At 38.4% G+C, this 57,671-nt stretch carries 38 protein-coding genes and 3 pseudogenes (1 of these 41 only partly in view); 22 read left to right on the top strand and 19 right to left on the bottom strand.

Translation table 11 applies throughout. The features are described from left to right. From H5161_RS11575 to H5161_RS11560, 4 genes are all read right to left on the bottom strand, one after another. Window positions 1-302, bottom strand: the 5' portion of a protein-coding gene (locus H5161_RS11575; protein ID WP_182769354.1) for a hypothetical protein. Its footprint begins 568 nt before the window's first position; only the first 302 of its 870 coding nucleotides appear in the window; its start codon is at window positions 300-302; the stop codon falls past the left edge of the window. 181 nt (window positions 303-483) lie between these two features. Further along, complete coding sequence (locus H5161_RS11570; RefSeq protein WP_182769353.1) at window positions 484-3,303, bottom strand: alpha-L-rhamnosidase; 2,820 nt, start codon at window positions 3,301-3,303, stop codon at window positions 484-486. 144 nt (window positions 3,304-3,447) lie between these two features. Then, window positions 3,448-4,680 (bottom strand): glycoside hydrolase family 105 protein, encoded by a 1,233-nt coding sequence (locus H5161_RS11565; RefSeq protein ID WP_182769352.1) that lies wholly within the window; start codon window positions 4,678-4,680, stop codon window positions 3,448-3,450. A 327-nt stretch (window positions 4,681-5,007) separates the two neighbouring features. Continuing rightward, window positions 5,008-6,414, bottom strand: coding sequence for a sulfatase-like hydrolase/transferase (locus H5161_RS11560; protein WP_182769351.1), 1,407 nt, complete (start codon window positions 6,412-6,414; stop codon window positions 5,008-5,010). Window positions 6,415-7,036: 622 nt separating this feature from the next. Here H5161_RS11560 and H5161_RS11555 point away from each other — a divergent pair. Further along, window positions 7,037-8,827 carry a glycoside hydrolase 43 family protein gene (locus tag H5161_RS11555; protein ID WP_182769350.1) on the top strand — a complete coding sequence of 597 codons (1,791 nt, stop codon included), beginning with the start codon at window positions 7,037-7,039 and terminating at the stop codon, window positions 8,825-8,827. 347 nt (window positions 8,828-9,174) lie between these two features. On the opposite strand, the gene H5161_RS11550 is transcribed toward H5161_RS11555, so the two are convergent. From H5161_RS11550 to istA, 3 genes are all read right to left on the bottom strand, one after another. After that, the gene (locus H5161_RS11550; protein ID WP_182769349.1) at window positions 9,175-10,317 is read right to left on the bottom strand and encodes a replication protein A; all 1,143 of its coding nucleotides are present in this window, start codon (window positions 10,315-10,317) and stop codon (window positions 9,175-9,177) included. 1,823 nt (window positions 10,318-12,140) lie between these two features. Then, entirely contained in the window at window positions 12,141-12,893 is a 753-nt protein-coding gene (gene istB, locus H5161_RS11545) for an IS21-like element helper ATPase IstB (RefSeq protein WP_182769348.1), read from the bottom strand. Between the two features lie 102 nt (window positions 12,894-12,995). Beyond that, complete coding sequence (gene istA, locus H5161_RS11540; RefSeq protein WP_220493529.1) at window positions 12,996-14,231, bottom strand: IS21 family transposase; 1,236 nt, start codon at window positions 14,229-14,231, stop codon at window positions 12,996-12,998. Between the two features lie 126 nt (window positions 14,232-14,357). Between istA and H5161_RS19995 the strand changes: the two genes are divergently transcribed. The 4 genes and pseudogenes from H5161_RS19995 (at window position 14,358) to H5161_RS11530 (ending at window position 16,946) form a co-directional block, all read left to right on the top strand. Then, a complete protein-coding gene (locus H5161_RS19995; protein ID WP_220493527.1) occupies window positions 14,358-14,453 on the top strand; it encodes a transposase in 96 nt (31 codons plus the stop codon). Window positions 14,454-14,754: 301 nt separating this feature from the next. After that, window positions 14,755-15,051: an IS3 family transposase gene (locus H5161_RS19990; RefSeq protein ID WP_310737012.1), complete on the top strand. Its 297-nt coding sequence runs from the start codon at window positions 14,755-14,757 to the stop codon at window positions 15,049-15,051. A 6-nt stretch (window positions 15,052-15,057) separates the two neighbouring features. After that, the gene (locus H5161_RS20295; protein ID WP_220493525.1) at window positions 15,058-15,198 is read left to right on the top strand and encodes a DDE-type integrase/transposase/recombinase; all 141 of its coding nucleotides are present in this window, start codon (window positions 15,058-15,060) and stop codon (window positions 15,196-15,198) included. A 699-nt stretch (window positions 15,199-15,897) separates the two neighbouring features. Further along, window positions 15,898-16,946: pseudogene (locus H5161_RS11530) on the top strand (IS3 family transposase). A gap of 172 nt (window positions 16,947-17,118) precedes the next feature. Here H5161_RS11530 and H5161_RS11525 read toward each other — a convergent pair. The 3 genes from H5161_RS11525 to H5161_RS11515 all read right to left on the bottom strand — a co-directional run bounded on the left by H5161_RS11525 (window position 17,119) and on the right by H5161_RS11515 (window position 20,741). Then, window positions 17,119-18,114 (bottom strand): hypothetical protein, encoded by a 996-nt coding sequence (locus H5161_RS11525; RefSeq protein WP_182769347.1) that lies wholly within the window; start codon window positions 18,112-18,114, stop codon window positions 17,119-17,121. A gap of 6 nt (window positions 18,115-18,120) precedes the next feature. Next, the gene (locus tag H5161_RS11520) at window positions 18,121-19,317 is read right to left on the bottom strand and encodes an AAA family ATPase (protein WP_182769346.1); all 1,197 of its coding nucleotides are present in this window, start codon (window positions 19,315-19,317) and stop codon (window positions 18,121-18,123) included. A 359-nt stretch (window positions 19,318-19,676) separates the two neighbouring features. Next, window positions 19,677-20,741, bottom strand: a complete 1,065-nt coding sequence (locus tag H5161_RS11515; protein WP_182769345.1) for a replication initiation protein — start codon at window positions 20,739-20,741, stop codon at window positions 19,677-19,679. Window positions 20,742-21,532: 791 nt separating this feature from the next. Here H5161_RS11515 and H5161_RS11510 point away from each other — a divergent pair. The 4 genes from H5161_RS11510 to H5161_RS11495 all read left to right on the top strand — a co-directional run bounded on the left by H5161_RS11510 (window position 21,533) and on the right by H5161_RS11495 (window position 25,384). Beyond that, the gene (locus H5161_RS11510; RefSeq protein WP_182769344.1) at window positions 21,533-22,498 is read left to right on the top strand and encodes a GTP pyrophosphokinase family protein; all 966 of its coding nucleotides are present in this window, start codon (window positions 21,533-21,535) and stop codon (window positions 22,496-22,498) included. A gap of 439 nt (window positions 22,499-22,937) precedes the next feature. Then, entirely contained in the window at window positions 22,938-23,330 is a 393-nt protein-coding gene (locus H5161_RS11505) for a hypothetical protein (protein WP_182769343.1), read from the top strand. A gap of 130 nt (window positions 23,331-23,460) precedes the next feature. Beyond that, entirely contained in the window at window positions 23,461-23,745 is a 285-nt protein-coding gene (locus H5161_RS11500; protein WP_149602688.1) for a hypothetical protein, read from the top strand. A 691-nt stretch (window positions 23,746-24,436) separates the two neighbouring features. Then, window positions 24,437-25,384, top strand: a complete 948-nt coding sequence (locus H5161_RS11495; RefSeq protein WP_182769342.1) for a replication initiation protein — start codon at window positions 24,437-24,439, stop codon at window positions 25,382-25,384. A gap of 35 nt (window positions 25,385-25,419) precedes the next feature. On the opposite strand, the gene H5161_RS11490 is transcribed toward H5161_RS11495, so the two are convergent. Next, window positions 25,420-26,298, bottom strand: coding sequence for a hypothetical protein (locus H5161_RS11490; protein ID WP_182769341.1), 879 nt, complete (start codon window positions 26,296-26,298; stop codon window positions 25,420-25,422). Window positions 26,299-27,106: 808 nt separating this feature from the next. On the opposite strand from H5161_RS11490, the gene H5161_RS11485 reads away from it, so the two are divergent. Beyond that, on the top strand, window positions 27,107-27,313 hold the full coding sequence (locus tag H5161_RS11485) for a hypothetical protein (RefSeq protein WP_182769340.1): 207 nt from the start codon (window positions 27,107-27,109) through the stop codon (window positions 27,311-27,313). A 1,218-nt stretch (window positions 27,314-28,531) separates the two neighbouring features. Here the strand turns inward: H5161_RS11485 and H5161_RS11480 are convergent. After that, window positions 28,532-29,302 (bottom strand): hypothetical protein, encoded by a 771-nt coding sequence (locus H5161_RS11480; protein WP_182769339.1) that lies wholly within the window; start codon window positions 29,300-29,302, stop codon window positions 28,532-28,534. A gap of 493 nt (window positions 29,303-29,795) precedes the next feature. Between H5161_RS11480 and H5161_RS11475 the strand changes: the two are divergent. Continuing rightward, window positions 29,796-30,368: pseudogene (locus H5161_RS11475) on the top strand (type I restriction-modification system subunit M N-terminal domain-containing protein); the annotation flags it as partial. A 128-nt stretch (window positions 30,369-30,496) separates the two neighbouring features. On the opposite strand, the gene H5161_RS11470 reads toward H5161_RS11475, so the two are convergent. After that, the gene (locus H5161_RS11470) at window positions 30,497-30,760 is read right to left on the bottom strand and encodes a transposase (protein WP_182769337.1); all 264 of its coding nucleotides are present in this window, start codon (window positions 30,758-30,760) and stop codon (window positions 30,497-30,499) included. Between the two features lie 97 nt (window positions 30,761-30,857). Between H5161_RS11470 and H5161_RS11465 the strand changes: the two genes are divergently transcribed. Beyond that, complete coding sequence (locus H5161_RS11465; RefSeq protein ID WP_182769336.1) at window positions 30,858-31,178, top strand: helix-turn-helix domain-containing protein; 321 nt, start codon at window positions 30,858-30,860, stop codon at window positions 31,176-31,178. 23 nt (window positions 31,179-31,201) lie between these two features. On the opposite strand, the gene H5161_RS11460 is transcribed toward H5161_RS11465, so the two are convergent. Genes H5161_RS11460 through H5161_RS11435 form a run of 6 tightly spaced genes read right to left on the bottom strand, consistent with a single transcriptional unit; the run spans window position 31,202 to window position 39,663 of the window. After that, the gene (locus H5161_RS11460) at window positions 31,202-32,035 is read right to left on the bottom strand and encodes a M48 family metallopeptidase (protein WP_220493524.1); all 834 of its coding nucleotides are present in this window, start codon (window positions 32,033-32,035) and stop codon (window positions 31,202-31,204) included. After that, window positions 32,035-35,322 (bottom strand): type I restriction endonuclease subunit R, encoded by a 3,288-nt coding sequence (locus tag H5161_RS11455; RefSeq protein WP_182769335.1) that lies wholly within the window; start codon window positions 35,320-35,322, stop codon window positions 32,035-32,037. Before H5161_RS11455 ends, H5161_RS11460 begins: the two co-directional genes overlap by 1 nt. Window positions 35,323-35,345: 23 nt before the next feature. Continuing rightward, window positions 35,346-36,272 (bottom strand): GIY-YIG nuclease family protein, encoded by a 927-nt coding sequence (locus tag H5161_RS11450; protein ID WP_182769334.1) that lies wholly within the window; start codon window positions 36,270-36,272, stop codon window positions 35,346-35,348. Continuing rightward, window positions 36,269-37,495 carry a restriction endonuclease subunit S gene (locus tag H5161_RS11445; RefSeq protein ID WP_182769333.1) on the bottom strand — a complete coding sequence of 409 codons (1,227 nt, stop codon included), beginning with the start codon at window positions 37,493-37,495 and terminating at the stop codon, window positions 36,269-36,271. Before H5161_RS11445 ends, H5161_RS11450 begins: the two co-directional genes overlap by 4 nt. Further along, window positions 37,485-39,005, bottom strand: coding sequence for a type I restriction-modification system subunit M (locus H5161_RS11440; RefSeq protein WP_182769332.1), 1,521 nt, complete (start codon window positions 39,003-39,005; stop codon window positions 37,485-37,487). Before H5161_RS11440 ends, H5161_RS11445 begins: the two co-directional genes overlap by 11 nt. A 49-nt stretch (window positions 39,006-39,054) precedes the next feature. Continuing rightward, window positions 39,055-39,663, bottom strand: coding sequence for a restriction endonuclease subunit S (locus H5161_RS11435; RefSeq protein WP_182769331.1), 609 nt, complete (start codon window positions 39,661-39,663; stop codon window positions 39,055-39,057). Window positions 39,664-39,909: 246 nt separating this feature from the next. Here H5161_RS11435 and H5161_RS11430 point away from each other — a divergent pair, with 246 nt between their 5' ends. The 10 genes and pseudogenes from H5161_RS11430 to H5161_RS11385 all read left to right on the top strand — a co-directional run bounded on the left by H5161_RS11430 (window position 39,910) and on the right by H5161_RS11385 (window position 57,251). Beyond that, on the top strand, window positions 39,910-41,295 hold the full coding sequence (locus H5161_RS11430; RefSeq protein WP_182769330.1) for a site-specific integrase: 1,386 nt from the start codon (window positions 39,910-39,912) through the stop codon (window positions 41,293-41,295). Continuing rightward, complete coding sequence (locus H5161_RS11425) at window positions 41,288-43,879, top strand: hypothetical protein (protein ID WP_182769329.1); 2,592 nt, start codon at window positions 41,288-41,290, stop codon at window positions 43,877-43,879. The genes H5161_RS11430 and H5161_RS11425 overlap by 8 nt, the downstream gene beginning before the upstream one ends. Further along, window positions 43,872-45,866, top strand: coding sequence for a hypothetical protein (locus H5161_RS11420; RefSeq protein WP_182769328.1), 1,995 nt, complete (start codon window positions 43,872-43,874; stop codon window positions 45,864-45,866). Before H5161_RS11425 ends, H5161_RS11420 begins: the two co-directional genes overlap by 8 nt. A 1-nt stretch (window position 45,867) precedes the next feature. Further along, window positions 45,868-46,272: a hypothetical protein gene (locus tag H5161_RS11415; protein WP_182769327.1), complete on the top strand. Its 405-nt coding sequence runs from the start codon at window positions 45,868-45,870 to the stop codon at window positions 46,270-46,272. 38 nt (window positions 46,273-46,310) lie between these two features. Beyond that, a complete protein-coding gene (locus H5161_RS11410; RefSeq protein WP_182769326.1) occupies window positions 46,311-46,559 on the top strand; it encodes a hypothetical protein in 249 nt (82 codons plus the stop codon). Window positions 46,560-46,725: 166 nt separating this feature from the next. Beyond that, complete coding sequence (locus H5161_RS11405) at window positions 46,726-47,607, top strand: hypothetical protein (protein WP_182769325.1); 882 nt, start codon at window positions 46,726-46,728, stop codon at window positions 47,605-47,607. A 215-nt stretch (window positions 47,608-47,822) separates the two neighbouring features. Continuing rightward, complete coding sequence (locus tag H5161_RS11400; protein WP_182769324.1) at window positions 47,823-51,104, top strand: DEAD/DEAH box helicase; 3,282 nt, start codon at window positions 47,823-47,825, stop codon at window positions 51,102-51,104. A 176-nt stretch (window positions 51,105-51,280) separates the two neighbouring features. After that, window positions 51,281-52,324, top strand: a pseudogene (locus H5161_RS11395) (N-6 DNA methylase); the annotation flags it as partial. Beyond that, window positions 52,314-53,903, top strand: coding sequence for a restriction endonuclease subunit S (locus H5161_RS11390; RefSeq protein WP_182769323.1), 1,590 nt, complete (start codon window positions 52,314-52,316; stop codon window positions 53,901-53,903). The pseudogene H5161_RS11395 and the gene H5161_RS11390, both read left to right, overlap by 11 nt. Window positions 53,904-53,951: 48 nt before the next feature. Then, a complete protein-coding gene (locus H5161_RS11385) occupies window positions 53,952-57,251 on the top strand; it encodes a type I restriction endonuclease subunit R (RefSeq protein WP_182769322.1) in 3,300 nt (1,099 codons plus the stop codon). The last annotated feature ends 420 nt before the right edge of the window (window positions 57,252-57,671 follow it).

Raw genomic sequence — 57,671 nt, 5'->3', positions numbered from 1 at the left:
GAGGCATGACCAATAGTATGAATGGCTAAATTATCTTGAATTATTGGATTGTTCGCATAAGGGCCAACTTCTACCAAAGCATTATTAACATCAACTTTTGATCCCTTGTAACCTTTAGTGGTATTTGTGTGATGTGGCCTTAACGCGTCACTGTCTTTGACTCTTTGCCAACTAGGGTCATCGTCTATTTGTGTATATAACGGGGATGCTGTGGCTTCTAATTGCTCACTTTGTTTTTGTGCATTACAAGCACTAAGTGTTAAAGCGGCCGCGAGCGAAATTAATACTGTACGAATAACCATTATTTATTACCTTTATAGTCTGTGTGTTAAATTAGTATTCAGGACTCAAACGGCTGGTAACTAATAAATACATCACAGAGGGTTAAATCTAACGAGTTTAGATATTTGCCTAGCGGCACCAGTGTTGTGAAAATACATTCACAACACTGGTGCCGAAGCCTATTTAGTGTGTGAGTAGTAACTAACGTTTAAACTCAAAGTTATATTTACCCGCCTCAAAAAGCGCCTTCGGCTTATTAGGGAGAGTTACGTAAGCACTGCTGTTATCAGGAATCTCAAAGCTCCATTTGATCAGGCCATCTTTTTGGACCCATTTACTTTTGATTTTTCCATAACCAGTTTGATAGCTAACATCAACCCACTCTAGGTCTTTAGGAAATACTGGGCGAAGTTCAAATACTTGATAACCGGGTTCGTCATCTAAAGGCCGGATCCCTCCAAGCCCCTCAAAAAACCAGCCATCATATCCACTATGAAATGGATGATTTAGTGAACGCCCAGGCGCATTACGACGTTGTGGATCTAAATCTGGGTCTAACACCCCTTTTCGCTCCCATAAAGTGGTCGCATTTAGCTTTTCAAACTGATATGAATAACCAGGGTAACCATCTGCAGTAAAAATATTATAGGCCGTATCACCATAGCCATAATCACTTAAAGCTAGGTACAAATAGGTTTGACCTAGTGCACCTACAGAGCCATGACCATTCCAGTCTTCGACAACATCTTTATTCAGTGCATCGGCTATTGATTGACGTAAGTGCACTGGCGCAATACCAAAGCGCAAAGCCATAGCATCTGCTGTTTGGCTACCATAGTGTTTAGTTTCAGGGTTATAGAACTCTTTGTTAAATTGCGCGCTTATTGATTTAAATAAACTGGTGTAGTGTTTTGCTTTTTCAGGCTCATTCACTAGCTCTGCAATTTTACTCATTAGGTCTGAACCGTGAGCAAGTAATGCTGAACTTGTTATAGTTGGTGACGTGTGTTGAGGATTACAGCGCTTTCTGCCCATTCCAGGCTCTAATACGGGGTCGCACCAATCGCCATAACCTATACGCAATAAACCTTTTTCTATTTTACTTTCAGCTAGCTCCATGTACTCAACTAAGCTAGTAAACTGCCCTTCTAAGACTTGTAAATCACCATGATGACGATAATGCTCCCATGCAATGATGATTTCAGCCACAGCCCAGTCAAACTTGTCGCCATGCGTACGCTTACCTGGAACGACGGCAGGCGCTTCAAACGTTGCAGTTTTAAAGTCACCTAAGTATTTTTGCCAAAAATTGTCCATATTAAAGTTATAGTTACCGGTGATCAGTGCAGCATGGGCATCACCAGTCCACCCAGCACGCTCACGAATAGGACAATCCATAGGAACGGCCATTAAGTTACTTTCGTAGCTCCATAACGCCATATCATGAATACGGTTAAGAAGCTCATTCGAGCTGTCAAAAGTGCCTGCTATTTCTACATCACTTCTGACTAAGTGAGCAGTAATTGCGTCAATACTCGGCGCTTGATCAAGGCCTGTTATTTCTAAATACCTAAAGCCATGCCAAGTAAATTCAGGGGTCCATGTTGATTCATTGTTATCAGCAGCGATATAACCATCTGCCTGTTTTAATAAAGGTGCTCCGCCACCTGTTTTTTGGCTTATGTTGCCATCAATGTCTGCCCATTCAGCATACCTAAAATACACTGCCTGCCCTTTACGTAACCCTAACTTATCTAGGTCAAATGTTGGCACGCCCGTAAAGTTCTGCCCGAAATCGAGTACCCATACGTTTGGTTTAGGCTGAAATATTTTTTCCACTGTCATTTTTTTAATAGGACGTATAGGCGGTAAAAGTTGCGGTTCAAGCTTTTCGGTAGGCCATTGTTTAAGTACGTGTACTGGCTTCCAGCCTGAGAGGTTTTCAGTATTTACATTCCAATCCTTAACGGCTTTATTCGCATCATATAACTCCCCTGAAAAAATCCCTTCTTTTATTACTGCTGAAGGATGACTTACCCAGTTTTCATTTGATGTTACTAACTGTGTGGAGCCATCATTGTAGGTTAGCTCTAGCTGGGCAATAAATTTAGGTTGGCCATATGACAGTGTTTTTGAGGGGCGACTTTTTGAAGCATCAGGATTTTTCCAGCGGCTAAAAGCAATGCTTTCATCATACCAGCCACTGCCTAAGTGAACGGCAATCGTGTTATTACCCGGTAATAGGAAATTAGATACTTCATCGGTATTGTATAGAATACGCTTATCAAAATCTGTTTGCCCTGGGTCCATAATACGATCCGAAACTCTCTGACCATTAAGGTAAACCTCATAATAGCCAGCGGCGGTGCTGTGAAGCTTTGCTCTAACTACTTTTTTACTGCCTTGGGCTTTAAAAGTATGACGAAATAAACTCGCTGTTGGCTGTGCCTTAACTTGCTCAATAACCAACTCTTGCGTTTTCTTTTTGTGCTTGTTTAAGGTTGATGAATCTTCTGGTTGTAGGCCTGTGGCGTAAAGTGCCCATTGGTTAACATGCTCAGTAACAGGAGTGATAGCTTGTTGTTGTACTTGCAGCCACTTAGCTTGCCAATCACTTTCATTAAGCAGCCCCGCTTCCCACGTGCTGGGGTTACTCCAAGGACTCGCGCTTTCTATGCCAGATTGCCACACTCTTACGCGCCAATGAGCTGTTTCGTTAGCCTTTAATTTAACGCCTTTATAGGTAATATTTAGCGATTGTTTAGCTTGAACTTTCCCACTATCCCAAAGTAAAGAGCTTGAATCAAACAGGCTGTTTCGGCTTACCTGAACTTGATAGTGGGATTGGCTTTTAACATTTGCATGCCATGATAACTTCGGCTGGCTATTATGCACATTTAGCGGCTGATCTTTTCCTTCAACTAATAAATGACTTGGTTGAGGAGTGAGGCTTTCTTGGTTGTGCTGGCTATTACATGCTGATAATAGTATTACAAAACAAACTGCTATCAATTTTTTCATTGCTGAGTACTCCTAATAGAGTTCTCTTCACCTTAACTGGGACTTGCGGATAAAAAAATTCCTATTAATAAAAAGTATTAATAGGAATAAAAACTTAATCCTCAATGGAGGTAAAGAGAAAGGAAATAAATTTTACAAAAAGACTTAGTCTTCCCATTTCACCATTTCAGATGCGGCTAAAAGTACTGCACCAACCCCATATAATTGTGAGTCAGTCTTTTTAACCGGATCAGGAGACTTACCAACATGTTGTACCCAATTTACACGGCCACTTGGCTCTACAGCCTCTTCAATAGCATGCCACCCTTTTTTCACTATTTCTTTTGACTTTTCATCAGTCAAAATACCGTTATTAACACCCCACGCCAATCCAAAGGTGATAAACCCTGTTGCACTAACCTCTGGCGTTTTAACAATATCTGGGTCCATAAGCGATGCTGGCCAGTAGCCATTTTCACGCTGTAACTTCATTAAACCTGCAGCATTCTTTTTATATAACTCAATATAGCGTTCTCTTGACGGATGACCTTCAGGTAAATCATCAATAATTAATGGGATAGCAGCAAAGACCCAGCCATTACCACGGCCCCAAAATACTGGGTTACCGTTTTCGTTTTTCATATCAAAGTAACGGCTATCTCGGAAAAACAAACCATATTTATCTGAGAACAAATAATCTGCACTTGCCCAAAATTCCTTATCGGCATATTCAAAATATTTTGGATCGCCTGTCACATTGCTTAGTTTTAACCATGTTCTTGGTGCCATGTATAATGCATCAGCCCAACACCAGCGATCTTGACAGTTACCTTCAAAATGCGCGCCGTTTTGAGTTGTACTCGTCTCATCTAACATCTCTAAACCCACCTTTGGTGGGTTAGCTAAAATCTTGTCAAACAACTCTTGAGTTGGCTTGTAAGCCTCTTTGTTGCCTGTTTGCTCTGTTAGCCACAAGTAAGTTTGACCAATAGTGTGGTCATCTGCATGATAAGGGCGATCTAGTAGCAGCTCATAGTTTTGCTCTTTCGCCATCTCTTGAATAAAACGTAAATAGCCTTTGTTATCTGTTGTTTCAGCCCAACGAGTTAAACCAATATAAAACGACGCTTGAATCCAAAACTTAGGGTTTTCTGATTTTGCACGATGAGATTCTGGAATGTACGATAAATCGTCAAGATGTGATATCTGCCAATCAGCAGCACTATTAGCTATGTTGGTGACAGAATTAACCTCAAGGCCTTTATCAAATCCTTTAACTGACTGGGCATCAGCCTCTACTTTATTAACCATTTTGTCCGTCGTACTTGGTTCTGAACACCCTGAAAGTAAAATGCTCACCGCAAAAGGTATTAGTGCTAGCTTAAATTTTTTGTTCATCAAAAAAATCCTAATTATTGTGTGTTATTTCTGGAGGCCGTGTGGCTTTAAATTCGCTTGTATTTATACGGCTTAAGTGAGTGTGAGGCATAAAGCTATAATTTAACTACCAGCTACTCATACAAACCTTTTAAATAATATTTAATAAAAACTTTACCAATTTGAAATACAATAAATCAGCATGATAACAAATGCAACATTGTGATTAAAAAAGATTGAAATTGACTGACTGTAATTGGCGGAGATTTGAAAGTGGTAGGAATAACTATTTACGCTGTTAATTTTAATAGATAAGTGATGGTATACCCACCACTTACCCTGATTTACTTAATCTTTATATTTTTCGAACAAGTCAAAAAACTCTTTTGTAAGTGACTTTTCATGTAACGCAAGGTTATTATTTTCACCTGGATCCTTAGCGATATTGTAAAGCTCCACAGCTGATTCAACGCCATATCTAACCGCTTTAAAGTCGCCTTTACGAGCCGCTTGAAATGTATCACCTATGACACCAGAGTTTGGATCGCCAACTTGTTTAGCAAATTCCCAGTACAGCACCCTCTCAGCCTGTGGCTCTGGTGAATCTTGCAGTAATCCCTTTATAGAAACTCCATTGGTTTTAACTCGCGGGACTAAATTAAGGTCAACACCAGTAATGTCAGCTAAAGTTGGTAATACATCTGCGAATAGCCAAGGAGTATCATCTACACGTGGCTTTTTGATTTTATCAGGCCACTGTATAAGCATAGGAACATGAATCCCTCCATCATAGAGATCACGTTTTTGACCTTTATAAGGGCTAGCTGCTTTGAGGTATTTAGGATCTGCCCCACCTTCGTCATGCGGACCATTATCAGATGTGAATACAATAATAGTATTATCTAAAATACCTTTTTCATCCAAGACTTTAGTGATTTGACCAACATAATCATCCAGAGCACTTACCATGCCTGCTAAAGTTGCATTTGGTTTTTTTACTGGTTCAGGGTAATAAGCAGCGTATTTATCGCTTGGCGTGCCAGTTGACATACCTGAATAAGGTGTTTCATCAAAAGAATATTGCTTACTGTACTTCTCCGGCACAGCTAATTCAGCGTGTGGAGAAGAGAACGTTAACATAACAAAAAACGGGTTTTCTCGATCTTGTTGTATATAGTCGATTGCTTCATTGGCAAATAGCTCTTGTGCGTAAGCTCCTTTTTTACCGCCTTCGTTTTCAGTAATACGTATTTTTTTTCCATCACGCCACAATATTTGCGGGTACTGTCTATGGCCCTCCAAAATAGAATACATACCGTACCAAGTGTCAAAACCCATCGCTAATGGGTCCGTTACACCCATTTGAGAGCCAATCGAGTACTTTCCAAACAATGCAGTGTCATAGCCTGCGTACTTTAGAACATGAGCAACGGTTATATCACTTTCAACTAATTGTACTGTATTGGAGTTATTCGTCATGTAGCGACCATCGCGGCCTGTAAAAAGCGAAACTCGAGAAGGTGAACATACTGTATTGCCAGCATAAGCTTGATTAAATCTTATGCCTTTATTAGCAATGTCATCCAAGTTGGGCGTTTTAATTGGTGTGTTTCCATATGCACCTACCTGATTGAATCCAAGGTCATCAGTCAATATAAATATAACATTCGGCTTTTCTGATGCAATAACCGGTTTCGTTAAACTTAAGAGTAGAAAACCAAGAGCCCCGGCTAATTTGTGTGTGTTTTTTATCATTTTTCCCTCTACCTGCATTTGCAAAATAAGAATGTAAATAAAAGAAGATTTTTATGCTTTCTTATTACATTTAAATATGTGCTTAAGAGCTATTAATTAAGTTAGCTTAACTCATTCTAAGCACACCAACAGCTCTCTAATCGCGAATTATTTATCCCTCGCTTTACAACACCAGTTAGATAAAGCAAAACAATTGCATATATCAAAGCAGCAACTGCGCTAGCATAGCAAAAGATTAATATTGAGCGATTATGACGATTTTCACACAAATCACACAATAATGACAAGTAATATTAACCAACTAAGCACATTCATATCAATGAAAAGTCTAAAATCATATCTAAAACAAATAGGTAGTATTGGCTACTCACCCTAATAAAACCTTACATAAAATACTTTTTGATGTTTTACCTCATTGAAGAAGAGTCATAAAAAACCTATCAAAAATCATAAGTAATTAATAATTAAATGAAAATATTACTTTCATTAAGATTTAGTCTATATTTTCTTTAACTTCCCCATAATATTAAGCAGTCCCACCATTCACTATAGAGCTGTTGACTTAACAAAATTTCAAATCTAATCTAATTAACTCATAATAAATCACAAGATTATTAAAAAGATGAAGCACAGACTACCCAAACACACACTATTGGCTTTAAGCCTCTCTATTAGTGCAGCCTTAGCTGGTTGTAATGCTCAAATAAACAGTGGGAAAGCACCGTTAGATGAGAAGTTATTAAAAACAGCCCAGACAGGAAGCTTTGGGGATCAAGGCGATGGTACATATATAAACCCTATTTTAAACGCTGATTATCCCGACTCTGATATAGAGCAAGTCGGTGACACTTATTACATGATTACTTCTAAACAACATATGTCTCCAGGTATGCCAATTTTAAAATCCAAGGATATGGTGAACTGGACCAACGTTGATCACGCATTCCCTAAGCTATCTTGGGCTCCTGAGTATAACTGGGACCGTATGAATGGTTATTCATTTGGTACTTGGGCAGGTGATATCGCATACCACGAAGGGAAATGGTATGTGTATCAAATAGATTATCAGCATGGATTAATGGTCACAACTGCAGACAACATCGAGGGGCCGTGGAGTGAGCCAATTATGATGTTACCCAAAGCTGATGTGCTTGATGATCCCGCTGTTTTTTGGGATAAAGAAACTAAAAAAGCGTATGTAATCATTAATACGGGCGCAAAACAAAAGTCCCCTAATAATAAAATTGAGGGAAATGAAAATCGTATTTATGAAATGAGTTGGGACGGTACAAAAATACTTGATGAGGGAAAACTTGTTTATACAGGCATGGGCGCAGAAGCGGCCAAAATTTATAAAATAGATGGTACTTGGTACATCTTCATGGCCCAATGGACTATGGGTGATAAATCAACAAAACCTGGTGTGAAAAACCCTAAAAATGATAGAAAACAGCTAGTACTTCGCTCCAAAGAAAGCATTTATGGACCTTATGAAGTTAAAACAGTTTTAGAGAAAGGGTCTGAATTTAATAATAGAAGCGCTAGCCAAGGTGGCCTAATGAAAGCACCTGATGGTTCTTGGTGGTACATGCATCAACTTATCCAAAATGACGATATACCTTTCCAAGGTCGGCCTCAAGTACTTGAACCCGTTACATGGATTGACGGCTGGCCAATTATAGGAGTTGATGAAGATAACGATGGAATTGGCGAACCTGTTAAACGCTATAGAAAACCTATCAATGGCCATCCAATCACAGCGCCGAAAAGTGATGATGACTTTTCATCAGCAAAGTTAGGACCACAATGGGAGTGGAACCATAACCCTAGAGATAGTCACTGGTCGTTAACTGAACGCCCGGGGTGGTTACGCCTAAAAGCAAGTAAGGTGCTACCAAATAAAGAAGGACATGGTCCGAAAATTAATGAGTGGACCAACAACGATGGTTCAGATGGAGATTTTTGGAGGGCAAGCAACACGTTGAGTCAGAGAATGATGGGGGTAACCACCGGTACAGCAGTTGCAAAATTTGATGTATCGGGTATGAAACCAAACCAACTAGCAGGCTTTGTACGTTATGGGGGAGTGTTTAATCTTCTAGGGGTTGAAATGGATGAAAAGGGTAAAAAGCATTTATTTTATATGAATGGAATGAGCGAAAAGACCCTTGGTCCAGAGTTAAATGGTGACAAACTATTTGTAAGAACTTCAAATGCTCGAAATAAAGCGACCTACGAATATAGCTTTGATGGGAAAAGCTTTAAAGCATTTGGCCCTACATTCACCATCGCTTTTGGTAAATGGACAGGAGATCGTTTAGGGTTTTTCTCGTGGAATGAAAAAGAGGATGCTGGCTACATCGATGTTGACTGGTTCACATACGATTATGACGGGCCAAAAGCGGCTAACTGATTGAACTAAAACTATGTGCCTTATAATTGTAGATTATAAGGCACATATGAATTATAAATATTAAACTCATAGTTCTACTAAGGCCCCCTCCCCTCCAGATAAATTTTCATTTTTGAAATGCCACTTTAACTCAAAATGCCCAAAGAATTTTAAGTAACTTTTCCTTAATTTGGAGAGCCACTGAAATATTTAATATTAGTGAAATAAATTCCACAATGTGGAACACATTCTTTCAATTAACACTTTTACATAATTAACTAACTGAAGAGTTGCGATTAAATATAGATAACAAAAAACTAAGCTATGATTTAAAGCTTTTTATAGAAAATATTTTTAAATACTTATGTTTAAGACTCAGTAAAATTAGCATGAAGCTCTTGCTCATCTAATACCTTGGCTTTTTCCGTTATTTTCTTGTTATGTTTGTTTAGAGATAGGATCTCAGCACAAAATGAATCAGAAGGACGCAGCTCATATTTATAGTCAACGATATTGCCTTCATCATCCTTTATATTACTGATTTCATAACTGTCTAAAATATCGGAATCAATCAAGTCCTTCATCGTATTAGCCATATCTCGGCGAATAGCTGTAAGCCGAGGTTTTTTAATATCTTCACTGTCAATGGAGCCAAACTTTATCATGGTTTTTTTTAGTAAAAAATGATGCGTCTTTCCCACACTTGCATAGCGAAACATATGATAAAGCCTCAAAGTTAGCCATCGAGATAAGGTTCTTTTAAACGATTGAGCACGATTAAAATAATATCCTCTGTAACCGATAGACTCTATTTGCTGCGACATAAACTCATTTAATACAGCAAGACACTTCACAGTTGACTTTCCTTGCTGACCACTGAAATGAATTGAGCTTAAATAATTCATTTTGGATTCGCTATAATGCTTTTCACCAGCCTGATTGGTTACTTGGTATTTAAAATTGAGCTCACTTCCCTTAAGTATTTGTAGTGCTTGCTTTATTTCTGCAAATGATAAGGTTTGATTAACACACTTCAGCTCGTTAGCGATTTCTTTAATAGAAAAATATACCGCATATCTGTCACCCATTTTACCGGAAATTTTTGCTATTTTACCTTGGCTAGCTAAACGAATAAGTGCCCTTTCCACTTTTTCTTCTCTATCCGAAGGCCAGGCAAAATAATCTTCATCTTTCCCCACAATCAGCGCGGGAGCTATTTCCAGTTTACCTTCATACATAACCCCTTCTAACTTATCTGAAATATTGCGTGATACGACAACTCGGTTAGGAGCTTCACTAATTTTTACCAGTTTACGTTGATTACGTATAAAACGTGACCACAAGTCATAAGCATTAAAAGTGTTTGAAATAGAGTTTTCAAAACCCGACAACGTACTTTGATTATCGATGAAAAGCGACAATTGCTCGACTTGATTTGCATTTTGAATTGTCTTAATTTCGTTTTTAATAGTATCAGGAAGATTACTCAACGAAATGTACTTATTGGCCATTAAGCAAAACCCTGCTCATTATTGTAATTATACCCTAGGTTCTCATAACCCATAAGTTACAGCAACTCTGGAACATAGAGGAAAATTGATCTGGGTGTAATAAAAATATAAATACAATTTAAAAAATAAGTTTATGGGTTTATCAATATAGATTTTTATATTTTAAAACTAATTTCAGTAAGCATTTATTGCACTAACATAGAGGAAAACTGATCTATACATAATGTAAACTTGGAGCTTCACCTATTATTGGCTTTTTAATAATAAACAATGATGTATTTATTTAAGCCGCCTACCCTTATGTAATTAAAGAACATAGAGGAAATTGCCCCCCGACTTAGACACAACCCTAGACCTTGCGCTCAGAATGACCTTGCTGAGCTAAGCTTAACTTACTCTTCAACAATAAGCTTTATACATAGAGGAATATTGATCTATAACCCTTTTAAAAAACAAAATTAAAGAACTTGAACATATAAAATCTATATTAAATGCCAAACAATCATCCCCATGAAAGCTTAAACATAGAGGAAAAGCGATCTGTACCAGCTATTATCAAACATCCAGCATAGAGGAAAAGTGATCTGTGACGCCTTTATAAGCTTCGAGTTTATTATCAAAGTTAACAATTCGAACGTAAATCGATAACTTTTGCTAATAAAGCCCGTGCCTGAACTTAGAGGAAAGTTGATCTGTGTTAATTTTTAAGATAACCCAAACCATAGAGGAAAAGTGATCTAAGTGGATATCTTCAGTAAATTAGTTTCCAATCATAGTGCTTTATTCGATATCTATAGTTATAAATTCGTTTTAAATAGGCACTTTGGATTGAATTCATGAAGTTGCAGAGAAAACTCAATAAAATTAATTGATAGTAGGTAAATCGGGTTTATCCATGTGGATAAACCCGATTTCACCTAGTTAAATAGTGATCTGAACATGATGGAGATCAGATCTACGCTATGTTTATGGAAAAAAAAAGATAAGTCATGGGGATAACTTCATAATTAAACATAATGGAAATCTGATCTGAGGCTTATAACTGAGGATAAGAGTGTTTATAACTTGTGTGTAGTTATATACTTTTAAAGTACACATAGAGGAAATATGATCTAAAACATAGTGTAAATATGATCCAGACATAGAGGTTTATTGATCCACGAATTTTATAAAAATATAATAAATTCAATTCATTATATCTATATTACATGCTTTAACCTTATACCTATTATTTAATCATATTAACCTTATTATTATCCTTAACAGTAAATTACGTATAAGTTAGAACTATTTCTTAATGATAAAAAGGTATATAAGAGCCATCATATCTTTCTCTAGCTCATAAATTATAAGCAAAAGAAGTAGTTAATATAACCTCATAATTTTAATTGGCACCTCTGGACATAAGTTTTCGTATAATATTTACTATTCCGACAAAATAAATTAATACAATAGTATTTAAAATTAAAAAAAGAATCTAAGTCGAGCCTATTTGGATTTGTAGTATTTTCTCCCTGGTTTGTATAGTTAAACAAGTCTTCATTACATAGAGGCGTGCTTTCACAACCTCCCCCATCACTCTGTACAAGCTTTTAGCATGGAATCTCGAAGCTTATGTCATTACATTAAAATGAGCACCTTAGAATGCGTTAGAAGCCCAATAGTATTAATACGAAGATCAAACAATTTAAGGCTTTGATCGACTATTGATGGTTAAATTTACATCTATATGTTAGGTATATAGACTGGTCTTCCCTGAGTTTACTAAACACCAAGTGAGTTACTATCTAGCGTCAATTATCTTGGCCGGTTGACACCGAATTTTATTTGCTCTTATTGACCGCTGTTTTGCGTCGGTAACTTTCACCTTCGCAATGAATAATCGTTGCGTGATGAACCAAGCGATCGATTGCCGCGACAGTCATCGTTGAGTCATCAAATAGTTCATCCCATTGTTCAAATGATTTGTTTGATGTAATGATCATGCTGTGTCGCTCATAGCGATGGGCTATCAATTCAAACTGCACACTCGTTTCCTGTTCCGTTTTTCGAACGTAACCAACGTCATCAACAATTAATAAGCTGTATTTATCGAGCTTTACAAGCTCATCTTGCAAGCGTAAATGTCGCTTTGCTTGCTGGAGTTGTTGAACAATCGCTGACGCGGCAACGAACTTAATTTTATGGCCTTGTTCGATAAGGCCATAACCGATGCTACTGGCGAGATGCGTTTTACCAAGACCACTCGCTCCAAATAACAATATATTGCCACCGTGCTTCAACCAATCCGGCTGAGTTATTAAATCAGTAACCAGGGGCTTACTCACCCCACCAACAAGGGTAAAGTCGAAGCTACTAAGGTGTTTACCCACTGGCAATTTTGCATCTCTTAAAAGCCGCTGAAGGCGTTTATCATCGCGTGTCGCAAGTTCAATATGACACAGCTCAGACAAGTATTGCTGTGGACTCCATTGCTCTTCTATCGCTTTTTTGCCCAGAGCGTTCCACTGTTGAAGCATAGTGCTAAGCTTTAATTGTTTCAGCATTAAAGGTAACGAGGCCGTAAAGTTATCCATGTAGAGCTCCCGGTATCATGCTGCTATAAGCGCTCAAGCTGTGTTGCTTTATTGTCATTGTGGGTCTGTTTGATGCAATCATTAAAAATTGCGCTTCACATTCTAGGATGGCCGGTAATTGTCGTTTGGGAGTAAGTCGTCACGTAGTCGTGAGTAGCGACATGCCAGTGGTTTTTTAACCAGTGCGTCAATAACATGCAAGTAACTAATATTACGTGCACGGCACCCTTTAGAAGCATAGACACGCGCTAAGGTTTGAACTAAATCGCTGCCATAGCGCAGCTCTAAACGGTTGTCATATAAACGCACAAGTAATCGGCTACCAATAAGGCGTGACGGGACGCTATAGGTAACACGTTTCAATGAAATCGTACTCGTACGTGACACCGTTAGATAATGCTCGGTGTAATTGACGCTCATCCTCTTTGGTAAAGCATGTAATTGTCGCTGCTCTACTGCGTATTTATCACTTACACGGCGATTGCGGCGAGCAACAATGTCGGCAACAAACGATTCATAGGCTTCTCTTGTCTGAAAGTCATAACTACCACGGATTTTTAATGCTTGCTCCAGTTGCGATTTAAGATGCCCATGAGGGCTCTCAATAGCCCCATTTTCATGCGCAATACCGCGGTTATTGCGAGTCGCTTTAAAGCCATAATGGGTGACTAGCTCATTAAAGCGCTCTGTAAAATCGTTATCATTAGTGTGATTACGATAGGCGGCGCTCAGACTGTCTGTACGCACTTCTTTAGGCACACCGCCGGCTGCTCTAAATGCGTTTTGCAAGCCATCAGAAAAAGCAGCAAAGCTTTCACCGCCGTAAATCACTTGGGCGTAAGCCCAGCCACTTGCGGGCATACGATAATGAAACAATATATGTTTTAGGGGGTCACTAGCAATGGTAACGGCTGACTTCACATGTGTAAAATCACACATACCTAATAGGCCATACTCGTGTGTTTGCAGGAATACGACCTCTTTGCTTGAGCCGTAAAGCGCTCGCCATTTGTGAATTCGACGCTCTAACGTACGCCGTGAGCTCGGGTTAAATTTGTCAGTGTGAAATTCGCAAAGGTGATCAAAAATTCCCACCGGAGTTAACGTTGCATCACCTTGAAGTAGAGGGACAACAATACTGTCCCAGATAGGCTCAAGTGGATCTATACGCGTTCGCCATTGGCGTTTATTAGACAATGGCTGCTGTTCCAGTTTATCAATGCGCCTTGCTGAACGTTCTGAAATACCTGCTTTCGCAGCCGCGATAACTTGGCTATTACGCTTTCTATGTTTCATATAAATAGTGACCTGCTGAGCAGTGATTCGTATTCCCGGCACAGTGAACTCCTCCGTTCTGCTGTACCGAACCTTATCAGATCAACCGGCCAAGATAATTGTCGCTAGACCGGCCACCGTAATTGTCGCTTAATAGAGTTACATTGTAACTTCAATTAGAGGTACTTTATGAGCAAAGGCAAACGGTATACCCAAGAATTTAAAATAGAAGCTGTTAAACAAATTACTGAACGTGGTTATTCAATTGCTGAAGTATCAGAATGATTAGGTATTTGTACTAAAACGTTATACCACTGGCGAAGCTAGTTATCAGAAAAACTTAAACAAACCAAATCACCTGATGAACAACTAAGGATCACCAAGCTTGAGGCCGAGCTAAAACGTGTCACGGAGGAACGAGACATTCTTAAAAAGGCCACAAAATAGTTTGTTAGAAACACAGAGTAAAGTACGCTTTTATTCGTGAGCATCAAAATGAGTTTTCTATTGTTGAGATGTGTAAGCTATTTAAGCTACAGCGCAGTGGTTTTTATGCGTTGTTAAAAAGCCATTAAGTGACAGAACAATCGAAGATAATCGTTTACTTAAGCTTATCAAGGAGTCCTACGTTGCCAGTTGTGGTATTTACGGCAGTCCTTCGATACAAGCAGATTTACGTGAAGCTGGTGAGCAATGTAGTGTAAATCGAGTAGCTAAGATCATGCGCCAACATAGATTCAAAGCGCAAATAGGCTATAAACATCGCCATATTAAAAGCGGTAAAACATCAAGCACTACAGCTAACTTGCTAGATCGCCAGTTTAATCCTCCTGCGCCGAATCAAACTTGGGTAAGTGACACTACCTTTGTGAGAACCTATTAAGGCTTCTTGTATGTAGCAACTGTCATAGATTTATTCTCTAGACGCATAGTAGGTTGGTCGATGGATAAGAACATGGACAAAGACTTAGTAATTAAAGCATTGCTTATGGCAATTTATCATCGCCAACCCAAAGCTGAAATATTGTGATCAAGAGAGGCAATATGGTAGTGCTGATTACTTAGCCTTTATAAAAGAACATAACCTTGTACCTTCAATGAGTCGAGCTGGGAATTGTCATGATAATGCTATTGCTGAATTTTTTTACAACAATTATAAAGCTGATAATTAAAAGGGAGATTTACTCAACACGCAATGATACGAAAGCAGAGATCTTTTATAGAAATGTTTTGCAATTCGAAAAACGCTATTCGCATACAGACTGTCTTTCACCTGTTAAATTTGAGGAAGCGTATTTTTCTGAGTTAGAAACTGTCTAGTAAAAGCTGTGAAGTCCAGTGGAAGCTTTGCTCAGTTTTACTTAACCCTCTAGGTTACAAACCTTGCGCCGCGATTAAGTAACTCCAGGCTTGAATGAACTTTAATACGCAAAGATCAACAGACCCTAAACACCTTTGAAACTAAACTATTCAAGCACGTGATTAGCTGTGATAAGGATTAAAGTATAGGAATATTTTCCACAATGTGGAAAAGTAAATGACAAAAGGTTTTAAATGCTTTCTATTTAAAGCAATACAGTTTATTAAGTAATTAAAATTTGAAAACAGGCCTATTAAATTTAGTGTGAAAGACATATACCCCTTAGCCGATTTTTAACATTTACTCTATCTTGAGTTTAAAAAATTACACAAGAGTTACTCTCAAGTTTTTAAAGATGAAGCTGTTTTAATAATAACTGAGCAGAGCTACAGCGTTGCAGTAGCCGCTAAGTCTCTTAGTAGTTTACTTTACAAGTGAAAAGATAAAGTAGTCGCTAAGCAACAATGGGTTACTTTGGGTGAACTAAAGCGATTACGTAAAGAAAACACAGAATTAAGTATGAAAAAAGAAATATTAAAAAGGTCACCGCCTTCTTTACAAAAGAAATGAAGTAAAATTTAATTAAAAAACAGTCTATTCAGTTCCCTGTGACATTGCTTTGTCGCATGATGCAAGTAAGCAAATCAGATTATTATGACTGGCTAAAATGCCCACCATTAATAATCAGCATTGATACGCTAAAGCTGTACCGACGTATCCGCCAGCTTTTTGAAAAGAGCGGAGGGAGTTTAGGTAACCGAGAAATGGTGAAGAGACTTCGCAAGGAAGGCTATCAAGTTGGTCGGTACCTTGTTCGTAAGATTGTACGCCGTGTATGTTTAAAAGTTACACAGCACTAGGCATAAACACTCAGACTCTGTTGCAGCTAACTTACTTAACAAGAACTTCAATCCAATGGGTGCTAATCAAATTTAGGCTGGTGATGTGACTTATTTAAAAACAGGTGAAGGCTGGATGTATTTGGCTATAGTGATGGATTTATATTCACGCTGAATCGTAGGATGGCATATCGATAAATGTATAACAACGGGCTTAATAAGTAAGGCGTTATCAAAGCCTAAAATTTGCGACAGCCGCCGATTGGGCTCGTTTTCCACACCGATCGAGGTTCACAATATACCAGTTTACAATATAGTAAACTGCTCGCTAGTTATAGCATAAGAGCAAGTATAGGGGATGTGGGAGCTTGCTGGGATAATGCTGTCGTTGAGCACTTTTTTAGTAGTTTAAAGCATGATTGGTTATTCAAAGCAAACCAGCCAATGAGAGTATTTATGAAAAAATAAGTGGTTGTATACATTAAATATTACAGCTTAGAGCGTCTGCATTCAGCGAATAATGATTTATCGTCTGTGGAGTTTGAAAATTATGAAATTAAAGTGTCTAGTTTTAGTTGACCAGAACAATATATGGTACTACTGCTAGAAAGGGGAGATTAAGTTGGGAAATATTATTAAATATTCATGTGATAAAACGTATTTATATTATTCGTAGACAAGTCTAATTTTAACAATATGCCTTTTCCACAATGTGGAAAAGGCATCTAAAATAAAGGTTATGTTGGTAAAACTAAGAGTTAAAGCTGGTTAAAAGCATTTCTAATATATCTGGACTTATCTTAGATTCATCTATAGAAATATTTACACCATTTTTTGTCGTCGTAAATTTTACACCACTTACGTTGCTTTTAATAAGCTCTTTGAACTTACCGTCATAAGCAGTTTTATCTTGAGCTTTGTCATTTTTAATTTTATTTAAAATATCACGTTGTAACTTTTTAGATTCCTTTTCTAAAAATTCGTCTATTTCTAATAATTCTTCTTTAGACTCTTTACCAGTAAGCTGTGATGTTTCGATCGCTTTAAAATGTGAAGCTAAATTATCGAGATAATTATCTTTATTATGTTTAACTAATTCTCGTAGAAATGGAGTAGATATAAATTTTAGGGCAGGGAACAGCTTTATAATATCGTTAGGTATATTTGAAAAGCTTAACGCGTAGTAGACGTTGCTTTTTTTCATCCCCAAAATTTCACAAAGTTTTGTCCCTGTTAGCTCTATACCATTTCTTTTCTCTAGTTTATCCTTTAACTCACTAATAGAGCGCGCTTTATCCATATAGCTAGGCTCTGAGTATTCATCCATAACTTGAGCGAAATGGGCACGTTCTTCTTCCGATAAATTTTTGGTTACAACCAAAGTTAATTTAGTATTTGGTAAAAGAGAAACAGTGTAAGCACGGCGAAGTCCACCTAGGATTTCATACTTTCCATCAACAAGTTCAGCTCTAACGGCTTCTGTATTACCACCTGTAGACTTAATTGAATGATAGATATCAAGCACAGATGCTAAAGATAAGTCTTTAAATGATCGTTTATTATAAATCGATTTTGTACATTTATCTAAAACATCATGGCTTTCAATTTCAACGCGTTCCCACTCAATATCTCGTTCAGAAATTGGAGAACGCTCTACTATATTGTTTCCACTATTTTTCGTAATAAGCTCATCTAAATTAGTAGTTGTGACTTTACGCCCGATCACGGCTCTTTTTCTTGTGTTCATAGTGGTCTAGCCTTTGTTTTTTCTATTAAACGTAATTGTGTCAAATACTGAACGTGTGAATTCCTCAGCTTTTAAACGCGCTCTTTTCAATGCATCTCTGTCACCAGGATAAAATTTTGGATTAGTTGAAAAAACAGTTCCAAAACTCTCACCGCAACGTTCAAATGCTGTAGATAAAGGCAGTGAGGTATCTAGCATATTGGCACCGCAGACCTCACGAAGCAGACTTTGAGCATCTGCGTGATCCGATTTCCTCGCAATCTTAGCCATATATCCGAATATTGAACTAAGTTTAATTTCGCTGCCTGCCGTTTCGGTCATATCGAAAAGCTCAGGGAGTCTTTGCATAAATTTCAATGTCGAGTGAAAATCAACCTGAGCAGGGGGGACTGGTATTAAAAATGTATCGGCTGCAACAAATGAGTTTAATAAAAATGCATCCAAGTGAGGCCCTGAATCAATAAAAATAAAATCATAATCGTGCTTTAGTTTGTTAATTATATTCTCTTGCAGAACATCATATATATTTTGCCCAGGTAAATGCTCATTTGCTAACTTTTCGAATTGAGAGGCTATAAATGCGTCCTCAATAGAGGCAGGTATAATATCTACGCCAGATACGTTCGTTGGTTTAACAAACTCTTCCAATAACTCTTCACGGCTTACATTCTGTAGCATTGCTTGGGCAACAGTTTCATCTACAACGCCAATCGAAAGGTCGTGTTTCATAAACATTGTTGCACTGGCCTGTGGGTCTAGGTCGAGCACTAATATTCTCAAATCATGGTGAAGTAGGGCAGGGGTGCACCTCAAGCCGTGAGCGAGAGTTACGCTGGAGACCGTTTTTGCAACGCCTCCTTTAAGGTTTGTAAGGAAAATTGTATGGGCTTCTTTAAATTTATCACGGTATTTAGGAACCCCTCTGTGTTCATAAATAGCGGTAATATCTTTATGGCCCATACTATAAACATTATTTAAACCGGCCTGCTTTTTTTGGAACTGATATCCTTTTTGCTCCATCTCAGCTACAGCCTTATCAACTTTTGCCTTAGCCAGTTCTGGTAAATTTGCGACTGCAGATTTTGAGTATGTAGGTTCATACTTTTCAGCATTAAATTCTATCTGAGAATTAGTAATTTTCTCTGACAATGCCTCCAGGGTTAGTTTCGCCCTAGTGGCTATTTTTAGTATTCTGTCATCCATCAGCTTACCTTGAAATATGCAGCATTTTATAAAGTTAACATATAATGCTGCATATTAATGTGTTTGTAAACATTAAATGGAATATTTAGTTTCTTGTCTAATTGCTATGTATTTCAAAGTTATGCACTTATACACAGACACTATAAATTATATTATTTCTATTAAAGAATATAGAGACTATTAATATATAGACTCCTTATCTCATTGAAAAATAATGGTTTTTAAGTTGTTTTAGATCAGTTTATTGGTGTTTAAGATCACTTTAATGGTGTTTAAGATCATATTGATGGTATTAGTGATCACAAAAATGGTGTTACTGATCATATTACTGGTGTTGTGATTACACGTTTATGGTGTGCTTAGTAGTCGATATCCTTTGTTAACTCTATTAAAGAATTAACTTCATCCCTTAGCTGTTTCTCTTTCTCATTTACTGTATTTTTATTTAGAGCCATGCTTCTATTTAGAGCTTTTTCAACTTTATCCGCCTCATCATCCTGGCCAAGATAGCGATAAGCAAACATTAGCTGTGTTAGTTCTGCAGGAGATAGCTTTTCATTTTGAATCAATTGCTTAGAAATTAGTTCTTTCACTGTATTTAGCGCATCATGAGTATTTAATTCTTCAGTAGTACCTTTATTTAGCCATCTAATAAGAAATTTTATTTCAGAAATTTTCTTACCTTGTGTTTTTAATTCATAACCAATGTCGTTATTTTCGCTTTCTAGAAATAAAAATTCTTTACGAGCAATAGGGTGCCCACGTAAGATTTCTATGCTATCTCTAACGCAGCGTTTCATGAATACGCCGTTGTTTTTAAAAGAGCTTTTATTTTTTTTCAGCCGCCCACTTTCATCGAGTAAACCAAAAAGCCCTTTCAGCTCGTCAATTGCAATGTAATGCATTTCATAACCGTCTTTTTTAAACCGGCTTAAAATTTCGTACAATCTTTTTGCGTATTCTTGTTTTATATCTAAATATGTTCTTGTTGTTATTAATGCAAACCCTTGTTTATATTCAATATATTCACTTTCAAGCATGTCGTTAGGTACCATTGTCAACACGCCTCGTTTATACTTAATATTTTTAAATAGAGGTTTGTAATCAAATTCAAAGTCGCCAGGAGTCCCTTCTACTTTTATACCTATTTTGTAGCTTGCAAGCCGTTCAGCAGCAGGAGATAAAATACTGCCTACGTGCTTAGAGCTGATATTCAACCATTCTGATAACTGGCTCGCTGTATATGTATACTGCGGTGTGCTTTTTTCCCAATCAGAGTCTTTCATCTGGGCCATCATCAGTGCAAACAGATCAGCTTCCCTTTGCGACAAGTCCTTACGGCTGAATACAAGTTTATGCCCTTGTTTTATATGTTTAGGTAAATTTGAACGAGAAATTGGGTTTGGGTTTAGTTTTTTTTCCATTTCACACCAGAAAGATGTAATCAATAATCTTAAAATACACAATACTGGTCAATAACACCAGTTTTGTGTATTTAAATCGATTGTTTTACATAAAACTGGTGTTATTAACCAGTTTTATGTAATCAACAAATTTCATTTTCATTAAAAACATTATATTTCAGTGTGTTGTAATTCGCTTCGTTTTTTAAATAACATAATAGTGGTGTTTCTATACCACTATTATGTTATCTAAGATTATAAAACACCATTTATTTGCAGCTGACGTTAGTCATTTGACGAAAAACACCATAATTATGTTATCTCAATATAGTTATTAAGCCTTTGAACTAAGTCTTACTCGACAATAGAGTACAAAAAATGGTGTTTTTAGTATTAACACCATAATTATGTAAAGTTAATAGCCTGAAATTACATATTTGTGGTGCATTTAAGGGGAGGTTCAACAATAAATACATAATTCTGGTGTATTTAACCAGAATTATGTATTGATAACTTGTTTCCACATTGTGGAACGCATTTCCATATCTACTATTTATTTTTATTTATATGGGAGGCGGCTTAGAGCGATAAGCGGTCGTTCAGGTGAGTCGTCATTAACTTAGTAAGTATAAGAGGAAACTTTCCTCTTTTTTACATGTTTCTATAAGCTACAGAAAGCATAATATTTATAGTTGGCAACAGCTTACAATATTTGTTATTAATATACGTTCATTAAATAAGGACGTTTTCGCGCTAAAATAGAGAAAGTGTCCTCTGGTAAAGTTGTTATATTAATTTCAAATTGAGATGTTATGGATAAAGAGTTAATAAAAATTGATTATGATAATCACAAACCTAATGCATCTCGATTTATGAGCGCTATCATTGAGCAATTAAATGGTTTGGTTGAACAGAATGATGTGACTTTAGGCACCGCAATAGAGAGCAGGATAAAAACGTTTAACTCTATTGAAGGTAAATTATTAAGAAAAAACAAATCAATAACATCTATTACAGATTTAGATGATCTGGTTGGTCTCCGAATTATTGTTTTATTTAAATCGGATATTGTTAAGGTTTGCAATCTTATTAAAAAACACTTTGATGTTGTTGAGCAAGAAGATACCTCAGAAAGACTAAGTGATGATCAGTTTGGTTATCATTCTACTCACTACACTGTAAAGTTGCCAAACGACTGGCTCAAGTTGCCCACACTGCAAGGTTTAGAGCTATATAAGGCTGAAATCCAGATTAGGACGTTGTCGCAACATACTTGGGCTGTAGCCTCTCATAAACTGCAGTACAAACAAGAAGACAACGTGCCAGTCCCCCTGCGTCGTTCCATTAATAGGGTTTCAGCTTTACTAGAAACTGTGGATTTAGAATTTGAAAGATTGTTAGTAGAGAGGCATGAATATGTTGAACATATTAATGACGAATCTAGCTTTAATGTTGATGTACTAGAGAAGCTTTGTGATCAACTATTACCGGCCAAAAATAAACACGTTGGTCATGAGAACTATGCTGAGTTTTTAGCTGAATTAGCACTTAATGGAATTAACAAAACGACTGACTTTATTAAGATAGTAAATGCTCATTTATCTAGCCAGATTCAGGAAGACCAATCAAGAGTAATAAACGAGTTACAAGACCCTCAAAGCGAAGATCTTGAAAGGCTTCATCAAGGTGTTTTTTATACACATATCGGTTTGGCTCGTGGGTGTTTACATGAAGAGTTAGGTGAAAACCATAGATATGTAACACTGGAGAATAATTAATATAACAAGGCATTACCAATGTCCGCTGTTGGCACTCTCCAGTCACTCGAAAAAATAAAATTTAATACTAATTTGTAAGGTGTTTTACTTTGTCGGGTGGGACTTCGCTTATCAGACCTATGTTGGAACTTTGGTAAAGTTTGCCTTTGAGCTGTATGCGTTTACGTAGAGTTATAAATTGTCTACTAGAAGCTGGAAAGTACATAAAATTAACCTCCTTTATCGTGTGCCAAAACAAGCCTTATCAAAATTAGTGTCAGTACTATCGCTGGTATTATCCAAATAAAATCAGTCATATTGTTCATTCTCGAGGTTGTACAGCCATATTAACCTTAATGATTTTTATTATTTTTGCAAATTTAGCCAACAAAAACGCAACTCTTCATTTTACCCATCGCATGGCCCTAGTTGATTTTAGGACAATTAACGAGGACAAATCATGAAAAATACTAAATCTCAATTTATTCGCCAATATGTACGTGCTAGCAAATCGCCTTGGGATGACTGCTCTACAATTTTATTGTTAGCAGATGTAGTTAACGAACAAAGTTTGGAGTTAAATTTCAATCAATACATCTATTTACATAGAGATAGCGTTGGAAAAATACTTGGTATTAGCATTTCAAATAGTATGTTAGAAAAAAATCCGAGTTTCGAGAATCGATATTTAGAGGGAGTAGATATGACGCTTTTTTTACTTATCTACATAGAGCAAATAACGCAGTTTTGTGAGTTTTTCTCTGAGGAGTTTCAGCAAATATTTATGCAAACGCCAACTACATTTTTTGCAGCAGCAGAGAGTGATTGGGTCGATATTATCGACAATGCATAACCCCCTAAGCGAACATTTGTTCGCTTTTTTTTATAATTTTTTTCGTAAATAGATTTAAATTCCCATGCCTGATTATTACCTAATAATGAGTTATCGATTTTGATAACAAATCATACAAGGAAAGTTAAGTATGGAAAGCACATACGTATCAACATTGGATTTTTTAAAATTATTACAGACATTTAGTCGAGTAATCACCGCGAATGACCACCAAATAAACCTATTAGAATTACGCAGTGATAATTTTAATTTACATGAGCTCTGGGAGGTCATTGGCCCTGAAATTACAGCGAATAAAGCACTAAATGAGTTTGCCATGCGAAAGTTTACTTACGAGCTTATGCATGCTCTGATTAGCGACCCAATAGAGCGTGTGGAGCTGCCATGTGACTTCGAGGATGATGTTTTTTCTTAGGGTTAAATTGTAAATAATTAGCGATTGAAACTGAGGTCATAATAGTTATTTTCAAAATCAAAGTAACAGCCTGATCATGTCTCCCAAAATATGCCGTGAATCATTATTTGCTGATTCGTTGCCCTAACTGCAATAGCGTTTAATAGGGCATTTTACTCAGTTACTGAGTATCAAATCTGGGAGGAGGTCCTGCGCAAATACAGGGGTTCGTTACGGTGGCTCAAAAGCGTAGTCATTGTAATCATGTTTGGCCAGGCGCATAGGTCAAATGCAAAAGGGAGGTAGATTTACATCTATCTCCCTTTTGCGTATTTCAGTTAGTTCACTCAGTAGCCTCATTACAAATCATAGTGGCGTAGTAAAAAAATAAAAAATAATTAATTTATTTTTTAACCGTCAGAAATGAATTTATAAAAGTGGCAAATGCGCCTGTATTTTTATTTTTTCTATTTTAATACTTTTAGAGGTGGCTATCTTATTGAAATTAAATAAAATATTTACTGTTTTGGTGGGCAATTTATATGTTTGTTGTGGCATTATATACGAAATGAGTAGGCAATTTATACGGTTTAGGGGGCCATTTTCACTGTAAATAAATAAAACTTTTTTTTACCAAAAAACTTACCGAAATTTCTTTTATTCGTTGAGCCGCGGTTAGCATAACAGCATAAACTAGAAATGAGGTAGAGAAATGAGCAGTAAAAATTCTCCAAGAATTGTTTTCGGCAATAAGCTGTTGCATGCGGGTTATTCACTCGATATTAATGAGCAGCGATTAATAAATCTAGCGTTGTCTAAAATTAATTCCAAAAAGTCTAACCCAGGAAAAATTCTGATTTATCCAACGGAATATGCCCAGTGCTTTGGCCTGAGTAAAGGTAGTGTTTATGAGCAGTTGAGCGCAGCTGTAGAGTCACTAAGAGATAAATCTGTAACTATTTTAAATGATAGCGGTGAAGCGGTATCAATCCCTTGGGTGAGCAATGCTACATACGAAAAGCTGAAAAATCAGGGCTCGTTTATTACACTGGAGTTTTCAGAAGCCATCGAGCCGTATATTTTTAATATAGAGAAAAATTTCACAAGGTTATTTTTTCATAACACAGTAAAATTAAACAGCCTAGCATCATTTCGGTTGTATGCACTCCTAAACGAGGTGCGAAATTATAAAAATTACAAACGACAGGGCGCGGTAGTTGTGAATTTTCAGTTGCCAGAGATGAAAAAGAAGTTGTTTTTATCTGAATCATATGGAGCATGGCGCGATTTTAAAAACCGCATCCTGTTACCTGCTATTGAAAAAATTAATGCCCACACAGATGTACGCGTAACGTTTAAGCCAAAAAAAATGGGTAACTGTATTACTGCCATCGAGTTCTCATACATCCCTCAATCCGACGGTCAGCATATAGCTAGGCCGAGGTTAGCTCGTCGGCCTAAGGTCAAAAAGGGCACAGACAAAGAGGGCGCATGGGCTCGGGGAAACCTCAATCGATTAGGAAATTATGAGCTATTAAACCAAAACGAAAACTCTGCTTTTAGATTGGCAAAAGCAGATATAAGGCGTTGTGTAGAATATGCAAAAATTCTTGGTGACGATAAAGCTAAGTCGTATTACTCTCATCAATTACGCAATTAAAATAATCATAATGTCTCAATATTTATGCTACTGCATTACGAGTAAAACATTTCATTAATTTCTTCACACAATTTAGTTCGGTATATTATTGAGGCACGCAGCAGCTCGGCATCGCTCTCACTGAGAAGTGGTGCTCGTGTCTTCTTGTCAAAACGTTGCGGCATTTCCTCAAATAGTTGTTCGTGGAGTCGCTTAATGTCATCAAAAATTTTGACCGACTGAGAGAATAAAAAAATCTTACTGTAATCGCGATTTCTTAACGAGGCCAAATATTTTAGTAAAATGACCTGTCGTGCCGTTTTATTTTTAAATGAATGCTCAATTTCAATTGCTGCAACAGAGCCATCTAGGAGTCGCACAGCACCATCCACAGTTCGTGTATCAGATAGGTTATTAATACGTTTAAATTCAGGCTCGGTAATAAACCCATTCCACATTGGTGCGTACGTTTCATCACTGTGGTAATTATGTATACCGCGCAGCATGACAAATGCATTAATCAGGTTATGCATTACATTGTTTTGATTGAACTGCAGAGCAGGGTTTCTATTCGCTCTAAAATGTATATCGATGCCCATTAACTCCTCTGCAAATTTGGCTGCAGTGTAGGTAGGTACATAGACTCGACCGTCTGGGCTTCGGTGTGTTTTTACAACACGCAATAGCCCATCGTTTTCTAGCCGGTTTAAATGCTCTAGTGCTAACCGATGGTTGATGCAATATAACCAACGAATAATCCCTGGTGTAACAATAGAAAATCGAATAGCAATTAAAACGGTTAATCTAGTTCGGTTAACGCCTTTTTGATGGTTATTTGCGCCTGGATAATACCGCATATCTATATCAAAATAGCGAGGGTAGTGAGTGAGAAGTAAGTTGTTAGTTTCTAAATCTTTTGATGGCTGCTGAGTCAATTCACAAAATCCTTTTAGTGAGTTAATTAGTAAAATTAACTAGTACCACAACACAAAAATTATCATCATTTTATAAATGTATTTCCGTTTTTCATTCCGAGATGCTCTGGCAGCATGTACGGAATGATTGTCGCGATAATTATCGCAACAAAAGCCGCTTTCAGCGGATGGCCTCGTCGCTTCGCTACTCAACCATAGGTCTAAAACGCCCGTCAGCTCTGGTGTTGCTCCGCAACGAGCTGGCTCAACGCGCTATCGCGCTAGCGTTTTATACCCAGCGCGAATGCACCGAGCTACGCTCTGTACTGACCGCCATACTGCCGCTTCAGACAATGCGATGGGTGCCCCATTATCCGCATTTTTCTTCGCTTTTATTTTCTGACGAAAATTATGGTTCGATATCAATTTGTGCCAAATTTTAATCGAATTTCGCTGATGCGAAACACTATCGCGGTCAGTACAGACCAGCTGTACATTCGCGCTTTCTCCATGTGTCTACGGCTTCGCCTACACCACATTACGCGCTTGTTGGCCTCATTCTGAGGCGCTATTTTGCAGTTTTTCGTGCCGAAAAATGCGATCTAAAAACCTGTCTTGCAGACAAAAGCCGCCTTCAAATTAAACTTATTAATAAACTTTTTAGATAAAGAGGAGAGGGTTTTTACTAAAAAAATTAAGTGAAAATAGAAGAAAAGTGAATGCCTTATTCAAACTGTTTGTTGCTGAGCTGCGCAGTCAAACAAGTTTGTTTTTTATCACGAAATCATTAAATTTGAAAGCATTAATTAATGATTATTAAGGTTTAAAAATGAAAAACGACGCTAATGATATTGCTATTAATCCAACAACAGGATTACCTATCACAAATGCGAGCGCTAATATGGTTGATGTTGGTGGCAATGTGATAGGCCAACACGATAGAGTAATGACTGTTTATGAAATTGAAGAATCGATAGCGGACTCTATAGAGCACGAGTGTTTTGATGCATTTGACACGTTTGATGACGGTTTTTAATGCCCCAAATTTTAAAGGCTTTTAGCCAATATCTAATAGAAGTTGCCTATTCGATTATCGCATTTAGTGGCTCAGCTATACTGATATTACAGTACCAATCGACTGAAAACTTCGCTTGGTTTATCGCTCTAAGTTTTTTGTACTAAAATGATAACAGGTATCTATAACTACGAATATTATCGAAAAAGTAACACCCCAAGCATGAAGGTCATGCTTAAGCATCTCCTTATTAAATTTGTATAACCCTTGTTAATTTGTCCTAAACGCAAAGCGCCTAATTCTAGGGCGCTTTTTTGTTGAAAGCATTAATTAGACTGTCACAAGATAAAAAGATAAAGGTTTATATAAAAATGAGTTTTTAAAACTATTAAATACGACTGAATAGGAGAGAGTAATTTAGAGGGAGTTGGTTCAATGAGTTGATAGGCATGCAAAAATACATACCTACCAACCACAAGGGATATACAAATTAGTTCTCATATACCTCTGCTTACGCGAAGGGTAAAAATTAGTAGTTACAAGTGCTAACTAAATTTTCTTTACTACAGTGTTTTGTCGCTCACCCCCGCAAAAGCGGGGAAACCAATTTAGCAGCACGACTGTCTGACTAAACTTTTTTTACTACGGCATTTGTCGCTCACCCCCGCAAAAGCGGGGAAACCAATTTAGCAGCACGACTGTCTGACTAAACTTTTTTTACTACGGCATTTGCCGTTCACCCCCGCCAAAGCGGGGAACCCAACTTAGTAGCACGACGGGCTAACTAATTTTTATGAACTAATTGTATCTTTTTATTTATCCCCATTTACTAAGGAGACTGCAGAGGAATAGCATTGCTACCCTCCTATGTTTCGAACTTTAAATGCTCCTGCTTTATAACGCAAGCCTTTTATTGCTTTTAATTTAAAAATGGTAAGATGCGTGTATTTTATAGGTTTTTAATGCTCTTTTCGAAGACGATGGGTGCTTTAACCGTAAGATGATAAGCCAAGTTAAAGCGTTATTAATATTAAAAGTAAAATCACACTGTGTTTTTTAAATAAAGATAAGCGAGAAATGCTTGTTAAGTACTCAAAGTTATTTGTTAAAGGTAGCTTTAAATACTGAGGCGAACGTTTTATAAAAGGGAGCATTTCGCTCCCAGATATCAGTAATACGATTCATATGGCTTTACCTTATTAAAGAATATAGTAAGTAAAGCCAGCAAATTTACACTAGCTACATTTCTAATTCCCAGCTTATCAGGGTAAAGCGAACCATATCTATTACGTAATACAGTGATCGCTGTGATTTAATATGTATGTAGTCTGGATCTGAGGTAATTTCGCGCTCACAGTCACTAGATTCATAGATTGGACAGTTTGATTCGCACCACATATCATAAGAAGTTTCACCAATTTCGTCTTCATAGATTGTACCTATTAGGTCATACTCAAAAATGCGTAAGCTGAACTTATTAAGCATATCACAGAAGAGGTCTGCATTGCTTTCGGTTGCAGCCAATGGTGACGGCCACAGCTTGGTACCATTTCCATTACCCTCAATGTAATCTTCGTTTGCAGGATAAATAAATGTATCTGCCTGTCCATTATTCTTGTCGACCATTTCTTCAAACCTAATTAGCTGTGAGTTATATATTGTATTGGTGAAATTTACCTCCCCCTTCTCTTCATCTTCATCTTCATCTTCATCTTGTTCATCTGACTTTTCACAACTTTCTTCGGGCATTGTTTGAGACGATGTTTGTTCTGCACTTAATGCTGCTTCTGGCAACGTTAACACTTCCTCGTTCAGGGGCTCATTTTTTTCATAAACGTTGGACGACAGAGCCTTTAATGCTTGCTCCCAAGTTAAATTCATTTCACTTTGAGCAATTTCATCTAGTGCTTGGTTTAAAGGGATTGCTTTTTCTTTCTTTAATTTTTTTGCGTCTTTTTTGGCGCGAGAAATAGACAGGCCAGAAGGAAAGTATTGTTCTAACTGATTCATAGTGTAAACCCTAAATATGCTTACGTCCGCCCACTAACATTACGCATGTTAAATGTTTAACTATTTTTATTTATAATCATGATTGTCCGACAGGACTGCGCTCAAAGTGGGCGAAACGAGCTCATCAGCAAGGCTCAGAAGGATTATTCAACAAATTGAGTGAGATCGCAACATGTTTGGCGAAAGTAAAGTTAATTTCGCTGAACTTTGTATTTTTCGAAAGTTTAGATTCGTTGAATTACAAACCCATTTTGTAATATTTAAAGTGAATAAAGGTAAAAACAGCTTGTTAAATAAATTAAATCACTTAGCCCTTTAAATAAATTACATACGGTTTTTTATTGCAAAAAGCATAAGTTTACCCTCATCCTTACATTTACAAAGCATCCCTACTTTTAATACCAATTTATTACTAATTAACACTCAAAAATCCACGACCTTTGCGGTATGATAAGCCAATAATTATATTGATATTCTTGCAAAGAGAGACCATATGGACGCTGCATCAAAAAAGCCTGCAACTAAAAAAGCCACAAAAAAAACACAAGTCGGGTTTGAAGAGTCCCTTTGGGATGCCGCCAATAAACTGCGCGGGAGTGTTGAATCAGCCGAATATAAGCACATTGTTTTAAGCTTAATCTTTCTTAAATTTATTAGTGATAAATTTGAAGTGCGTAAAAAGGCTATCGTTGCTGAGTACGGTGATGAATACATCGATATGGTCGACTTTTACGCGATGGATAACGTGTTTTACCTACCAGAAGATGCACGCTGGTCGTATATTCAAGCCAACGCCAAGCAAGGCGATATTGCCGTTAAAATAGATACCGCACTGCACGCGGTTGAAAAAAACAATAAATCACTAGCCGGCGCATTGCCCGATAACTATTTTTCGCGCTTAGGGCTTGATGCCAGTAAGCTCTCGGCGCTTATCGATACGATTAATAATATAGACACCATTGCCAACCAAAACGAAAAAACAGAAGAAGACTTAGTTGGCCGTGTGTATGAATACTTTTTAGGTAAATTTGCTGCATCAGAAGGTAAAGGCGGGGGCGAGTTCTACATAATGTCATCTACGTTTTTATCGAGCAAATGCCACCTAAAAACCGCCGCCTAAACTGTTACCTATATTTGGCTAAGAACTACCTTTAATATCATCTCAGTAAATCAATTTTCGAGTACGTTGAAGAATTAGCGGATCTCCCTTGCTAAAATTGAGGCTGCCTTTAACAATACTTCTCGCTCCTCAGATATTTCTTCCAACCTAGATTCCAGCTTTTTCATTAAGAACTTACTCTTTGAGTTGTTTTTCTCCTCCCTTTTTAACTTTATCCACCGATACAGAGTACTTGAGGAAATACCCAGCTCACTAGCTACTTCAGGAACTCGTTTTTCACTGTTCATTATTTTTTTAATCGCCAGATCTTTTGTATCTTGCGCATATGGCTTATTCACAGAGTGTTACTCATCATTAAACTTAGTATTCCTAAGTATACATGATAGGATAAAACTTAGAGAATCTAAGTATTATAAATTTACTTATGAATATTCATTGGAATTCATCAACCCATTGCCATACCGGCTTAAAGAAGCTCGGCTTCGATCAAAACTTTCTCAGAAGTCGCTGGGAATTAAAATTGGTCTGGAGCCCAGTTCGGCGAGTGGGCGTATGAACCATTATGAAAAAGGTAGGCATACTCCGGATTTACAAACTTTAAAGCGCATAGCTGAAGAGCTGGATGTGCCGCTTAATTATTTCTTTTGCGAAACGGAAGAAATGGCCAACTTTGTGGTTATGTTGCATCAATTACCAAAAGAAAAAAGAGGTAAGATCCTTGCAATAATGAGTGAAGAAATTGACTCGAAAGTCTAATCTAGTTTAGCGTTGCCCGCGCATCACTCATTCAAATACATTTCCGCCATATCATCTAATTTGGCCTTTACTTCTTTCCAATTCGGCATTACTTGGGTTAACAAACGCCAGAATCTTTCGCTGTGGTTGTGCTCAGCTATATGGCAAAGCTCATGTAATATCACGTAATCAATACATTCTTTAGGCGCTTTAACAAGGTGCGGATTGAGCATCAAGTTGCCTTTAGTTGAACAGCTTCCCCATTGCTTTTTCATTGCCATTACACGAAATGAAGGAATGCCTGTTACCCAAATGGCTTTTGGAAGTAATTCAGCTAGTCGCTCATGAAAAATTGCTTTTGCTTTGTGTTGATACCATTTGTCGATTAGCGGTTTAATTTTCACCAAACGATCATCAATATCTTTACTAGCCTCATGCTTGATTGTTACGTTCAACTTGCCACGGCTTAGTTTTACGTTAGGTACTTGCCCAGCATCATTAATAATTTTTAAGACATAGCGCTTACCGAGGTAAAACTGAGTTTCGCCACTCATATAACGCTTAGGTAAAACGGTATCTTTTTGTTTAGCAAATTCATCAATGCTTTGCCAAACCCATCTGGCACGCTTATAAACGGCTTCCTGAATAGCCTCATCACAGGCATCATGAGGCACAGTAACTACAACACGTTGATCAGGGTGAACCTTAATAGTTACCTTGCGTGCTGTTTTTTTAGCATCATCAGTAGGCTTGGTGTTACGAATAACATCATAGTGAATGGAGTCGTTACCATAGGTAAAAACACCGCGCTCATTGGTCGTTGGTCGGCTTTCTTTTCGGAAGATTGCGGCAGAAACAGCTTGCTTATTCACTTTCATTAGCCTCTTGATAAGCCTAGTCGAGTGATTTTGAGTACTTCTTCAATTAGCTTTTGCGCGTTATCAAGGCCAAGTTCAGCAAATAACATAGGTAATAACTTCATGTGGATTGCATTTTCAATTTCCGCATGATTAATGGAATACTCGGCAACAGCCGTATTGACTACATCATCAATACTAAATGCCAAGGCAACCAACTTATCATTGTCCAATGATTTTTCATTTAAGAAGTTAGCATCAAATAGGTGCTTGAATAAGCCAAAGTAAGCTTGGGCATGTTTATTCAACTTGCCTGAGTCATCCACAAACTCATCAGGCATATCTACAATCTGTCGCTCTTTTACTTCCTGTTCAAAATCCGCGAAGAGGATGTATTGCTTAACGGGCGCATCGAACATCGCTTTGGCATCTTCAATCGCCTTTTTAAGCATTTTAGAAAAATACTCTTGAGCATAAGGATCATCAGCTAAGTCTTGCTCAATCATCTTAGTTATTCGACCTGTGATTTTATCGGTCTGGTTACGCGCTTCGTCATCGCTCATATCCTGTGGCTTAACGTCTTTTCCTAAATTTCCGACTAAATACGCACCGTCAGGCTCTTTAACTTCAATACCAGCAATGTGCTTGTCTAGAAGACTGCGAATATCTTCAGCGTATTCGTCATAATTAATGGTTTCGTCAGCATCTTCACGCACTTGTTTGCGCAAATCGACAAAGGCTTTTAGATCACGTTTGTACAAGTCACGTTTGTTATCGAATGATTTATCTTCAAAGTAGGTTGCTGATTGCAATGCTACTTTCATACAGTTTGAAAATGCAGTTAGAGCTGAGTAAAAGTCATCACGCTTTTTAAGATTGGTATCAACAAGCTTACCATCGACATCTTGCACTTTAGGCGCTAACGCTTGGCGAAGTGCTGGGCCATCTTGCTTGTTTTTAACCCCATCAAATATCGCCCATAAATCGCTGTGCAGCCCCGGAAGCTTTTTGTATTCCGTATCCATTCGGTTATACAATCCTTTTAGGTCATCAATATCAAAGCCGCCTTGGGTGCGCTCAGCAAGGTCTTGGTACTTCTCAATAGTGGTATCAAGCTCTTTTAAAATGCCTCGGTAATCAATTAAGTATCCAAACTGTTTTTTACTATGCAATCGGTTTACACGGGCAATCGCTTGAATAAGGTTGTGCTCTTTAAGGGGCTTATCGATGTAAAGCACTGTGTTCTTTGGTTCGTCAAAGCCCGTTAGCAGCTTATCAACTACGATCATGATGTCTGGGCCATTATCTCTACCAAAGTCTTCAATAATGGCTTTGGTGTAGGCTTTTTCGTCCATTTTATTAACGTTAGCCTTCCACCAATTTTGCACTATGTCCTTACTTTCTTGATCAACCGCTTCGTGCCCCTCACGAGTATCTGGAGCCGACATCGCCACAACCGATGTCACCGTGCCTATTTTATCCAATGCCTTCTTATAACGAATTGCAGAGGCTTTAGAATCACAAGCTAGCTGACCTTTTAAACCTTGCTGTTTAAAGTTCTGGAAGTGGTCGGCAATGTCGTATGCGATTAATTCAATACGACCTTCGGTTTGGTATATCTGACCTTTTTGAGAAAACTTCTTCTTTAGGTCTGTCTTTTGCTTATCACTTAGTTTGCTAGTGCTGCGCTCAAACCAAGCGTCAATGGCTTTGTCATTAACGTTCAGCTCTGGAATACGCTCTTCATACAATAATGGCGTAACGGTTTTATCTTCAACCGCTTGCTGCATGGTGTAAGAGTGGATGATCTTGCCGAATTTATTTTCGGTTTTATCGTCCTTTAACAGTGGCGTACCCGTAAAAGCAATATAGGCAGCTTTAGGCAGCGTCTGCTGCATACGGATATTATTTTCACCGTTTTGACTTCGGTGGCCTTCATCCACAAGTACAATAATGTTTGGGCTATCGTTGTAGCAGTCTTTATGTTTTATTGCAGAGCCAAACTTATTAATGATCGAGAAGATAACTCGCTCATTTCCTTTACCAATTTGTTCCGCTAAACGCTTGCCAGTCGTTGCCATTGCATCTTTTTTATCTCGGTCAGTTAATACACCACCAGATGCAAAGGTTCTGCTTAGTTGGTCTTCTAAGTCCACACGGTCTGTCACTATGATCACTCGGCATTGCGCCAATTCTTCTAGCCAAATAAGCGCTTTTGATAAAAACACCATAGTAAATGACTTACCGCTACCTGTGGTGTGCCAAATAACACCTCCTTCACGAGCGCCTGAATCATCAAACGTATTTATGCGTTCAATAAGTGCTTTTATGCCAAATACCTGCTGGTATCGAGCGACAATCTTGCCTGCTTTTTTATCAAACAAGGTAAACAGGCGAGTCATATCGAGCAGGCGTTCAGGGCGAAGCAAGCTGACGATAAGCCTATCTTGATCGGTAACGGTTAAGTCACCCGCTGCAACCAATGATAGGTAATCATCTTTCGCTTTGGCAGGACGATGCTTAAATAGGCCATCTAATTGTCCATCGTTCAACTTGTGATTTTTAAGTCTCACAAATTCCGCTTCGGGTATTTGTTCTTCCTTCCACTTAGCCCAAAACTTATCTATTGTACCGCAAGTTGCATATAAACCTTCATGCCCATTTACTGCTAATAGCAATTGGCTATAGGCATACAAGTGAGGAATTTCAGCCTGACCTTGATTGCGAATGTGCTGAGAAATCGCCTCAGCGTTGGTCGATTTGCCTTCTTTATTTGAATCCGGGCGTTTCGCCTCAATCACTACTAATGGCAACCCATTTACAAAGCACACAATATCGGGAATGCGATTGCCAGTGCCTTCGGCATTTTGAACCACTAATTCTTCAGTAAAATGGAATTGGTTATTATCAAGATTGTGCCAATCAATAAGCTTAATGGTGGGAGAGGCTTTTTTTCCGTCTATAAATTCAGTAACGCTAACGCCATACATTAGTGCATTGTATATTTTCTCATTAGCCGCTTTTAACCCTAAATTCATGGCAGGGTTTAGCTCATGCATGACCTTATCAATTGCGGCCTCTGATAATGTATGTTGCTTACCCGCAAATGAGAATGTTTGTTTCGCTAAAAAGGCACGCATTACGGGCAATAAAATAACCTGATGAGTGCTTTTCTTTTCGTTTGCTAAAGTATTGCCACGTAGCGCTTCGCATTCACTTGGGGGAATGAAGGTGTAACCCAAGTTGGTTAACAATGTCAGTGCTGGTATTTTTGCGCTGAATTCTTCTTGAAATTTAACCGTTGCCATTGTGCTTTATCATCCTTAATAGTTTATCCCACGCTACTCGTTATTTGCATATCGCTATGCATATTACCTTGCTCAGAGGCAGACTCTAGAGTGCGACCTTGGTGATCGTGCAGCGTTACCCCTTGCTCTGTTTTCCAGTCTACCCAGCCATTAGAACTGGCAAGTAACAAAAACATCGAAGCACCGCTTGGCGTAGGGAATAAATAATCACGTTGAAATACAAAACGACCACCTTGCTCTGCGATTACACCTTTAGCTAGTAGCTGGTCACGCTTATCATAAAACCGTTGTTCGGTTTTACGCTTGGTGGTCATAGGAGCGGAAGAGCCTTTTAATACCACCATGCCTTCGTTGGTATAAATGCCCTTGGCATCGACACCTGTACGACTACACGAAAATACCTGTTCAGTTTTAGTAGGTGATGTTTCTGTCAGTGGTTCAAAAATAGGATAGCCAAGGGTGGCTAATAACAAGCTACCAATTTCATGAATTTCATCGCAATCTGCTTTAAGTGGCACGGGTGTATGCGGCTTTTGCCCACCATTACCATTAAGCAATTCATAACGCTGGCAATGCTTTGCTTTTTCTATCGACAGTGATTCTAAATACAACACATGGGTTTGGGTTAAGTTATTGGTGAGCGACACCAAAACTAATGCCCGCTCCCAATCTTTCTTTTCGTCTTTGTAGTGCTGCATCAAGCGGCTGCCCACATCACCCGACTGACCGATATATAACTCGTCATTATCTGAATAAGTGTTATCACCAGAAACCAAGAAATACAGCCCAACTTGCTTGGCTTCTGGCATTTTTACAAATTCAGCAATATCACTACGAGGCACTTCTATTAAGCGAATAATCGACGTGGTTTGCTCGGCAATACGAATACCCGCAGGGTCGCCTGTAGGTAAAAAGATTTGAATGGTACGAGGTCGCTTTGGTGTGTTCATGCGACCTCCTTGTCATCAACTTTGACTCTACGCTTGCCTGTTAACAGTTGCTGCATCAGCGCTTTTTTCTCTTGTTTTAGGTCGGCAAGCTGTCGTTCTAATAGCTCTATTTCTCTATCTGAATTCGTAAGGACGATAGCGATTCTTTGTTGTTCCTCTAATGGTGGGAGTGTGAAGTGCGCTTTATTTATTCCACCAATAGATAAACCAAATCGTGTTGCTCCTGTAGCTAAAGTAAAGAAATAGTATCGAGTTTTTTGCATCGAAAATAAGTAATTGAGGTACGCTCCCTCAACTAATTGACTGTTTGGGCGGATAATTGCTAAATGATATCCACAAACAGTTCCACCTAAATCTTCACTTACTAGAGCTGGTATTGCTATGTCTCCCGGAGTTTCCGAGTCTTTAGTAATGATGACATCGTTAACTTGCAATGTGTATTTATCTATCTCAGACTGTTTAGCTGTAGCCTTCATAAACTCTATTGAGTTAGTAATTCTAGTGTTGTAGTAAACGTCAGTGTAATTGCACAGTTCAACTGGAATTTCACCTTCTACAATCTTCTTATCAACAGGACTAACTATTATTTTTGCAACATCGTGCAGGTAAAGGTCTTCCCACTCTCCTTCAAACGGTTTACCTGAATCATCAAGTAGGCGTTTTTTACCTGTGAGCAGTTGTTGCATCAGGGCTTTTTTCTGTTGTTTGCTGTTGTCAATTAGGCGCTCAGTGTTGCCAATCGCTTTGTCCCAAGTAGATAAGATTTTGGCGATTTTGCGTTGTTCTGGTAGTGGGGGTAAAGGAAATATCATTTCAGATACAACGCCCCAGTCAGCCCTTGGCATTTTTGAACCAGCGGACTTATTTGCTTCTGAGATAAATTGATTCGTTTGAACAAGCTGAAATAAATATGGGTTAATAATCTTCTTTGTTGGTGAAAAAACCCATATCTCTGATGAGCAAACTCCATCAAAATTTGGTTGAGCATACTTTCTCAAGTATGGCCTCAACTTACCGAAAATTACATCTCCAGCTTTAAATTTGTTTTTGGTACTTCCTAGGTTGGAAGCTGGTACATTGCCAGTTAATTGCCCTGTTTCCTGAGCTATGTGCTCTAATTCAATACAAGGAAAGCAATCTGTCGATTTCTTTGGGTCGTATTTACTTTTTGATAATTTAACAACCTCACCAAACGCTTTATGTTCCCATCCATTAGGCACCATAACCCAACTCCTTCAAATAGCTTTCCATTTCTGCTTCAAGGGTTTGCAGCTCATTTTTAAGCTGAACACGTTCAGTGCGTACTGCCACTAAATCAATCTCAGCTTCTTCTTCAAAGGTATCAACGTAACGAGGAATATTGAGGTTAAAGTCGTTTTCTTTGATTTCATCAAAACTGGCAAGGTATGCGTATTTGTCAACGGTTTCACGGGCCTTGTAGGTGTCGATGATTTTTTGGATATTCTTAGGTGTTAGCTGGTTTTGGTTTTTGCCTGATTTAAATTCACGGCTAGCGTCAATAAATAACACATTGTTATCAATTTTTTTCTTTTTGAATATCAGAATAGCAGCTGGTATGCCTGTACCAAAGAACAGTTTTTCTGGCAGGCCAATAACGGTGTCTAGCAGGTTTTCTTCAATAAGCTGTTTGCGAATTTTGCCTTCGCTTGATGCCCTAAATAACACACCATGCGGCACGACTACTCCCATGCGACCTGTTTCCGGTTTTAGCGTTTCAATCATGTGGCTGATGAATGCATAGTCGCCTTTGGTTTTTGGTGGAATACCTCGTCTAAAACGCCCATATGGGTCGTTACTGGCATCATCATGTCCCCACTTATCTAATGAAAATGGCGGATTTGCCGTTACTACATCAAAGTGCAGTAAAGCGTTTCCGTCTTTCTCTTTTAGTAGTGGGTTACGAATGGTGTCGCCCCATTCAATGCGGTGGTTATCTTCACCGTGAAGAAACATGTTCATTTTTGCTAGCGCCCAAGTTGAGCCAATCGCTTCTTGCCCAAATAAGGCGTATTTTTTGGAGCCAGAGTTTTTACGTACCATAGCGCCACATTTTAGAAGCAGTGAGCCACTTCCTGTACACGGATCGCAGATTTGGTCGCCTTCAACTGGCTCTAAAACGGTTGCTAAAAGGGTTGATACCTCTGGCGGGGTATAGTATTCACCAGCGGTAGCACCACTGCCAGCGGCAAAGTGTTTGATCAGATATTCGTAAGCATTACCGATGATATCTAAGCTGCCCACACGCTCTGAGCTTAAATCTAAAATGTCTTTACCAAAGTCTTCGAGCAAATGACGAAGTAAATCGTTCTTTTGTTTTTCTTGGCCTAATCGATCAGTGTTAAAGCTGATGTCTTGGAATACGTTTTTAAGCTTGCTGCCGTTGGCTTCTTCAATAGCGTGTAAGGCTTTATCGATGCGCTCACCGTTACCTGCTTCATAACGCTTTTCGTATAAATCCCAAAAACTTGCGCCTTCTGGTAGTACAAAACGCTGTTTCGACATCATGGCGTGGATCAGCTCAGGGTTATCACCATATTGCGCAACTAATTTGTTGTATTCGTCTTTATAAACATCAGAGATGTACTTTAAAAACAGCATGGTGAGGATGAAGTCTTTATAGGTATCGGCACTGATCACACCACGAAAGGTATCGCAGGCGTTCCACACCGCTTTATTGATATCGTCCTGATTGATTTGAACATTGTTTTTCATGTGTTTCTATTCCCAAATTTTATTTAATTTTTCTTCGGCTATTCAGTAATCAAATGCCTAGCTCTTGCAATGCAATGGCTTCTAACTGTTGTTGCCGATTTTGTATTAACTTTTTCAGTGTCTTTTGCTCTTTTACGCCACATTGATGTAGTGCAGTGAGCCGGTTTTGCTTTTCAATCTCTAGTAGCTTAATTGGTACGCTTTCTAAAACCTGCCTTCGAATACTCAAATACATAGAACCTTCAGCGGTTGTTTTAAAATAGCGCTGTGCAGGTTGTTGATTTAATTGCCAACACAGAAAGTTAGGTGAAATTAAAGCACGATATTCAGGCTTCAATCGCACTAGAAAAAAGTGAGGCGAGCAGACCGTTTGCTCTTTTATATTTTCAACTAGAACACAGTGGTGTTTTGCACCTTTTGCTACAAATAGCACATCTCCGTTTTGTAACCAGTCGGGTTGCTTTTTAGTTTTTAAGTGAGTTTTAACAATACTATCGTGGTTAATTTCGCCCGTTATTTCAGTATCCCTAACCTGGATGACATTGACTGTCCCATCCGTGTATTGCTTGATTGAGCCTCTGAATGGATGCCCCAAGCGAATATCAGCGAGTTCATGGAGTAGTAAGCTCTGTGCAACATGCTTTGTTTGCGCTTTCATAAGGCCTCAGTTTTACCTTTACCAACACTTTTTGATCTTCTAAAAGCTTTCAAAAACGCGCGGCTTGATTGCTCTAAGTTGCGCAACTTTTTGTCTCTGATTGAAGCTTCATTCATCTTGCAATGGTGGATTATCTTAAAGCATACGTCAATTTATTTTTGCAGTAACGGCATACTGCAATTTTGTGTTTGACTAAAGCAAAACTTGTCGCTATATTTTTTGCAGTATTTAAATGGAGCAATTTATTTGAGTGTAATCTACCCTAATATTGTTAATCGAACCGTTAATCTAGGTAGTCTGCCTTACATTTCTGATGTTAATGAGCAAGGTTATCGCGAAGTTATGTTTCACGAGGACCGTTTTATTGAGCGTTTTCCAAGAGTGTTATCGCTTAATAGGCTACAAGATGCTCTTGAAATAAATTTGTTCCTTGAGCATAGGTATAAAGGTTTATTCATGCCCCCTAAGCGAGGCGGAAACAAGAATCCACTTGGTGGTGTGTCACTTGTAACCGTGCGGTCGTTAGCGAATTCTATGAGTTTATTCTTGCAATGGGTTGAGAAGAATAATGTGGACTGGCAAGAGGTTTATGCTGTGAGTGACAGCGATAAAGCAAAATACTGGTTGCCTGTTTATCGCTATCGCAAGCATCTTATAGAACAAGTGATTGCAAAGGGTATTGAACGAGATACGGCAAACCTGTACATCAATCATGTGAGGCAGTTCTACGAGTGGGCAAGAAAGCAAAAAAGAATTGATAAAGTGCCATTCAAATACAAAACCAAGATTATTAAGAAAAAGCGTAAGGACGGCGGTTTAGACTTGCTATTTACCGATTACGGTAGCGATGAAAAAGGATTTACCATTACCACCACTGACTTACTGATCCCTAAAAAGTACAAGCAAAAGAAACCAGGTGATGCGGGTTTATCGCCTTATAGCCAAGAGGAACTTAAGCTGCTCTATGCTAGCAGAGAGCTCGCAAAGCAAGGTGCTAAATTGAGAGTGGATTTAGCAGTGCAATGCGGCTTACGTGCAGAAGAAATAGCCACTTTTAGTGCTAATCATGTTGTTGATCCTGCCTTGGAAAATAAATCTATTTACTACGTAACTATCACTGGGAAGTATGATAAAGAGCGATCAATAATGGTGTCAAAAGGATTGATGGCATCACTTTGGCAATACCGCAATGGAAATGAACATCAAGACAGATTAGCTAAGTGGCAGCTTGAACATGGTAACTGTGATGATGCACCACTGTTTATTAACCGCTCTGGTGATTTCATGTCTCGTAAATCTATAGGCAATGTGATCTCGAAAGTGCGACAAGAGTTGGCACCATTTGGTATATCACTTAAGCGAGATTTTCATGACTTACGTTCAACATTTGCCACCAACCTAGCGGGCTTCCTTATCCACAAAAATTTACCCATTGGCTTTGTTCAATACAAGTTGATGCAGTTGATGGGCCATGCAGATTTTTCAACGACTCAAAAGTACATCAATTTCGCTCGTTCATTAACGTTTGATAAGCAAATGGCAAGTTGGGTAGATAAGTTATTTGGAGAACTTGTTGAGCCTTTACAAGAGGCGGCATTTAATCCTGGTTTTTCAGGAGAAGTAAATGCTTAATGGTGTTCTAAACTTTTCTCGCTTAGAAACTCAGTTGAGTGACAATGTGACTGCTGAAAGCAGTAAACGCGTAAAATTACATATCCAATTTTTTAAACGGATACTGATGCGATATGAAGTTTTACACGGTCATTGTCATAGGCTGGTTAAGGACATTAACTCGTTAATCGATAGGGATTATTGGCTCAAGTTAGAGGTAAAATCAGCTTATCTTGAGCCTAAAGATGATGTCCTATTCAGACGTTGCTTATTTCATTTTGCCAGTACGATAAGTGAAGTAAAATCCAGACCCAGTAGCGTATTTGTTTTTGATACTAACATTGATCTATTAAATTGGTATCGAAAAAACTTCGAGTTAGGAAGTGACTTACATGAGGCTTTAACTAACTGGAACTTGGATTCTGGTTTAGCTGGTAGTACAACTAGGACCAATGCACAGAAAGCGCTGATGTGCTTACATCTCTTGTTTGATAAAGCACCGAAACTAGCTGATTTAATATCAAAGCATGGTTTAAGTTGGTTTAGATCGAGTCAGCACTTTAAAAATGTCTTTCATGAACACCCAATAAAAGATCGGAACAAAGTTCTTCAATCAGCTTTACTTTCAGTGCTTAGAGTAAATTACCCAAAGCGCTTTTCAACAGTCAAAATTGCAATCAACAGAAAGTCTATTGACGTAACTGATTTGGCACAGTTAGAACCGGTTTTAATCAAACAACTTCAGGCCGTTGCAGATTCTGAGAAGTTTAAGGGAGACTTAGAGCATAGCATTGAGGCTATGACCAGGCGGTTTTTAGCTATTGTTACTAGTATCCGTCGGTTTTATGAGGAAAAACCTGATGCATTCAAAGAGCATGGACTCGATAACTTTAAGGCAAATAATTTTTCGCTATTGAAAGAAGCTAAAGCTGCCTTAAGGAAAGACCAGTTTTCAGAGCTTTTACTGGTGGTAGAGCAACATTTAGGCGAGAAGATACACCGTCATGACTATATCGCTCATTTATTGCCGTTTTATTTTAAACGATACGAAAGTTTCCGATGCATCGACTATAGTGAGGTTGCTTTAACTTGTCCTAGCTTGATGCTCGAAATTGAGCTGTTGCACCGATCAGAAATAGCGTTATTGCCTGAAAAAAATTATAACATCGAAACTCTTCATACTAGATTTTCTAAACTCAAGCGCCTGATAGTTAATTATCTGATTCCAAATTATAAAAAAGAAGTTTTAGAGCATGGGTTTCTATGTTTAGGCATGGACCAGAGTTCTATCCAAAAAGCTATATTTGAGCAACTACAAGGTGCAGTTAAAAGTAAATCTATAAGTATTCGTAGTGGTGCATCATATACGGAAACAATGCGATGGCTTATGACTATTACAGGCCAAGAGACGATAGAAGCTTTTAAAATATCTTACAAAAGGCATCAGCGTCACGCTAGGAGGTTAAGAATTGAAGACTTATACAGCGACAGTGAGTTGAGAGAACTCATATTCTTTATTGAGAAAGGGATTAATGAGGCTCAGAGCTCCAAGCAGTTACTGGCCTTATACTTCGCTCGAATTCAAATTAAAAGCTGCTGGAACACATCGCCAATGGTTGATATTGAATTGAGTGATATTACCGATGTAGCCCTACCGACTGCACAAAAAAGTATAACTTTACTGCTGCAAAAGCCAAGAAAAGGGTATGACATTGATACTTACTCTTTGGATGGACGAGCTGTAAACAGCTTAATGCGTGATATTTTATTTGTTAGAGATACTATTACTAAAGATTACCGAAACCTCGCAGCTCCTGCTGTGCAACCGTTCTTATTCATTACCAAAGAAAAAACAAATGTAAGCCGAATCAAAAGTGGAACCATTGTTTCATACATCAAGGCGTTATTGAAAAGGTTAGGCTGCCGCGTTGCATATAACTCTATGCGGATTCGAAAAAGTGGTGCTAACCATATTTATCGCGATGTGGCTAAGCAAATGCGAGCTTATGAGGCAGTGAATTTGCATACGTTTGATACTTTCATCAAACATTATCAGCGAATTAGTGAGCAAAAGTCTCAAGAAACGTTACACACAGCAGTTGATGTGATGCAACGTTACTTTACTGGCAGAGAAATAGATTCTGAGATCCGAGTGCTAATGGTAGATGATGGTAGCACACAAAAAACACCTTCTGGACAGTGCTCATCGCGTGGTAATGATGAAGAAGCTAAGCAATATAATAAAACGCACCGACATCTTCAGCAGTCAAAAAGCAACGCATGGTGTAGCGACTTTCTAGCTTGCATTTGGTGCAAACACTTTAGAACAGTTGCTGATCCTGAGCATGTATGGCAGCTATTAAGTTATAAAAAATATGTGCTTTCAGACATGTCCGCCAGTATTTCTGATATTGATAACAACGAATTTCAGCAAGAAGCAATAAACGCATTACAACAAAGAGTTGACGACATTCTAGTTCAAGTAGCTAAAAGAAGTCAGAGTGCACTGAATAAAGGTGAGGAGCTACTGATGAATAAAGGTATGCACCCGTTTTGGGAGTTTGCAATTACATCAGCTAACAGCTTGAGGGGGATAAATGTCTGACACTTTCACTGCTATAAATCATTGTTTGAAAGTTGAAGGTCTCATCCACTTACTCCCTTATGATGAGAAGCGGGTAGAATTACTTTCTTCAATATTGCTATGGAGTTTTATACGCCTAAATAAGGAACAAAAAACACTTTTTGGTGACGACTCTTGGCTTTCTGAAGGTAATAAACTATCGGTTACCTTTAATGGTGTCGGGGCGGAATTTCAATACCAACTGAAAGCTTTAACACTTGGTATGTATACTCAAGGATCAGGGCAAGGAATGGACCCCCTTAGCTGGGAGACTATTCGAAGAAATATCAGTAATTTGAAGCGCCTTGCTAAATGGCTTGAGGGGTATGGTATTAAAAGTTTTTCTGTATTGGGCTCCCTACCAGAACTTCGTTTACGGAACATAATTATTGAACTCGTACGAGTCTCTAACTTGCAGAAGCACCCTTCGTTTGCTCAATCATTGCTAGCAGCTATTTACTGGTTGAAACGATATTCTGTGATTAAAAATGAGCTGTTTTTTGACTTAACAAATGAATATTTTATGCCATATACTTTGCTTAAAAAACAGCGCAGAAACAAGCATTCAATCATCCCAATACAAGTTATGAAGCAAGCGCTAAAACTATGTGAAGTGCATCTTAATGCCGCTGAGCAAATTATAGATGATTGGTACTTGCTTCAGACCCAACTCAATAATTCTATTTCTACGCTACCAAAAACAGGTTTTAAAAATTCGACTCATATAGATGGTTTGAGTAATTATGAGTCATCGTGGCTAAACGAAAATCACGAAGCAATAAAAAATCTTCGTAAATATACGTTTGTTTTAGTAATTAGTTATACAGGAATGCGTTATAACGAAGCTTTGGCACTTAACGATGATGCAGCTATTGAGCGTAATGGCAAATATTTCATAAAGTCCTTTTTATCTAAAACCACTGATGAAATACAATGTTTAGAGTGGATAACAAATGAAGTTACCTACCGCGCTGTAAATCTACTCTCAAAGGTTTGCTCTATCTATCGCCAAAGAGCAGGATTACTTCTAAGGCATCATAGCGATGTGTTACCAACCAAAAGAGCTATTAACCTAGAGTTTGGACTCAAGTCTAAAACTCTATTTGGAACAATACCGCACAAAAAAGCGTGTGAATTTTCTTTAAATACTAAACTTGGGAAAAGCTCATTCAATAATTTTAATAAGCTTTTTAGTATACGCCTTAGTCAACAAGATGTTTCAGAGCTGGAGCGTATGGACTGTAATTATCAATCAGTTGGCTCAAACCATAGAAATTTCAAAAAGCCTTATGCAGTGGGTGACTTGTTTAATTTCACAGCTCATCAATTTAGACATACATTCGCTTGGTTTATCGTTGCTAACCGTCTCGGCGATCTAGATGACATTAAATATCAATATAAACACCTCGAAAATATGATGACATTGGTTTATAGCCAGCGAGGCTATGAGTCTATGGAGGAATTGATTGGACTAACTGATAGTTTCTCAGAATTCATGATTTCACAAGCGATGGAAGATATGGTTATCGCAGCCAATGATGGCAGATTAGCAGGAAAAGGCGGCCAAAATTTTATAACCAAGTTGTCAGAAATTCTTGCTGATGACCTAACCACTGGGAACGCGCCACATTTTAAAAATATGGAAGAGTTGATAACATTTGCTGCTAAGCATACCAATAATTTCAGGGGTGTATCACATGGCTATTGCACTAAGGGTGGGGAGTGCAAGGTTCGCAATGCCGCAGATCCGAGTCACTGTGTAAATTGTGATAGCTACATAGCAACACCTAGACACTTTCCGCATTGGCTGGTTGTTAAAAAGCGATGTGAATCCCAACTAGCTACATTTGAGAAGTTTCCGGTAGAAATAAAGCAGAGATTTAACGCTTTTAGTACAGCATTAAATGACAACCTTGAAGCCGCTAATATCATCATTGACCAGTTAACGATAAAAGTGAAGGAAGCCTAATATGAGTGAATCAGTTGAGATCACAATGGCTGACAAAATTGATAAGGCCTTGTCGGAAATGGCAGCCAATAACGAAAAAATTAATGTTAGCCAAGTAGCGAAAAGATTAGGTGTTTCAAACTCTGCAATCTACAAGTTTAACCCTGAGAAAATCCCAGATATTAAGACTGCGCAAAAGCGTCAGAAACATAAAGCTGAGTCGATTACGTTAGGCACAGAAAATGAAAAGCTTAAGAAAGAAATTAAGTCATTGAAAATTTTAAACAGTCAACACAAAGCATTAGCTGATGAGTACAAAGTTAAGAATGAGTCGTTGTGGGAACATATTCAGCAAATTTATAACATGTACGCTGAAGTGTTAGCTGAGCGAAATAATTTTGCAGAAAGGCTTAAGCACATAAACTAACAGTTTAGGTTTTTCAAAATAATCGTAGGATATTAATAATGAGCAAAAACACGAAAAAAACATCAAAAGATGTTGCTTCGAAAGCAGCAAAAGTTCTGACTGATCCAAGCGCATCTAAGACTGCAAAAAAATTAGCGGGATCTGCGCTATCTCAGAAAGGGACGGCCAAACAAACAGGAGCTGATATGGAAGACTTTGCATCTAAGGTTTTGCAAAGTGATAAGTACAGTTCAAATACAAAAGAGCTTGCCGGATCAGTACTATCACAATCTAATAAAAAGCGGTGACTCCACTTTTTCTGATTGGGGTCCAATGACCTTGAGGTTCACAGCAAAATTAACTCGTATGTTGCAAGTAAACTTATTTCGCCTTTTTGATATCCCTGCGAACGAGAGCTTTGCTAAATATAAAAGTGATTTTTATTTTTTAAACCCAAGTTAAGGAAAGCAGTAATTGGCAAAATTTGACTATTCTGAATTTGATTTGGAAGTAGACGAATGTTTTGATACTAGAAAGGACTTCGATCCTAAGACTACTCCCTATGATATTGAGCAACAAATACAAAGAGCTGTGGATAGTATTGTAAATGAGTGTCCAGATGTAGATTGGAATGAAAACTTAATTACTTACAAAATAATTGAAAGTGTACGAGATATTCTCTTAAATTATAAGGTCCCTGGCTTGGGGGGAGAGTTGTCTGAAAGTAAGTTTAATCTTGAAGCATATAAGCTAACAGGTCATGCAGAAAGCTTTCATGGCGATATTGCTTTTATTATAACTAGGCGTTTTTCAGAGTATTCTAGGCCAATATCGGGAGTTGCATTTTACGAAGCAAAGGCATCTAGTATTGAAAGGCAAAGTAAAAAGGAATACCCCGCGTTTTGTACTAACCAACTTCGAAGACTAGTTACCCATACGCCAAGGTTAAATTACCTTATTTTAAACAAAAAAAGTTGTCGAATAGGTGGTGATAATTGGCCCGCTATTGATGAGCGTGATCGAGACCCCTGGGAGCTCACACATAAGCGTGTTAATGCTGCTGTGATAGACGCAAATTTTCTAAAGAACAATAGAAATATTGAATTTGCATTGAGGACCATAGGATTATCATTTGGTAGTCACTTTGTACAACGAGTTCTCTCTGGAAGAGATTTGGACTACTCACGTACAGTTGATAAGACGATTCGCCGTTGGCTAAAATACACTAGAAAATCTTCCCCATTAATTATCTCAGTATCAATTCTTGATTCATCAGGTGAGCACTTTGACACACAGTTAGAACTTCCTGGCTTTGAAAAAATAGCACTTAAAAACTATGTTAAAGCCTTAGAATAGGATTGTGGCCAGTAACTTTTTGCAGAACTAAGAATTTAAAATAGAGGCAATTAATAAGCAGACTTTCGAAGGATTACTTTGATACAAAGAGTAAGTCGAGAGTCTGTTTATTGCATAGTTCTTAACGCTGATTTTTGACAGTTACCTAATAAACTAATATATAGAATATTAATAAATTAAAGTACATTTGCCGATACTTAAAGGAACTGAAACATATGGATTTGTTTGACATGCTCACTATTAAATTAACTTTACCAAAGAGAAGCGCTCCAACAGAAAAAATAGGTGGTAATTCAATTTACAAATTGCTTTTTAGGCAAACTAAAATAAAAGCAACGGTCAAAAAAAGTGAATTCCCTGGATATTTCGAGTTAGAGACGGGATTAACTCCCCCCTTAGACGTTATCTTTTTAAAAGATCCAAATTCTAGGGGGAAATGTCCTAATGACCTCACTTCATTGAAAGCAAAAAAAACTTTTACACTTGCAAATTGGGATGAAGAAAACGAATTACTCTGGGAGAATTTTCCCGATACGTACTCTTCCACTGACCCAAATGAAATCAACTCTTCATGGCAGGGGCAATTTCTTTTTAAAGAGGAGGACTTCAAAAAAGGGTTAACTGGCTTAAGAAAACCTCAGTTGGGGGCGCTGCATGCATTGTCTGGATATTTTTCTACAGATCAGGCGATCGAGCCTGCCACGGTGGTGCTACCGACTGGTACTGGTAAAACGGAAACTATGCTAGCAACATTGATTTACCAGCGTTGTAACAAAGTTTTAGTAATTGTTCCTTCAGATTCACTTCGAAATCAAATATCAGAGAAGTTTATTGAGTTAGGTTACTTACCAGAGCTTGGGGTGGTTAGTTGTGATATTGCTCTTCCTAAAGTAGCTGTCATTAAAAAGGGACTTCACCTGATTGATGATGTTTACAATATTGCTGCAAAGTCTAATGTAATTATCGCAACGACCAGCGTTCTCTCTGCCTCTTCTGAACTTGCTCTCAATACCCTCTGTGGAAGTTGTTCTCATCTTTTTGTTGATGAGGCGCATCACATTTCAGCTAATTCATGGCAGTCAATTAAACAGAGGTTTGCTGATAAACGTGTGGTTCAATTTACTGCAACACCATTTAGAAATGACAAAAAGTCACTTGGTGGAAAAATTATATACAACTACACAATGGGAGAGGCTCAAAGGGCTGGATATTTCACTAATGTTAATTTACTAGCGGTAGAAGAATATTATGCCGACTTGATGGATAGAGCAATCGCGGGTAAAGCAATAGAGCAGTTAAAATCTGACCTTGATAATAATTTTGACCATCTACTCATGGCGCGGACCAGTAGTAAAATTAGAGCGGAAGAACTCGCGCAAATTTACCAAGAAATAGCATCAGAGTTTCATCCTGTAGTTGTGCATTCGACCTTTTCAAAAACCTTAGTAAGGGAGCGCCTTGGAATGCTTCTTTCTAGAAAATCTAGGATTGTAATTTGTGTTGATATGCTAGGTGAAGGTTACGATCTGCCTAATTTAAAAATTGCAGCTCTGCATGACCACCATAAAAGCTTAGCTGTTACTCTGCAATTCATAGGTCGCTTTACACGAGTCAATCACGCACAAAAATTAGGTAACGCCAGCGTAGTTATGAATGTCGCAGATCCCAATGTAGAAGGCGAACTTCAGCACCTTTATTCTATAGGGGCCGATTGGGACACTGTACTTAGACGCCTTTCTGAAAACCGAATTGCTAAAGAAGTTCGTTTGCAGGAGGTGGTCGATGCACTGAAAAACAAGGGAGATTTACATGATCAAATCTCCCTTTGGAATTTAGAGCCTACTTATACTGCAATGCTATTTAAAACTTCTTGCGAGCAGTGGGAACCCGAACAATATTTAGAAGCCCTTCCTAAATTTGAGGAATCGTGGCATGCAATCGGAGAAGAGGAAAACTTACTTGTTGTACTAGCTATTCAGGCAACTTCTGTACGTTGGGGTAACTATCGAGAGCTGAAAGATACAAACTATAAAATCTTTATTGCTCACTGGGACTCGGAAAGAGCAGCGTTATTTGTATTTTCAAATGATTATAAAACCTTTCGAGTCGATAAATTAGCAAGTGCTATTTGTAATAACCAGTGTGAATTAGTCAGTGGTGACAAAGTATTCAACGTCTTCAATGGTATAGAATATCCACTTGCCAGAAATTTAGGGGCTTCCCAAATTGGAGCTATAAGCTTTACTCAGTATTTTGGACCTAACGTAACCGAAGGTCTAACAAGAATTGAAGAATCACAATCTCATCTAAGCAATATAGCTGCTCTAGGCTATGAATCTGGAGAGCGTGTCATTTGGGGATGTTCACAGAAAAAAGGCAAAGTTTGGTCTCCTCAGAAGGGTGGCGGTATTACGGATTGGTGTGATTGGGTAAAAAAGGCTTGGGATAAAATATTTAGCTCAGAACCAGATGCAAACAATCTCACACGTAATTTTTTACGACCCGTACCTTTGGTTGAACCTTATCACTCTTACCCAATTTCAGCTCAATGGGGAGAGCATTTACTCACTGCATTTGAAGATAAGATCACTTTTTACTTTGGAGAAATATCAGCCCACCTATACTTGGTTGAAGTGGCTACTGATGGGATTTTTGAGGATCAAAGTGTAAGGCTTATATTCTCCTGTGACCATACAAGCTCAGAATACAAGCTTTGTTTGTCAGCTAAAGATTTACCAAAAGGTTATGCTTACCAACTGATTTCTGGTCCTGAAATATTTATTCAACGCGGTCTAGACGAACCTATAGCTTTAGTGGAGTACATGGAAGTTGACCCTGTGATGATCCACTATGCGGATGGTTCATTTTCATACAATGCGCACATAGTCCATGTTAGCCAAGATATCGGTCTATTTGAAAGGGAAGATATTGTAGGTATTGATTGGACTGGAACAGATATACGTAAAGAGTCTATGGGTTACGACAAAGAACTGGATTCAATACAATGGCGATGGTTTAATGAAATTGAAGATGATTACGATGTCATTATTAATGACGATGGTAAGGGGGAATCGGCGGACTTAATAGGGTTAAAAATTTCAGACAACAGTATTTTTTTGACGTTAATTCACTGTAAGTATTCTGGCTCAGATGAACCAGGCGCCAGGTTAAAAGATTTGTACGAAGTATGTGGACAAGCTCAACGTTGTATTCGATGGAAGCACCTAAACTTGTCCTACTTATATCACCACATAAAACGACGTGAAGAAAAATGGCGTCAAAGAGGTTATTCTCGTTTTCTCAAAGGGAGTATTAGGGACCTAGCTGCAATTAAAGAACGCTCAAGAACCACTCGGACAAGGTTTAATGTTACTATCGTCCAACCAGGGTTAAGCATTGCTCAAGTCAATGATGAGGGCCTAAAACTGTTAGGGAGTACAGCTCTTTTTATTAAAAAAACAACCACCGCCGATTTAGCTGTGTTTGGTTCGGCTTAATAGATGATAGTCAATTTCTTCGTTGTAGATGTGCATCGATTCCGGTAACAAGATTCAATCATCTCGTTTCATTTCACTGCAAATTCACAGCCCATTTCTTAAAAAACTGTTACCACTTACTAAGCCAGTAAATACTGTGCGGTAACAGTTTTCCTTTTCTTGAAAAAGACATTATCTACACGCCTAAGTCTATTGTTACCCTAATAGCCGATATGATTGAACCATTCGAAGGCAAAATTTACGACCCATGTTGTGGCTCGGGCGGTATGTTTGTGCAATCGCTTAAATTTATTAATAGTCACAACGGTAACCAAAAAAACATATCTATTTATGGGCAAGAGTACACTAACACCACCTACAAACTGGCTAAAATGAACCTAGCCGTGCGCGGTATTTCGGGTAACTTAGGCGATATAGCAGGCGATACCTTTTTTAAAGATCAACACCCCGACCTAAAAGCCGATTACATAATGGCAAACCCACCGTTTAACCAAAAACAGTGGCGCGCCGATAACGAGCTAGTTGACGATGCCCGTTGGGCAGGTTACCCAACACCGCCTACCGGCAATGCTAACTATGCGTGGATCATGCATATGATCTCAAAGCTCAGCGAGCATGGTACCGCAGGCTTTGTACTGGCTAATGGCTCAATGAGTTCTAACACCAGTGGAGAGGGCGATATTCGCCAAAAAATAATCGAAAACGATTTAGTCGATTGTATGATAGCCCTACCAGGGCAGTTGTTTTACACCACGCAAATTCCGGTGTGTTTATGGTTTATAAGTAAAGATAAACGCGGCAATAACGAAAAAGGCTTACTAAAACGCCGCGACCGCCAAGGCGAAACCCTATTTATAGACGCCCGCGAAATGGGCTCTATGGTAAACCGTACCTTAAAAGAGCTCACTAACGACGACATAGCTAAAATAACCGAAACCTACCATATTTGGCGCGGCGAAGAGCTAAGCATAAATACAGAGCAAGAATATGCAGATGTTGCCGGTTACTGTAAATCAGCCACCCTTGCCGATATAAAAGCGAACGACTACGTACTTACTCCAGGGCGCTATGTAGGTGCTGCTGACATTGCAGATGATGGCATTCCGTTTGAGACTAAAATGAGCGAACTTAGCCAAACGCTTTATAGCCAAATGAGCCAAAGCGATGAGCTTGATAAAGCCATCCGTAAAAACTTGGAGGCGCTGGGTTATGGGGAGTAATTGGATTGAATACAAACTTGCTGAAATAGCGATACTTAGAAATGGAGCCGGCATTAAACAGCAATTTTTTAGTGAGTCGAGTATTGCTATTCCATTAGTTAAAGTATCAAACTTTACATCTAACTCTGTTGATGTAAATGGACTAACGAAAGTTGATCATGAACATGCCCAGAAGTGGATCTCTCACACTCTTGATGTTGAAGACATTGTTGTCGCGACTGTCGGGTCTTGGCCACCAAATTGGTCTTCTGTAGTAGGCAAAGTAGTTCGGATTCCTCAGCTAGCCGCAGGTGCAATTCAAAATCAAAATACATGTTCAATTAATCCAAAAGATAATATGGATAAAGACTTTTTGTACTATGTATTAAAAACAGACTTATTTATAAATTATGTGATAAATGTTGCGCAAGGAAGTGCAAATCAAGCCCGAGTGCCTGTTAAAAAGTTGGGAGAGTTTAAATTTAAAGCACCATTTGATATTGAAAAACAAAGACAATTAGTTAATGTTTTAGTTAATGCGGATAAAAAAATTGAACTTAACCAGAAAACCAACCAAACCTTAGAACAAATGGCGCAGGCGTTGTTTAAAAGTTGGTTTGTTGATTTTGATCCCGTGTTTGACAACCTCCTTGCCAGCGTGGATTTTAAGTTAGAAAACCTTGAAACTAGTCTGCCTGACGAGTTAAAACAAAAAGCGCAGCGTCGCTTAGCGGCACTGGACAGTTTAAAAAATGCGGCACAATGCAAAGCATCACTCAGTGCGCTCGCTCACGAGTTACAAATACAGCTACCAACAAAAGAAGCAACACAAGCAGCAGTGCAAGTATTAGGTAAAACCGCTGAAACACCCGTTAAACCAAACATTAACGCCAACCCTAACATATTAGCGCAACACGCCAACACCCATGCCCACTTCCCCAATGAGTTCGAACACAACGAACAGCTAGGCTGGATACCAAAGGGCTGGAGTGCATCTTCAGTAGAGGATGAGTTTGCGGTAAAAGGTGGTTCAACACCAAGTACAAAAAATCCAGATTTTTGGGAAGGTGGGGAGATACACTGGACCTCACCTAAAGACTTATCGGGTAACACTACAAAAATAATGCTTGATACAAGCCGAAAAATAACTTCTGCTGGATTGAAAAAAATAACATCAGGTTTATTACCTATTGATACTGTTTTAATGTCATCAAGAGCGCCTGTCGGTTATTTGGCGTTGGCAAAAGTACCTGTTGCGATCAACCAAGGTTACATAGCAATTACTGATGCTCAAACATTAAGTTCCGAATATACCATCCAATGGCTAGACTCTGTGATGGATGAAATCAAAGGTATTTCTGGTGGTACAACGTTTGCGGAGATAAGTAAGAAAACATTTAAAGGTATACAGCTAGTTATTCCATCAAAAAAAGCGGTCGAAGCTTATACAGAAATATCTAAAATGTATTACAAGCGCATTACGGCTTGTGTCCAAGAAATTAATACATTGACTGAAACTAGGGATTATTTACTACCCAAGCTCATCTCAGGCGAACTACAAATACCCGATGTAGTCACTGATGAAGAAATAGTAGATTAAACTTAGCTGAGCGTTTAAAGGCCACAAAAACAAGAATAAGGATGTTTGATGAAATTTACTGAAGCCAAATTAGAACAAGCGGTGGTTGAGTTATTAGGTGAGCAAGGCTACCCGCATTTGTTGGGCGGTGAGCTTACTCGCAATAATAGCGATGTATTAATTAAAGAGGACTTACGTGCTTTTTTAACCAAGCGTTACGCTAAGAATAATATTACCACCGGTGAAGTTGACTCAATTATTGCAAAGCTTGAAAAGCTGCCAGCCAGTGATTTATACGAGAGCAATAAAACCTTTTGTAAGTGGCTAAGTGACGGCTTTTTACTGAGCCGCGAGCGTGGCAGAGTAGCAGGCAGTGCAGCGCAAAAAGATTTGTATATTCAGCTGCTTGATTACGACAACGTTGAGCAAGGTTTAAAAAGTAGCCTAATAGCAGGCAGTACTATGGCTGCTTTGGATAATGTGAATGAAGCCAGTGTGACTTACCTGCAAGACGATAATATTTATCGCTTTGTTACCCAGTTAGAAATAGAAAGCCCCACAAGCTACGACAATATTGAACTGCGTATTCCCGATGGCATTTTATATGTAAATGGCTTGCCATTGGTGGTGTTTGAATTTAAAAGCGCAATACGCGAGCAAGCCCCAATATTTGAAGCGTATGAGCAGTTAACGGTGCGGTACAGGCGCGCTATTCCGCAGTTATTTGTGTTTAATACCTTGTGCGTTATAAGCGATGGCGTAAACAATAAAATGGGTAACTTATTTGCGCCGTACCAGTTTTTTTACTCGTGGGGTAAAGTAACGGGGCAAGAACTCACAGCGCAAGAGGGTATTAACTCGTTACATACCTTATTGCAGGGCTTGTTTGACAAAGCGCGCCTGCGCGATGTAATGCGCAACTTTGTATTTTTCCCTGATTCTGATAATAAAAACGCGGGCAAAAAAGAGATAAAAATTGTGCCGCGTTATCCCCAATATTATGCGGCTAATAAACTGTTCGAAAATATAAAACGGCACTTAAAGCCTCAAGGCGATGGTAAAGGTGGTACGTACTTTGGCGCAACGGGTTGCGGTAAAAGTTACACCATGCAATTTTTAACACGCCTATTGATGAAAAGCGTTGAACTTAAAAGCCCAACCATTATTTTAATTACCGACCGAACCGATTTAGACGATCAGCTTTCGCAGCAATTTGGCAATGCTAAAACCTACATTGGCGATGATACGGTAAAAACAGTTACCAGCCGGACTCACTTACGTGAGTTACTAGAAGGCCGTAACAGTGGTGGTGTATTTTTAACGACTATTCATAAATTTACCGAAGACACCCAGTTATTAACCGACCGCACTAACGTTATTTGTATTTCTGATGAGGCGCATCGTAGCCAAGTAAATCTTGATCAAAAAATTACCATTACCGACAAAGGTGTAAAAAAGACCTTTGGCTTTGCTAAATACCTGCACGACTCACTGCCAAACGCCACCTATGTTGGTTTTACAGGCACCCCAGTAGACGCGACTTTAGATGTATTTGGTGAAGTGGTTGACTCGTACACCATGACTGAGTCGGTTAAAGATGAAATAACCGTACGCATTGTATACGAAGGCCGCGCCGCCAAGGTGTGTTTAAACAATAGCAAGCTGGCTGAGATTGAAGCTTATTACAAAGAGTGCGCCGATGCAGGCAGTAACGAACTTCAAATAGAAGACAGTAAAAAAGCTACCGCTAACATGAATAGCATTCTAGGCGATCCTGACCGCATACGTGTATTAGCAAGGGACTTTGTTGAACATTACGAAAAACGTATTGAAGAGTGCTCTACGGTCGCAGGAAAGGCGATGTTTGTGTGCAGCTCGCGTGGTATTGCTTATCAGCTGTATCAAGAGCTAGAAGAACTACGCCCACAGTGGTTTGATGTAGTAGATACTGATGACGCGCAAAAACTATCAGATACCGAGCGAAAGCGCGCTATTAGCGAAGGCCGTATTGCCGCCCCCTCTGAAAAAGTAAAAATGGTGATGACGCGTGGCAAAGACGACGTTGAACGCTTATATAATTTACTTGGCAGTAAAGACGCGCGTAAAGAGCTTGATAAGCAATTTAAAAACAAAAATTCAAACTTTAAAATAGCCATAGTGGTTGATATGTGGCTAACCGGTTTTGACGTGCCATTTTTAGATACCATGTACATAGATAAGCCATTGCAAAAGCACAGCTTAATACAAACTATTTCGCGAGTTAACCGCCAGTTTGAAGGCAAAGATAAAGGCCTAGTGGTTGACTACATTGGTATTAAATCTGAAATGAATAAAGCGTTAGCGCAGTATTCAAAAACTGACGAAACCAACTTTGAAGACATTACCGCCTCGGTTATTGAAGTAAAAAACCATTTAGCGCTACTTGCCGAGTTATTCCATAAATTTGACAGCAGCCCATACTTTACCGGCGAAGCCGTAGCCCAACTAAACTGTTTAAACCACGCCGCTGAGTTTGCGCTAACAACCGAAAAACGCCAAAAGCGCTTTATGGATTTAGTTAAACGTTTAAAAGCCGCTTACGATGTATGTTGCGGTAGTGAAAAAATTAACGAGAATGAGCGTAACCACATTCACTTTTACCTTGCCATTCGCTCTATTATTTACAAGCTAACCAAAGGCGAAGCGCCCGATACCGCGCAAATGAACGCCAAAGTGCGTGAAATGATAAGCGAAGCCCTACAAAGCGACGGCGTAGAAGAAGTATTTAAACTCGGTAATGAAGACGGTGGCGAAATCGACATTTTTAATGACGACTACATTGCTAAAATAGAAAAAATAAAACTCCCCAATACCAAAATAAAAATACTGCAACAAATGCTAGCTAAAGCCATAGGCGAGCTTAAAAAAGTAAACCAAACCCAAGGTATCAACTTTACTAAACGCTTTGAATCTCTGGTACAGCGCTACAACGAGCGAAAAGATGACGATATATTGGTAAGCAATGTATTGGATGACTTTTCTGACAGTATGGTTGATATGATTTACAGCGTACGCGACGAAATGAACGCCGGCGACGAGCTAGGCATTGATATTGAAGAAAAAGGCTTTTACGACGCCCTAAAAATGTTAGCGGTTAAGTACGACTTTGACTACCCCGAAGATAAGCTAATTGAGCTTGCCCAAGCGGTAAAAGTAATTGTAGACGACAAGGTAAAATTTGTTGATTGGAATAACCGTGACGATATTAAATCATCACTTAAAGTAGAGCTGATTTTAATACTCGCTAAATTTAAATACCCACCAATCAGCCGCGATGAAGTGTACAAAGAAATATTTGAACAAGCGCAAAATGTAAAAGCGAATAAATAGGCGGCATTAACTATCTTTATTCAGTGGTAAGAGTTTATTTATCATAAAATCAGGGTGTTATACTTTTATAAGAAGTTTAAATTTAAGTCACTTTAATAGAGTTTAGAAGTCAGCAACATATAAAATAACACCCAAAGTAAGCCAAGCTTTATCGTAGTTGTTATTAAGCCAAAAGCTTCTGATATTTTTGAAATTCCTACCTTTATAAAAAATCAATCCACGCCATCTTGTAAAAGCTCTTTATAGATTTTGTAAGTAAAGACAAAACTGTATAGCTATATGTAAATGCTACCCTAGTATTTGTAAAGGGCGACTACTTTCTAAGTAGTAAACTTAAAATTATTAATATTTATAGCCGCTTAAAAAAATAAATCTCGTTTTATTCCACCATAAAAACAAAGTTTCATTCAAACAACTAGG

Source organism: Pseudoalteromonas sp. SG43-5 (genome assembly GCF_014164345.1).
In the GTDB taxonomy this organism is placed as follows: Bacteria; Pseudomonadota; Gammaproteobacteria; order Enterobacterales; family Alteromonadaceae; genus Pseudoalteromonas; species Pseudoalteromonas distincta.
This window is presented reverse-complemented; position numbering and strand designations above follow the sequence as displayed.

Bases quoted from the DNA above. Each gene is read 5' to 3' on its own strand.
- H5161_RS11435 (WP_182769331.1), bottom strand. From the start codon at position 39,663: ATGAAAGCGCAAACAAAGCATGTTGCACAGAGCTTACTACTCCATGAA.
- H5161_RS11555 (WP_182769350.1), top strand. From the start codon at position 7,037: ATGAAGCACAGACTACCCAAACACACACTATTGGCTTTAAGCCTCTCT.
- H5161_RS11550 (WP_182769349.1), bottom strand. From the start codon at position 10,317: ATGGCCAATAAGTACATTTCGTTGAGTAATCTTCCTGATACTATTAAA.
- H5161_RS11385 (WP_182769322.1), top strand. From the start codon at position 53,952: ATGAAATTTACTGAAGCCAAATTAGAACAAGCGGTGGTTGAGTTATTA.
- H5161_RS11400 (WP_182769324.1), top strand. From the start codon at position 47,823: ATGGATTTGTTTGACATGCTCACTATTAAATTAACTTTACCAAAGAGA.
- H5161_RS11410 (WP_182769326.1), top strand. From the start codon at position 46,311: ATGAGCAAAAACACGAAAAAAACATCAAAAGATGTTGCTTCGAAAGCA.
- H5161_RS11510 (WP_182769344.1), top strand. From the start codon at position 21,533: ATGGATAAAGAGTTAATAAAAATTGATTATGATAATCACAAACCTAAT.
- H5161_RS11570 (WP_182769353.1), bottom strand. From the start codon at position 3,303: ATGAAAAAATTGATAGCAGTTTGTTTTGTAATACTATTATCAGCATGT.
- H5161_RS11560 (WP_182769351.1), bottom strand. From the start codon at position 6,414: ATGATAAAAAACACACACAAATTAGCCGGGGCTCTTGGTTTTCTACTC.
- H5161_RS11520 (WP_182769346.1), bottom strand. From the start codon at position 19,317: ATGGATGACAGAATACTAAAAATAGCCACTAGGGCGAAACTAACCCTG.
- H5161_RS11525 (WP_182769347.1), bottom strand. From the start codon at position 18,114: ATGAACACAAGAAAAAGAGCCGTGATCGGGCGTAAAGTCACAACTACT.
- H5161_RS11445 (WP_182769333.1), bottom strand. From the start codon at position 37,495: ATGGTGCCTAATGGATGGGAACATAAAGCGTTTGGTGAGGTTGTTAAA.
- istB (WP_182769348.1), bottom strand. From the start codon at position 12,893: ATGGATAACTTTACGGCCTCGTTACCTTTAATGCTGAAACAATTAAAG.
- H5161_RS19995 (WP_220493527.1), top strand. From the start codon at position 14,358: ATGAGCAAAGGCAAACGGTATACCCAAGAATTTAAAATAGAAGCTGTT.
- H5161_RS11565 (WP_182769352.1), bottom strand. From the start codon at position 4,680: ATGAACAAAAAATTTAAGCTAGCACTAATACCTTTTGCGGTGAGCATT.
- H5161_RS11480 (WP_182769339.1), bottom strand. From the start codon at position 29,302: ATGAATCAGTTAGAACAATACTTTCCTTCTGGCCTGTCTATTTCTCGC.
- H5161_RS11420 (WP_182769328.1), top strand. From the start codon at position 43,872: ATGTCTGACACTTTCACTGCTATAAATCATTGTTTGAAAGTTGAAGGT.
- H5161_RS11455 (WP_182769335.1), bottom strand. From the start codon at position 35,322: ATGGCAACGGTTAAATTTCAAGAAGAATTCAGCGCAAAAATACCAGCA.
- H5161_RS11485 (WP_182769340.1), top strand. From the start codon at position 27,107: ATGAAAAACGACGCTAATGATATTGCTATTAATCCAACAACAGGATTA.
- H5161_RS11460 (WP_220493524.1), bottom strand. From the start codon at position 32,035: ATGAAAGTGAATAAGCAAGCTGTTTCTGCCGCAATCTTCCGAAAAGAA.
- H5161_RS11425 (WP_182769329.1), top strand. From the start codon at position 41,288: ATGCTTAATGGTGTTCTAAACTTTTCTCGCTTAGAAACTCAGTTGAGT.
- H5161_RS11450 (WP_182769334.1), bottom strand. From the start codon at position 36,272: ATGAACACACCAAAGCGACCTCGTACCATTCAAATCTTTTTACCTACA.
- H5161_RS11440 (WP_182769332.1), bottom strand. From the start codon at position 39,005: ATGAAAAACAATGTTCAAATCAATCAGGACGATATCAATAAAGCGGTG.
- H5161_RS11390 (WP_182769323.1), top strand. From the start codon at position 52,314: ATGGGGAGTAATTGGATTGAATACAAACTTGCTGAAATAGCGATACTT.
- H5161_RS11515 (WP_182769345.1), bottom strand. From the start codon at position 20,741: ATGGAAAAAAAACTAAACCCAAACCCAATTTCTCGTTCAAATTTACCT.
- H5161_RS11495 (WP_182769342.1), top strand. From the start codon at position 24,437: ATGAGCAGTAAAAATTCTCCAAGAATTGTTTTCGGCAATAAGCTGTTG.
- H5161_RS11505 (WP_182769343.1), top strand. From the start codon at position 22,938: ATGAAAAATACTAAATCTCAATTTATTCGCCAATATGTACGTGCTAGC.
- H5161_RS11415 (WP_182769327.1), top strand. From the start codon at position 45,868: ATGAGTGAATCAGTTGAGATCACAATGGCTGACAAAATTGATAAGGCC.
- H5161_RS11500 (WP_149602688.1), top strand. From the start codon at position 23,461: ATGGAAAGCACATACGTATCAACATTGGATTTTTTAAAATTATTACAG.